Annotated in this window: 37 protein-coding genes and 3 pseudogenes; 15 read left to right on the top strand and 25 right to left on the bottom strand. The window is 71.0% G+C overall.

Features of this window, described 5'->3' with window-relative positions:
* Positions 1–2,699 precede the first annotated feature (2,699 nt).
* On the top strand, positions 2,700–3,044 hold the full coding sequence (locus AB0442_RS32040; protein WP_366167119.1) for a hypothetical protein: 345 nt from the start codon (positions 2,700–2,702) through the stop codon (positions 3,042–3,044).
* A gap of 1,400 nt (positions 3,045–4,444) precedes the next feature.
* Here AB0442_RS32040 and AB0442_RS32035 read toward each other — a convergent pair.
* Together AB0442_RS32035 and AB0442_RS32030 are read right to left on the bottom strand one after the other, a co-directional pair.
* Positions 4,445–4,990, bottom strand: coding sequence for a helix-turn-helix domain-containing protein (locus AB0442_RS32035; protein WP_366167118.1), 546 nt, complete (start codon positions 4,988–4,990; stop codon positions 4,445–4,447).
* Positions 4,991–5,190: 200 nt separating this feature from the next.
* Positions 5,191–6,054: pseudogene (locus AB0442_RS32030) on the bottom strand (replicative DNA helicase); the annotation flags it as partial.
* Positions 6,055–6,090: 36 nt separating this feature from the next.
* Between AB0442_RS32030 and AB0442_RS32025 the strand changes: the two are divergent.
* Positions 6,091–6,330, top strand: coding sequence for a hypothetical protein (locus AB0442_RS32025; RefSeq protein WP_366167117.1), 240 nt, complete (start codon positions 6,091–6,093; stop codon positions 6,328–6,330).
* A gap of 206 nt (positions 6,331–6,536) precedes the next feature.
* Here the strand turns inward: AB0442_RS32025 and AB0442_RS32020 are convergent, their stop codons facing one another.
* The 7 genes from AB0442_RS32020 to AB0442_RS31990 all read right to left on the bottom strand — a co-directional run bounded on the left by AB0442_RS32020 (position 6,537) and on the right by AB0442_RS31990 (position 14,625).
* A complete protein-coding gene (locus tag AB0442_RS32020) occupies positions 6,537–6,734 on the bottom strand; it encodes a terminal protein Tpg-like protein (RefSeq protein WP_366167116.1) in 198 nt (65 codons plus the stop codon).
* Between the two features lie 2,782 nt (positions 6,735–9,516).
* Entirely contained in the window at positions 9,517–10,587 is a 1,071-nt protein-coding gene (locus tag AB0442_RS32015) for a hypothetical protein (RefSeq protein WP_366167115.1), read from the bottom strand.
* Positions 10,588–11,004: 417 nt separating this feature from the next.
* Complete coding sequence (locus AB0442_RS32010; protein WP_366167114.1) at positions 11,005–11,160, bottom strand: hypothetical protein; 156 nt, start codon at positions 11,158–11,160, stop codon at positions 11,005–11,007.
* Positions 11,148–11,399, bottom strand: coding sequence for a hypothetical protein (locus tag AB0442_RS32005; RefSeq protein WP_366167113.1), 252 nt, complete (start codon positions 11,397–11,399; stop codon positions 11,148–11,150). Before AB0442_RS32005 ends, AB0442_RS32010 begins: the two co-directional genes overlap by 13 nt.
* Before the next feature lie 41 nt (positions 11,400–11,440).
* A complete protein-coding gene (locus tag AB0442_RS32000) occupies positions 11,441–11,851 on the bottom strand; it encodes an STAS domain-containing protein (protein WP_366167112.1) in 411 nt (136 codons plus the stop codon).
* A 318-nt stretch (positions 11,852–12,169) separates the two neighbouring features.
* The gene (locus tag AB0442_RS31995; RefSeq protein ID WP_366167111.1) at positions 12,170–12,898 is read right to left on the bottom strand and encodes a DUF429 domain-containing protein; all 729 of its coding nucleotides are present in this window, start codon (positions 12,896–12,898) and stop codon (positions 12,170–12,172) included.
* Between the two features lie 203 nt (positions 12,899–13,101).
* On the bottom strand, positions 13,102–14,625 hold the full coding sequence (locus tag AB0442_RS31990) for a helix-turn-helix domain-containing protein (RefSeq protein ID WP_366167110.1): 1,524 nt from the start codon (positions 14,623–14,625) through the stop codon (positions 13,102–13,104).
* A gap of 869 nt (positions 14,626–15,494) precedes the next feature.
* Here AB0442_RS31990 and AB0442_RS31985 point away from each other — a divergent pair.
* Both AB0442_RS31985 and AB0442_RS31980 read left to right on the top strand, forming a co-directional pair.
* The gene (locus AB0442_RS31985; RefSeq protein WP_366167109.1) at positions 15,495–15,710 is read left to right on the top strand and encodes a hypothetical protein; all 216 of its coding nucleotides are present in this window, start codon (positions 15,495–15,497) and stop codon (positions 15,708–15,710) included.
* Positions 15,711–15,939: 229 nt separating this feature from the next.
* A complete protein-coding gene (locus AB0442_RS31980; protein WP_366167108.1) occupies positions 15,940–19,674 on the top strand; it encodes a hypothetical protein in 3,735 nt (1,244 codons plus the stop codon).
* A gap of 246 nt (positions 19,675–19,920) precedes the next feature.
* Here the strand turns inward: AB0442_RS31980 and AB0442_RS31975 are convergent.
* From AB0442_RS31975 to AB0442_RS31960, 4 genes and pseudogenes are all read right to left on the bottom strand, one after another.
* Positions 19,921–20,436: pseudogene (locus AB0442_RS31975) on the bottom strand (TerD family protein); the annotation flags it as partial.
* A 1,718-nt stretch (positions 20,437–22,154) separates the two neighbouring features.
* Complete coding sequence (locus tag AB0442_RS31970) at positions 22,155–22,931, bottom strand: hypothetical protein (RefSeq protein WP_366167107.1); 777 nt, start codon at positions 22,929–22,931, stop codon at positions 22,155–22,157.
* Positions 22,932–22,976: 45 nt separating this feature from the next.
* The gene (locus tag AB0442_RS31965) at positions 22,977–23,348 is read right to left on the bottom strand and encodes a hypothetical protein (RefSeq protein WP_366167106.1); all 372 of its coding nucleotides are present in this window, start codon (positions 23,346–23,348) and stop codon (positions 22,977–22,979) included.
* 603 nt (positions 23,349–23,951) lie between these two features.
* Complete coding sequence (locus AB0442_RS31960; protein ID WP_366167105.1) at positions 23,952–24,746, bottom strand: IPT/TIG domain-containing protein; 795 nt, start codon at positions 24,744–24,746, stop codon at positions 23,952–23,954.
* Between the two features lie 477 nt (positions 24,747–25,223).
* On the opposite strand from AB0442_RS31960, the pseudogene AB0442_RS31955 reads away from it, so the two are divergent.
* The 3 genes and pseudogenes from AB0442_RS31955 to AB0442_RS31945 form a co-directional block, all read left to right on the top strand.
* A pseudogene (locus AB0442_RS31955) lies at positions 25,224–25,415 on the top strand (transposase); the annotation flags it as partial.
* 781 nt (positions 25,416–26,196) lie between these two features.
* On the top strand, positions 26,197–26,928 hold the full coding sequence (locus tag AB0442_RS31950; RefSeq protein ID WP_366167104.1) for an IPT/TIG domain-containing protein: 732 nt from the start codon (positions 26,197–26,199) through the stop codon (positions 26,926–26,928).
* 523 nt (positions 26,929–27,451) lie between these two features.
* Complete coding sequence (locus tag AB0442_RS31945; RefSeq protein WP_366167103.1) at positions 27,452–28,744, top strand: hypothetical protein; 1,293 nt, start codon at positions 27,452–27,454, stop codon at positions 28,742–28,744.
* Between the two features lie 365 nt (positions 28,745–29,109).
* Here the strand turns inward: AB0442_RS31945 and AB0442_RS31940 are convergent, their stop codons facing one another.
* A complete protein-coding gene (locus tag AB0442_RS31940; RefSeq protein WP_366167102.1) occupies positions 29,110–30,354 on the bottom strand; it encodes a S53 family peptidase in 1,245 nt (414 codons plus the stop codon).
* A gap of 557 nt (positions 30,355–30,911) precedes the next feature.
* Between AB0442_RS31940 and AB0442_RS31935 the strand changes: the two genes are divergently transcribed.
* A complete protein-coding gene (locus AB0442_RS31935; protein WP_366167101.1) occupies positions 30,912–32,105 on the top strand; it encodes a YibE/F family protein in 1,194 nt (397 codons plus the stop codon).
* Positions 32,106–32,243: 138 nt separating this feature from the next.
* On the opposite strand, the gene AB0442_RS31930 is transcribed toward AB0442_RS31935, so the two are convergent.
* The 5 genes from AB0442_RS31930 to AB0442_RS31910 are packed head-to-tail and all read right to left on the bottom strand — an operon-like array spanning position 32,244 to position 36,223.
* Entirely contained in the window at positions 32,244–32,648 is a 405-nt protein-coding gene (locus tag AB0442_RS31930) for a transcriptional repressor (protein ID WP_366167100.1), read from the bottom strand.
* Positions 32,649–32,689: 41 nt separating this feature from the next.
* A complete protein-coding gene (locus AB0442_RS31925; RefSeq protein ID WP_366167099.1) occupies positions 32,690–33,520 on the bottom strand; it encodes a metal ABC transporter permease in 831 nt (276 codons plus the stop codon).
* Entirely contained in the window at positions 33,517–34,428 is a 912-nt protein-coding gene (locus AB0442_RS31920; RefSeq protein ID WP_366167098.1) for a metal ABC transporter permease, read from the bottom strand. The genes AB0442_RS31925 and AB0442_RS31920 overlap by 4 nt, the downstream gene beginning before the upstream one ends.
* Positions 34,419–35,264: an ATP-binding cassette domain-containing protein gene (locus tag AB0442_RS31915; protein ID WP_366167097.1), complete on the bottom strand. Its 846-nt coding sequence runs from the start codon at positions 35,262–35,264 to the stop codon at positions 34,419–34,421. Before AB0442_RS31915 ends, AB0442_RS31920 begins: the two co-directional genes overlap by 10 nt.
* The gene (locus tag AB0442_RS31910) at positions 35,261–36,223 is read right to left on the bottom strand and encodes a zinc ABC transporter substrate-binding protein (RefSeq protein WP_366167096.1); all 963 of its coding nucleotides are present in this window, start codon (positions 36,221–36,223) and stop codon (positions 35,261–35,263) included. The genes AB0442_RS31915 and AB0442_RS31910 overlap by 4 nt, the downstream gene beginning before the upstream one ends.
* Before the next feature lie 145 nt (positions 36,224–36,368).
* On the opposite strand from AB0442_RS31910, the gene AB0442_RS31905 reads away from it, so the two are divergent.
* From AB0442_RS31905 to AB0442_RS31885, 5 genes are all read left to right on the top strand, one after another.
* Positions 36,369–37,400 (top strand): permease, encoded by a 1,032-nt coding sequence (locus tag AB0442_RS31905; RefSeq protein ID WP_366167095.1) that lies wholly within the window; start codon positions 36,369–36,371, stop codon positions 37,398–37,400.
* A 157-nt stretch (positions 37,401–37,557) separates the two neighbouring features.
* Positions 37,558–38,082, top strand: a complete 525-nt coding sequence (locus tag AB0442_RS31900) for a TIGR03943 family protein (protein WP_366167094.1) — start codon at positions 37,558–37,560, stop codon at positions 38,080–38,082.
* 94 nt (positions 38,083–38,176) lie between these two features.
* Positions 38,177–38,389, top strand: a complete 213-nt coding sequence (locus AB0442_RS31895; RefSeq protein ID WP_366167093.1) for a hypothetical protein — start codon at positions 38,177–38,179, stop codon at positions 38,387–38,389.
* Positions 38,390–38,437: 48 nt separating this feature from the next.
* A complete protein-coding gene (locus AB0442_RS31890; protein ID WP_366167092.1) occupies positions 38,438–39,880 on the top strand; it encodes a class I SAM-dependent methyltransferase in 1,443 nt (480 codons plus the stop codon).
* A gap of 424 nt (positions 39,881–40,304) precedes the next feature.
* Positions 40,305–42,224: a putative Ig domain-containing protein gene (locus AB0442_RS31885; protein ID WP_366167091.1), complete on the top strand. Its 1,920-nt coding sequence runs from the start codon at positions 40,305–40,307 to the stop codon at positions 42,222–42,224.
* A 48-nt stretch (positions 42,225–42,272) separates the two neighbouring features.
* On the opposite strand, the gene rpmF is transcribed toward AB0442_RS31885, so the two are convergent.
* Genes rpmF through rpmB form a run of 5 tightly spaced genes read right to left on the bottom strand, consistent with a single transcriptional unit; the run spans position 42,273 to position 44,415 of the window.
* On the bottom strand, positions 42,273–42,437 hold the full coding sequence (gene rpmF, locus AB0442_RS31880) for a 50S ribosomal protein L32 (RefSeq protein WP_366167090.1): 165 nt from the start codon (positions 42,435–42,437) through the stop codon (positions 42,273–42,275).
* Positions 42,438–42,446: 9 nt separating this feature from the next.
* Positions 42,447–42,689, bottom strand: a complete 243-nt coding sequence (gene rpsR, locus AB0442_RS31875; RefSeq protein WP_366167089.1) for a 30S ribosomal protein S18 — start codon at positions 42,687–42,689, stop codon at positions 42,447–42,449.
* A 15-nt stretch (positions 42,690–42,704) separates the two neighbouring features.
* Positions 42,705–43,877, bottom strand: coding sequence for a GTP-binding protein (locus AB0442_RS31870; protein WP_366167088.1), 1,173 nt, complete (start codon positions 43,875–43,877; stop codon positions 42,705–42,707).
* Positions 43,874–44,179 carry a 30S ribosomal protein S14 gene (gene rpsN / locus AB0442_RS31865; RefSeq protein ID WP_366167087.1) on the bottom strand — a complete coding sequence of 102 codons (306 nt, stop codon included), beginning with the start codon at positions 44,177–44,179 and terminating at the stop codon, positions 43,874–43,876. Before rpsN ends, AB0442_RS31870 begins: the two co-directional genes overlap by 4 nt.
* The gene (gene rpmB / locus AB0442_RS31860) at positions 44,179–44,415 is read right to left on the bottom strand and encodes a 50S ribosomal protein L28 (protein ID WP_366167086.1); all 237 of its coding nucleotides are present in this window, start codon (positions 44,413–44,415) and stop codon (positions 44,179–44,181) included. Before rpmB ends, rpsN begins: the two co-directional genes overlap by 1 nt.
* Positions 44,416–44,573: 158 nt before the next feature.
* On the opposite strand from rpmB, the gene rpmG reads away from it, so the two are divergent.
* Together rpmG and AB0442_RS31850 are read left to right on the top strand one after the other, a co-directional pair.
* Positions 44,574–44,738 (top strand): 50S ribosomal protein L33, encoded by a 165-nt coding sequence (gene rpmG / locus AB0442_RS31855; protein WP_366167085.1) that lies wholly within the window; start codon positions 44,574–44,576, stop codon positions 44,736–44,738.
* Positions 44,739–44,761: 23 nt separating this feature from the next.
* Positions 44,762–45,010 (top strand): type B 50S ribosomal protein L31, encoded by a 249-nt coding sequence (locus AB0442_RS31850; RefSeq protein WP_366167084.1) that lies wholly within the window; start codon positions 44,762–44,764, stop codon positions 45,008–45,010.
* Positions 45,011–45,279: 269 nt separating this feature from the next.
* On the opposite strand, the gene AB0442_RS31845 is transcribed toward AB0442_RS31850, so the two are convergent.
* Positions 45,280–45,666: a hypothetical protein gene (locus AB0442_RS31845; protein WP_366167083.1), complete on the bottom strand. Its 387-nt coding sequence runs from the start codon at positions 45,664–45,666 to the stop codon at positions 45,280–45,282.
* Positions 45,667–46,037: the final 371 nt, after the last annotated feature.

The raw sequence follows: 46,037 nt of genomic DNA, 5'->3' as shown, positions 1-46,037 counted from the left end.
TCTACCCGAACAACCATACACTCTTACCCAACACCACCCTCTCCCGATCTGCCTGACCTTCGGTCAGGCCGGCCCGGCTGCGCCGGGCCTGGTCGGTCCGCTTCGCTCCCCTCCCGGGGCCGCTCCGCTTCGCTCCGGCGGCCCGGGTGGCTGAGCCCTGATCACAGGTGTGAGCTGAGCTGTTGGCTGATGTAGGGTAGGGCTGGCTAGGGGGAGGGGTGGCCCGGGGCGGTCGGGCTGACCGTCCGTCGGGGGATGGATCGGGGGACGCCGGGCCGGTCGATCACCGTGCGGCCTGCCCCCGGCATGGCCGCTCCGCCGGGCTCGACCCGGGCCACCCCTCCGGGTGTGTATCAAACTCGGCCCGTCAGGCGATCCCGCCGCAGCACCCCTCCCCATCCGGCCAGAAAACCCACCGCCCGACCCCATCCAAACCAGGGCCGGGCGGTATCAGAAACCCCCCGTCAGCCGATCCCGCCACAAGCCACCTGCCCATCCGGCCGCCAGGCCGAATTCCATTCCTTATACGTCACCCGATCGCCCCATTAAATGAGGATGGCTGGCATCCGGCCTGCTGTCCCAGCATGCCGGATGCCGCCTCCAGGCCGGCCCCACCCCCGCGCCCGGCCACCGGCCGGGCGCCGCCTCAAGAAGGCCAGCGCAGCGCGAGCCGGAACCACCGATGCGCGCCCGCCCGCCCTTCCCCACCCACACCCCACACCACCACCCCAACCCACCCCACACCCAACCCGCATCCACCTGTTCCCGGACCATGTCTTCCGCGAGAGGGCGCGCAGAGGGGGTTGTCATGGCTGCCAGCCGCCTTGATCGGCGCTCTGAGCTGGTGGAACGTCCGGGCCAGCATGGATGGTCGGGGCACGTAGTCGGGTACGCAGTCGGGCACCCAGTGGGGCATGCAGTGGGGTGCGCAGTCGGGCACGGGGATGGGAGTGCCGCGGGGCCTGGGCGGCGTCCGGCAGCGCGGCCGGCACCGCCGGGCGCTCACCACACCACCAGCTCCCGGCAGGGTGGGAACCCCTGCCGTCCGGACCGTCACCCAAACCGCACCACCACACCAAGCCAGCCAAGGGGAGAGGGACAGACAGAAGGGGTTGTCGGGGGCTCAGCAGGCCTTGACGGGTGCTCTGACCTGTGGCTTTGGCCGGGCCGCCGAGGGTTTGGGTGACCGCAGTCAGCACCGGGTGCAGCACCCTTGTCAGGCCCGCATGCGGCACCGCAGTCAGCACCGCAGCCAGGCCGCCCGGCCAGGGGCGCCCGGCCAGGGGCGCCGGGCGGCCGGCCTGTCGGTCCGCCCCGGCGGGCCGGCTGATGGGCGCCGCAGGCCTGGCGACCCGTCCGTACGCCGTGCCGCCCACCAGCAGGAGAAGCAGAAGGGGCAGGAGAGAGGGATGTCAGAATTTCCAGCCACCTTGGGTGGCGGCCTGAGCTGCACTGATGCCCCCTATCGGGCCGATCGGGGGTGCCGACATCAGGAGCAGCATCGGGAGCTGCATCGGGAGTGACATCAGGAGCTGCACCGCGCGGCCTCGATTCCCGGTCGGCTGACGTGCATACCCGATCCCCACCCCACACCACCATTCCATCGGCAGGGCAGAGGGCGCTCAGAGGTAAGTCGACATCGAGCCGGGTGAACTAATCGGGATTGCACTGCGCGGTTTCCTCCGATCGACTTTGGGTGTTTTTTCTCTAGTCGAAACCAGATACAAAACCGCATGAGAAAGCAGACGAGGAACCTGATACGACCAGACCGCCCACGCCGCCGCCGAGCCTGCCGCCCCGGGCGCAGCCGGCCCCGGTGGTGAGGGAGGGCGACTGGGTGCAGATGGGCGCCTACGTGCCCAGGAGATCAAGCCGGCTCTCAAGGTCCGCTGCGCGCGGCTCGGCATCGAGATGTGGCAGGCGTACCGGGCGTGGCTGGAGAAGAACTTTGCCCTCTGACCGGCGGGTGCACGGCCGGTGCGCACTCGGGCGCGCACCGGCCGTGACCTGCACCGTCAAGGTATCCGCCGGGTGATCGGCGGATACCTTGACGGCCCCGGATCCAACCTTGATGGCGGTCGGTCGCCAACCTTGACGGCCCCGCTCACCCCGCTCCCGTCCCCAGCCCGACCGCGCGGCCGGCCCCAGCCGGACGCAGGAAGAAAAGGCGCAGCGCAGCGTCCGACCAAAAGCCGACCGCCGCGCCCACCCTGTCCATCGTCAGGAGAGCGCCCCGGAAGGTAAGTCGGACCGGTGAGTTCGCCGGATCGGCCAGCTGAGCTGCACTGATACACCAGGGCCCGGCTCCGGGACGGACGCCAAACGGGCACCCAAGCGAGCGCCCAGACGCGCATCCAAACGGGCGCCCAAGCGAGCGGCTGTACGAGCGGGCCGCCGGTGGCGCCGAGCCGGCCGGAACGGGCGGTGCAGTGCCATCCGGCCGGCTGCCGCCCAGGCGCAGCCGGCCCCGGTAGCCGGGAGGACGACTGGGTGCAGACGGGCGTGTACGTGACCTGCGCCGTCAAGGTCTCCCGGGCCCTGGGCAGGGGTACCTTGACGGCCCCGGCGTCCCGCCGTGATGGCGGGTCTGCGCTCGCCTTGACGGCCTTGGAGCGGGTCACAGGCGGATAGCCTTTTAGCAGGAATGTCCCATTTGGGCTATTTTGATTGAAAGCTCATCGACCTGTGGAGGCTGTGCCGTGCCCGAGTCCGACCTGACGCCGGAGGAGATCGCCTTGGTCCGCGAGTACGTGGAGATCCTGCCCGGGGTCGCGATGGACCGCCTGGACGTCCAGCGGGCCCGGCTCGCCAAGGCTGTGGGCGGCTGGTTCCGCAAGGTCGGCCCGGGCATGTACGAGATCGTCACCGAGACCCCGCCCCCCCGGCATGCAGCACCCCGACCTGCCGTAGCTCCCCGGCGGCCGACGATCGGGGTGCCGGCCGGACCGGACGGTCTCTTCCGGCCCCACCGGATGTTCGAGCGAGGACGGCCGGACGGGCCCGCGGCTCCCGTCGGCACCGAAATTCGCAACCGGCCCCGTTAGCAAAATTTCGCGATGAAATACGCGTCCGCGGCGGGGCCAACGCGTAGGGGCGCCCACGCGCGCACGCGAGAGGGCCCGGGCGCGACGCCGCCCCCGACTTGCCGGACCTCTCCACGGCTATCGCGTGGGAAGAGGTGTTCTCGGCGCCGGGCGGCTTGCCCACCCGGGCCGGCCTGCGCAAGCGGGTCGGGTGGCTGCGGTGGCGGTCCTACTAGCGTGCGACCCAGGATCCGACCGCGCGGCCAACGGTCGGTCCGCCCGTCGGGCCAACGGCCCGTCCGACCCTGTCCGCGGCGCCGGGCGGCGGGTCGCGCGCGAGCGACGCGCGCGAGCGTCTGGGACCCCGACCGCGTCGGGCCCGGCCGGTTGAGAGTTGTGGTTGGTGATCGGCCCACAGCCCGGCGCAGCAGGGCGAGCCCCACCCACCCACGGGCGGGAGGACAGGGATCGGCACGACCCGGGGGCTCACCGGGGCTGTGGCGGCCGTGCAGCGCTTCGGGACACTGGGAGACCAGCGAGCGGCTGACGGGACGTTAGGCGGCCGTACAGGGCTTCCGTGCGGTCGGCACGACCCGCGGGGCGGTTCGGCCAGGACGGTCGTGCCGCGCCCCGGGTTTCATCCAGACCTCTCCACGGCTATCGCGTGGGAAGAGGTGTCCTCGACACCAACCGGCTTGCCCACCTGGTCTGACCTGGGAAAACGGGCAGGTTACCCAAAGGCATGCCCCTACCACGACTCCTACCGGGCGGCCAACCGTCGGGCCAACGGCGGGCCCTACCGTCGGTCCCACCCTGGGGCCTACCTCGGATTCCGGCATACGAGACGGCCGGGCGCAGCGGGCCGGTACTGCCGTGACCAACCGCCGAGGGGTGTCCCAGGGAAGTAGTCGGCGTCCCTGCGCCCCCTTGTCCCGCCCCTTGTCCCGCAGGTCAGACCCCTTGACCAGGCACCGCACGGCGCCGTTCGCAGGCAACTCCGTGGGCAACTCCGCAGGCAACTCGCCGGGCAACTCCGCAGACCATTCCGCAGGCAACTCCGGGCGCAACTCCGGGGGCAACCAACCGGCCCGGCGTCCCACGAGCGGGGACGGACGGCCGCGCCGCCACCGTCATGGACCGTCGCCGAAACCGGGGCTCCTCACGTGCGCGCGCGGTGCGCGCACGTGGCGGTCCCACAGGAGCCTGGGGCCTCCCCGGATCGGTGGCCGATCGGCCTGGGATCGGCTGGCGATCGGCCGCGGATCGGCCTGTGATCGGCTGCGGGACCGATCGGCCGCCGATCACGGGCCGATCGGAAAACCGATCCTGACCTGCGTAGGCCATTCCAGCCGATCAGATCCGCCCACCCCGGGATGCAGCCCGCGGGGCGCCGAAACGATCCGGCCGGGCCAGACGCGCGGTCACAGGACGCCGAAGTCGGCCCACTGGATCCCGGTGAACTCCACCGCCAGGCCGGAGGCGCGGCGCCCGCCGTCGCGGAAGTAGTGCTCCTGCAGCCCGGCGGCGAGGATGGCGGCCTGGTCGTCCTCGGACGCGCCGGCGTCCCGGGCGGCGAACAGGGCGGCGGCGACGTCGCCCGGCAGGTGCTGCGTGATCAGGCGCAGCCGGGGATCGTCAGTGGAACCGGCCGCGGAAGCGAACCCGAACTGCGCGCTGGCGCTCAGCACGAAGCCGTCGCGTTCGGCGGCCCGGCGCACCCGCTGCCGCACCCGCGGCTGCCAGCCAGCCCGGACCGCGTCGGCGATCGCCTGCGCGGCGGCCGGCTTCGGGGACGCGGCGCCCTTGAGCCAGCGCTGGACGGTGCGCTGCGAGACGTTGAGCTGCTGCGCGACAGCAGCCGTCGAGCCCTTCGCAGCCTTCACCAGGAACCGCACCCGGGCAGGCACGGACTGCGGAATCGGCCGGGTGCGCATCGCGCGCTCCAGGCCCTCATCAATCTCTCCCATGCGTAATCTCTCCCGATTCATGGCGGTATGACAGATCATGGGCGGGCGCCCGGCCCGGCTTGTCCAACCGGCCCGGCTTGCCAACCGGGCGGGCAAGCCCTGGGCAAGCCGGGCGACCGGTCGGGCAAGCCGTTCCCGGGCAGCCGGCCTGCCCGGCTCCGGTGGGGTACGGGCGGGCCGTCAGCGTGGGGTGGCGGCGGTCAGTCCATATCGCGGGTCATGTCGACGATGCGGCTGTAGTGGCCCTGGAACGCGGCGGTGATCATGGCCTGCGGTCCGCCGCGGTGCTTGGCGACGTTGAGTTCGATCTCGCCGGCGCGGGCGCTCTCCCTCTCGTGCATGTCCTCGCGGTGGAGCAGGATGATGATGTCAGCGTCCTGCTCGATCGCTCCGGACTCGCGCAGGTCGGAGACCATGGGGCGTTTGTCGGTGCGATGCTCGGGGCCGCGGTTGAGCTGGGAGAGCGCCACGACCGGGCACTCCAGTTCCTTGGCCATGAGTTTGAGGTTGCGGGAGATGTCGCTGATCTCCTGCTGGCGGTTCTCAAAGCGCCAGGTGCCGCCGGACTGCATCAGCTGGAGGTAGTCGACGACGACCAGGCCGAGGCCGCCGTGCTGCTGGGCGATGCGCCGGGCCCGGGAGCGGATCTCCATCAGGGTGAGTTCCTGGGAGTCGTCGAGCACCAGCGGCGCGTCCATGACCTCGGGGGTCCGGCGGGCGAGGCGCTGGACGTCGTCGTCGGTGACCGTGCCGGCCTTGATGTGATGCAGCGCGACCTTCGCCTCCGCGGAGAACAGCCGCTGCACGATCTCCGCGCGGCCCATCTCCAGGGAGAAGAACGCGGCCGGCTTCTGCTGGTGGAGGGCGCAGGCCCGTGCGAAGTCCAGAGCGAGCGTGGACTTGCCGACGCCCGGCCGGGCGCCGATCACGACGAGCTGGCGGGGCAGCAGGCCGCTGGTGAGCTGGTCCAGGTCGGCGAAGCCGGTGGAAAGCCCGGCCAGGGTCTTGCGGGTCTTGGCGGCGTCCAGGCCGTCGAAGAACGCCTCGACGTCGTCGCGGACCGGTTCCACCGGGCGCTGGTGTGCCGGGACGCGGACGGGATGACACCGGCCGAGATCGACCGGGCGGCGGGCAAGGCGCTGGATCGGCTGCACCATGTCCGGGGCCTGGCGCTGGAGGACCCGAACGCCGACGAGTCGGTGCTCACCTGTGAGGCGGACCACCGGGAGTGGCTGCGGATCGCCGAGTGGGTACGGACTGCCGACCTGGCCGCCTACGACCCCAGATCCGATCCGGACGCCGTGGAACACCCTCCGCTGATCCGCTTCCGGGAGACCTGAGCAGGGCCGGCGGTCCAGGCGGGCAGTCGCCTCAGCCCTGGCCGCACTGACGGAGTGTTCGCTATCGATCACAAGCCGGTGGCATTCCGAGCCCTTTCTAATATCGGACCCTGTAATTCACGGTCCGCGCGCAGCAAAAAGGTGGTCCCGGCCGATACAAGCGGCCGGGACTGCACTTTTCGGCGACACGTAGCAGCCCCGGCCGGTCAGAGGGCCTCGATGTCGACCCAGCCGAGGTCGGTCAGCTCGACCGACAGGCCAGCGGCGCGGCGGCCACGGTCCTGGAAGTACTGCTCGCCGAGTGCGTCGGCGAGGATCCGCTGCTGCGCGGCCTCCGATGCTCCGGCGTCGCGGGCCTCGTACAGGCGGCGGGCCACCTCGCCGGGCATCTGCTGCGTGATCAACCGCTTCCGCGGATCATCCGTCGACCCGCCGGCGGACGAGAACCCGAACCGGCCCTGCACATGCAGCATGAACCCGGCAGTCTCGGCCTGGCGGCGGACCCGCTGCTTCACCCGCGGCTGCCACCCGGCGCGGACCCGCCGCTCGATCTGCCCGCTCGCGGCCGGCTTCGGTGCAGCAGCGCCCTTCAGCCAGCGCTGCACCGTGCGTTGCGAGGCCCCCGGTCGGCTTGGGATCAGGACACGAAACTGAGACGTCACACCCCTGATCTACCCGTCTCAAACCCGCGTCCCGTCTGCCATCACTTGGCCATCGAGCCTGAGATTAGGACACGGAATCTGAGCCCTACACCGCCCAGGGCGAGGCTCTAGATCGCCTTCTGTGGGGCGATCACGCCTCGTCCGGCCTTGCGCGGTCGGGGCCTTCAGTCGCCCTGAGGGGCTCTCAGGGCCGTTCCCGGGTCTTTTACAGTGCGAGGTCGGAGGCCAGGTTGGAGGTGGGGCTCCAACCGGGGCACTCGGTGGGCTGCGGGGTGGCGGCGCCGACGGGGTGAAGTCGGGCTCGTAGGCGTCGTCGTTCTCGAAGCGCCGGCCGACTTCTTCTTCGCGGGTCATGTCGACGAAACAGCTGTAGTGCCCCTGGAAGGCGACGGTGATGGTGGCGGTGGGGCCGTTGCGGTACTTGGCGACGATCAGGTCCCTGGAGCCTGGCAAGTTGATTTCAAAAAAGGCTAATAGGTCCGCGCAAGTGAACCGGATGCCGCACTACTCAACGCCGCTACCATAAGTAACCATGCGCTGTGGAGATGCGCCATGAGGTAAGCCGTGGTGAGCTAGAAGAAGATGGGATTAGAAAGTTATCCCATAATCCTCTGGGGTAGTAATGGCAAAGAATACCGCCAGGCTGGCCGCATTGGCTACTGCTGGGGTTTTAGCGCTCGGCTTGGCTTCCTGTAGCGGAGGCGGAAGCGGAAAGGCCTCCAATTCTATCATCGCCCAATCAACAACAGTTACTGCTCAAGCAACTGAGACCGTAACGGAGCAGGCAACGACAACAATCACTGCTACAACAACGCAAAGCGCGCCGCAGTCAACCCCAATAGCATCTCCACCTTCCTCGCTTACGACCGAGGATGAATTTCTTTCGACAGTACGACGTGACGTGGCGTCCGCAGCCAGCTGGGATGACCAGTTCATCCTTGTCGAGTCCAATGATATCTGCGACAAATATAATAACAGGGGTGCCACGTGGCAAGAGCTGATGGCTGAATGGACAGCCCCTGGCTACTCGTATCGTCTAACGCAGCATGAAGCCAACGCTTTCATTACCGATGCACTGGCTGGTTGCAACTTGCCGGAGGTGGCTACCGCCACCCCATGAGGGCCAGCTGATCCCGACAGGAAGATCATGCCTCGACTACGGCACCAGTATCATAATCTGTGATCTCCGTGATTTTGCATGGGACGGGCCCGTCGGGGACGTTGGTCACAGACGTCGAAGGGTTAGAGTCTACTGTGGAGTTCTTGCCGGTTTCCAGCGGCTTCACATTGTCCACGTAGATAGTGTCGCTGGCGTAGTGATCGGTATCGGTTCCAACCACTACGACAGTTTGGTAGGTGTGCTCGTTAAGAGGGTCTTTATTTTTTACATGTACGTTTTCGTAAATAATTGGAGTCCCATCCTCTCTACTTAGGCGGCAGTCCACTCCCCAAGATGCGTGAGAAACAGACGCGATTGAGGTTTCTGTTCCTCCGGGAGGAGGTGTACTTGCCCCTTCGGGAGGACTCGTCGGGGAGGACGATGGTGAGGGCGATACCACAGGTGGCGATGGCGACTGAGAGGAAGAGTTGCTGGGCGATGGCTTTGACGAGCTAGTTTTTTCCGAGCTTTGATTTGGAGCCTGGCATTGATAAATTCCAAACCCAATACCGGAAAGCGCAGCAATAATCGCAACTGCGTCCCTGAAAATCTTCCAGGCCTGTCCATCGGTATCTGTCACGCTAAAAGTATGAGTGCTGGATAGGCGATGTGTTCGTATCCACGCCGGTCCTAGTCGATCTCCGTAGCGTACAGAGGCATACGGGAGCGCCTTCAGCCACACCGCACTACCTCAGGGCACCCGACCATTCTCGCGGTCGTACTTGTCCCGGCGCGTGGCATGGAGCAGGCGAACCGCCCACCAGGGGTCACCGGTGGGCAGGCCGTGCTGGGCGGCCTTCTTGAGGGCGCGGGAGGGGTGGAAGGTCGAGTGGGATGGGCCAGCCGTCACGGGGGGTGGCGCTGGTGCTCGCAGGCCGGGCATTCCAGGTCGTCCGGGGCGGCTTTCCGTTCCAGCTCGCCGTCCGTGTCCTGGGCGCCGCCGAGCGGGCCGTGGCAGGTGTAGCGGGGTGCAGGGCGTCGTTGTGGGCGCGGTCCGCAAGCCGGACTGCCCGTTGCCTGGACCTTGTGCATAGAAGCCCCCGGGGCAGCATCCGGGGACGACTCCGGGGAGTCATAGAGAGTATTTCAACTGCCGCCGTGCCTGGTCTGTACCTTGACGGCCGCTCAGGACGGCGCTGGGGCGGGCATCGGAGCGCTGCCCCGCCCCGTCCTGCCGCACGCCGTCGGGCGGGGAGAGCCGCCCGGGGACAAGCTGGCTGAGGGGACGTGGGAGGATCACGGTCGGCTCCCCGGCTGCACGCCATTGCCCGCCGGGGAGCCGTGCCTCTTCCACCCCTGCCTACACCACCCCTGGCGGGCTTGCCGCCAGGAAAAGGCCGACAATGCCCTGGGCACCGGCCCGGCTCAGGCAAGGTTCTGCTCGAGGGCCATCTGCAGCAGGGCGACAGCGTCGAGCACGTCCCGGGACAGCCAGGGCTCGCCATCCGCCGCGTCGATGACCAGGCGGCCGTCGATGCACGTCCCCCACCAGTCGCCGACCATCGCCACCCACCCGACGGCCGGCCCGCCGTCGGGCCGGCGGACCGCGAACACCGACGGGTCCCTCTCCCAGCCGTCGACGAGCAGCGCCCCTTCCGCGGCGCTCCATGTCCCGGTCGGATCACCCAGGCCCCGGCCGAGCGGGGACAGCGACGTGCGCTCCGCATCGAGGGCCAGGCGCAGCGGCGCTCTGCCGACGGCGGTGCGGTGGTGCAGCGGGCGGCGCTGCACCGGTGCCGGCGCCGCCGGGGTTGCGACGCGCGGGGAAACAAGGTGTGGGGTTGCCGAAGTGGCGTCGGCCGCGCGGTCGCTGGATTCGTCGCGCGTCGTATTGAGCGCCGGCCCACTGGGGCTTGATCCGACGCGCGACGAATCCACTTCGCCAGCCGGCCCGGCCCCGACGGTGGCTTGCCCGGTGGATTGGCCCGCGCCCGTGGTGGGCCCGTGCGCGGCAGCGGCCTCGGCCTGGCGGCGGGCGACCAGCATCTCGTAGCGCAGCGCGTGGGCGGTGCGCAGCAGCCGCTGGACGGCAGCGGTGGCGCTGCGCTCCAGGAGGTCGAGGGCCTCGGTCCCGCGCGGGTCCGCCTCGCCCTGGCGGGAGGTCTCCAGGTTCTGCAGGAAGCGGGCCGCCGCGCGCTGCACGCCAGCGGCGACGTCGAGCAGCTCCTGGGCACCGGCGCCGGCCCCGTCCGGGGTTTCGACGCGCGAGGCAATCAGGGCGTCCGCCACCGCCCTCTGCTGCCCCTCGGCGCGCCGGCGCCGGTAGGCCTTCGACGAACACGACCGCGAGCAGTACACCGGCCGCCGACCCGGACCAGACGCGCGCAGCCCCGTCCCGCACTCCGGGCAGACCGGCCCCGCGGACGCAGCCTTGATCCCTCGCGCGTCGATTCCAGCCGCAGCCTTGATGCCCCGCGCGTCGAAACCCTCGTCCATGACCGGGGAGCGTAGCCGGTGCCCCGGACAGCACCCCGCCCCGGCCCGACGGGCCACTCGTGCGCACGCCGCCCACCGGCCCGCTGCGCATGTGCAACCACCCCATGCGCGTGCGCACAGCAGCCCGGCGCGCACGCGCACCCGGCCCGGAGACGGCCGCGCATGCACACGGAACGGGATGCGCACATGCGCACCCGGCCCGGCCGGGGTGCGCAGACCGGTGCGCAAGCGGCCCGGGCGTCCTGCGCAGCCGGGGCGACAGGCCCGAGGACCCGCTCGCGGACGCGGGACGGCCCAGCCGCCAAAAGGAGGGAGCGGCCGGGCCGATGGGCGGGCGACAGCACGACCCGCACCGTTGACCGTACGACCCACCGGGGCACCGGCCCGGCAGGCTCTCCAGGACGGCAGCTGGTCGGATCAGACCTGGTTGTCCGGCAGGTCGGTGTCGGCGGGGTGGCCTTCGCCGAGCCGGCGGCGGGCGCCGGGCACCGCGGGCAGAGCGTCCTCGATGCGCGGTTCCAGGAACGGGGCACGCTCCAGGCCGTATGGCGCGTCTTGGGTCAGCCGAGCCACTGGCCGGCAGGCCCACCCGGCCCGTCCTGGTCGTCCTCGGCCCGGGCCTGCTCGAGTTCCAGGAGCACGTTCAGCGCGGCGGCCGCACCCGCGGCGGCAGGCATGGCGGCGGTCGCCGCGTCGTACGCGGTCTGCAGGTCGCCGTCCTGCCAGGCCTGCACGGCCCGCTCCGCGAGGTGCTGCAGCTCGGAGAGCCCGGCCGGCGCCGCCTCGGGGATCGACTCTTCCCTCTCGCCCATCCGGTCATCATCACCGTGCATCGACGTGCCCGCCCGGCCACTCAGCCGGGCGGATTCTGCGGGTCGTGCCCGATGTCGAAGTGGTCGGCGACCAGGTGCAGGGCGTCGGTGAGGACCATCAGCCGGTCCAGGTCCGCGGTCGCGGCCGCCAGACCGACCGGATTCCCCGCCCGGCGGGCGTGCTCGCACGCCCGCCCCAACGCCGCCACCCCCACCTCATCGCACTCCCCCACCCCCCGCAGGTCCAGCGCCAGGCCGCCTGGGCAGCCTCGGGCCGCCGACAACAGCACCTCCGGCAGCTCCACGGCGCAGCGCGCATCGAGGACACCGGCCATCAGCAGCACCGTGGCCGAGCCGGCGGCCGCCAGGCGCAGCGTGAGCGCGCCCTCGGCGATGGCGCGCTCACCGAGCTCGGCGGGCCCGGGCGTCGAGGAGTCACCACTGGCAAGCACCGCATCCACCTCCCGTCGGGGTCGGGACGTCCCGCTTCTGTCCAGCGTCCCCCTGACCTGGCCACGCCACCCGGCGAGTACTGCCTGCCCGGTAGCGGGTCCTTGCCGGATTACCGGGCCGGAAATTCACAGGAAAGGTGGAAATGGAAAAGCCCCGGCCGTCGCAGGCGGCCGGGACCGGTGTTTATTGGCGACACGGACCCGCCTTGGGGCCGGTCGCAGGGCGTCGGCATCCGACCTGCGGCGAGAATGTCGGCCTGGTTGTCCTGGACGCGTCGGCGTCCCGGGCAGGGAACATCTGGTCCGCCGGGCCTCGGCCTACAAGAGGGCGGGGAGGCTGTTGGCGTCAGGTAGGTGGATCCATCCCTCGAGGGCGGCGGCTTCCTGCTGGCCGGGTTCGGGCAGCGCGGTCATGCCGCGCTGCGCAGCGCGGGCGGCCAGGGCCGCGATCAGCGCGTCGAAGGCGTGTTCGTTCCCGTCGTAGACGGCGAGCACGGCGTCATCGCCGTGCAGCCAGGGCGCGGCGGCGAGCAGCTCGGCGACCGATCGGCGCGCGCCCAGGCCCCAGCGGATGCGGGCCGCCCGGGGGTAGACCTCGACGATGCCCGTCGCGCCGGTGCGGTCCACCGGCCGGTCCCGGGCGGCGAGCTCGTCGGCCAGGTGCGCCCAGCGGGCGGCTGCGGCGCCGAGCTTGTCGAACGACACCGACAGCGGCGGCTGTCCCGGCCTGAGCGCCTCCCACACCAGCAGGTCCGTCTCGCGCAGCCGGAGCCTCGCCCGGTACTCCGCGCTGCCTTGGCCGCGCCCGGGCCACGGCTGGTGGCCGCCGTGCGCGGCCATCGCGCGGACGAACTCCGCCGGCCAGCCGAACGGGCAGTCGACACCCGCCCGGTCCTCCGCATCGAGATCGAGGAGCAGGCCCAGCAGGTCCTCGTCGGTGCACTTCAGGCGAGGCGCGGAGAGCACGGCACGTTCGCCGGTCCACTCGATCACGCACGCGGCCGTCGTCGCGGGACCCGCCGCCAGGTCCACCCCCACAGTTCTCATCCCCGCATCATGGCCGAACAGCCGACCCCCGGACAGGCCGAATGCGGCACCTCAGGAGCAATGACAGGCGCTGGACGACGCCCGGTGCCCGTATCCGAACCTTTCATCCCGGCTCGGTGTGTGAATACGGCGGTGTTCCCGGATCGGGAACGGGCGGGGAGCCGGGACGAGGCCGCGGCTGCCGGCGTTTCGCTGCGGTTGGGTCACCAGGTCATGCAGGCCCACATGGTGAGGGCCAGGGCGATCAGCCAGAACGCCGTCGCGAGCACGGCGCTCCACCCCGACGCGGCGTCCACGGCCACCTCGCCCAGGGACTCGGTCCATACGAGGAACGCCGCGGCAAGGATGACCGTCCTGGTCCTGCTGACACGCGAGAGCAGACGCGCGCAGGCCAGGCTCACGGCGCCGCCCCAGACGAGCAGCAGCGACCACAGGGTGGTCCAGCGGATCGGATCGAAGCGGGTACTGCTGCCTCCCGCGCGGATCTCCACCACCCGGCCCTTCCACACTTTGAGGCCGACCGTGGTGCCCTGTAGCGCGTTGTCGTAGACGCTCTTGTCGACGGCGTAGGCGGCGAGCCTGCCGGAGGCCCTGACGACGGTGAGCTGATAGACGGCGCTCTCGTCCCTGGCGCCGGTCCTGTCCTGCACGCGCGCGTCCTCGACGGTGACGCAGTCGTCGCCGTCGGCGTCCGCGGCGGCGCAGGTGGGGGCGCGAAGGTCGGCGACGGCGTCCTGGTGCTGGACCACCGCGAACGTGATGCCGAGCCCGAGCAGGAACAGACCGATGACCAGCAGGAGCGCGCGCGTGCGGCCCAGCGAAGACCCGGCGCCGGGCCGTACAGGGGGCGGCGGTGCAAGAGGCAGGCGCGTTGCGGCCCGGCCAGCCGGCACGGTCCGAAGTGGTGCCGGCGCGCTGCCTGGGGTGCTTCCCGGTGCGGGAGCGGGCTGTGAGGTGCGCTCTTGTGGTCCGGGGGCGACGAGGGCGGGCACCGCCTGTGCGGTGTCCGGCGCTGCCGGGTTCATCAGGTGCTCGACCTGCGCGCGGACCACCTGCAGTTCCCGGGCCAGGGCCGTGGCCTGTGCGCTGACGCGCTCCCAGTCCGCCTCGATCGTGCGGATGTAGTCGGTGGCGTGCTGGAGTTGCCGTTCCTTCTCCCCCAGGCCGGCCTCCAGGCGCAGGCGCTCCTCGCCGGCTTCGGCGAGCTGCCGGGCGAGGAGGTCCGTGTCCTGGGCGGCACGCCGCAGCTCCTCCACGCGCCGCTCCAGCAGGTCGCGTTCGCCGGTGGCGTCGGCCAGCAGGCGAAGAAGGCGGTCCGCTTCCTCGGAGCCCTGCTGGAGCCGGTGCGCATGCTGGTCCCGCTCGTCCTGCAGCATCTGCAGCAGCTCGTCGATCCGCACCTGCAGACCGCAGGTGAGCTCCTCCAGGTAGGCGATGCGGTTCGCGTCCGCGGTGCTGGTGCGCAAGGCCTCGCGGCGCAGGTCGTGGAGCTCGCGGCGGGCGTCGTCGTCGAGGCCGCAGCCATGGGTCTCGAGGAAGCGGAAGAAGCTGTCGAGGAAGTCCGCCGGGGCAATGCGCAGCCCGTTGAGGTAGCGGGACACCCCGGCCTCGGAGGAGTGGACCTCGGTGGCGAGCTGCTTCTGTGTGACGCCGGTCGCCGCGGCGCATGCCTTGAAGGCCTCGTTCATCGCCCGCCCGTAGCGCCGGGCGCCGTCCTCCGCGGCCATCCCCGCCCCGCCCCTCGCACCAGTCCCCCAGGCCTGTGGCCGCGATCCTCCCACCTGGGCCGGCTCTGGTGTTGCCATCTCGCGGGAACAGGCTCTTCCCGCTTCCGCAAGATCAGCAAGCACTCCAGCGTGGAGGGACCAACCGCACATCCTGAAGGGGGAACCTCCATGGCCCGCAGACCTGCCAGGGCGCTGTCGTCGGTGTACCCGGCGCTCCTCGCGCTCATCCCCGTCCTCGCCCAGGCGCCCTGGTGGGTCCAGGGCGCCGCGATTCTCGCCGCGACCGCCGCCACCCCTCCACCTGGTCTTCCCGCAGAACTCCGCCGACCGCCTGGCCTGGTGGCACGCCTGGTGGGAACGCCCCCACACCGACCGCACCACGCCGCGACGCCGCCGGCGGGCAGGCCGCACCCGATGACCGGCCCGTCCCGGCCCCCGGCCTTCCAGTCGGTGCGGCCGGAGGATTCCTCGCACGCGACGTCACCGGCCCGGCAGACCAGCGGCTGCAGATGAGCAGACGAGATCGCTCGCCTGCCACCGGGCACGCCGCTGCCGAGCCGGGAAGCTCCCCACACAAGGAGGCCGGCCCGGTGGTCCCGGACGCTGCGGCGGCAGGGCACGCCAACGACATGCGCCGACCGTCGTGGACGTCCTGGCCGGAGGCTGATGACGGCAGGGCAGGGCGTCATCGGGGATTGTTCAGAACCCGGTTCGAACCGGGTGCCGACAGGGGTGCCGGGTGCGGATATCCGCTGGTCAGGACCCTGTTATTTCCCCTGGTGGTCAACGTTATTCACTCTGCCGCAACGGGTGCCTGCCTTGGTCCCATTGGTCTCGGCGGCAGGGTGCCGCCATGCAGGAGTCCAGGAGTGATCATGGTCGACAAGGCCACCCGCCCTCAGCCGGTGCCCGCGGCTGCGGAGGAGAGCGCGCAGGACACCGGGGATGCCGGCGCCGCCGCGCAGCGGCGCCGGACGCTGCAGCGTCTGACCCGCACGGCCGCGTTTAGCGCGGCCCGGGCGGTCGGCTCCGGGCTCGGGGCCGCCGCGGTGACCGCGGTCGTGTGGTGGTGCCAGCACCACTGAAATCGGCACCGGTGCTGTGCGCAGCACCGGCGCGCCTCGCAAGGCCCTGCCGGCCCGGTACTGCGCCGGGCCGGCAGGGCCGTAACGCACCACTTGCCCGCCGTGTCACGGATGCACGGTAGGTCACCGGCTGTGGGCGGCACCCGCTTGGCTCACAGTGCCGGCTGGAAGATGATGGTAAGTCAGATCGGCGGTCGGGGGCGGCTGTAAGAGGTCAGAGAGTGGGGCGGTGGACGTGGGCGAGGTCGAGAAGCCGAGGAAGCCGGGGCCGCCGCTCAAGAAGCTGCCGACGCTGCCCCCGGCGCATGAGCTGGAGACGCTTCCGGGCAGGCAGCGTGGGCATTGGGCGAATGTCGCGTTCGCCGAGGCTCTGCGCGAGAGGGTGATCCACCCCCTGCGGGAGGCGGACATCACCTACAAGGACATCGAGCAGCACCTGCGCACTGAGGGCACCAGCGCGACGAGCATCTCCAAGTGGGTCAACGCAGAGCAGCTTCCCCCGAGCCGGGACATCGTGCTCGCCCTGCTGACCCTGGAACCTGCGCCCAAAGCCGCTGCCGGCACCCTGTCCGAGCAGTCCCAGGCAGCCGAGTCCTCGCGGATTGCCCAGACGAAGCGGGTGGAGCCCGCCGTCCGGGCTGAGGTACTGAGCCTGTACAGCGACGCGCTGAAGTTCAACAAGCCCGTGCTTTACGAGCTCTATGCGTTGGAGGACTCCGAAGAGGTGGAGCAGCTCGTCCGGCCCGTCGAGCATCGGCTGCGCGAGGCACGAGCCGCGGGCGAGGCCGCACGCACCCTGTGTCGATACCTCGCCACCGGAGCCACCACACTGCGCGCAGAACTCACCGCCAGCCAGGAGAGCCGACGCGACGACCTCGTCCAGCTCAAGCGGCTCGTCGAGACCCTCGAACACCGGCTGCACGACGCACGAACAGCAACCGAGGCCGCACGCACCCTGTGCCGATACCTCGCCACCGGAACCACCGCACTGCGCGCAGAACTCACCGCACTGCACGCCGAACACGACAACACACATAAAGCCCTCAACACCGCCCAAAGCTCACTCGCCACGAGCCAGGAGAACCTGCGCAACGACCTCGTCCAGCTCAAGCGGCTCGTCGAGACCCTCGAACACCGGCTGCACGACGCACGAACAGCAACCGAGGCCGCACGCACCCTGTGCCGATACCTCGCCACCGGAACCACCGCACTGCGCGCAGAACTCACCGCACTGCACGCCGAACACGACAACACACATAAAGCCCTCAACACCGCCCAAAGCTCACTCGCCAGCACTATCGAAGCCGAACAGGAGCTCAGAGGCCGCCTGGCCCGGAGCGAAGCGCAGGCGCGACGCGACGGCTCCACTGCGGAGAGGCTCACGGCGGAGAACTCCCGGCTGCGCCGGGAGGCGGCCGGGCTGCGGGAGTCGGAGCGCCTGGCGGGCAAGGAAGCCCGGGCGGCCCGGACGGCCGCCGAACGTACTGGTCTGCAGCTCCAGGAATCCCTGCAACGGGAGGCTGCGCTGCGAGCCCGGCTGGAGGCACAGGCCCGGGCCGGCGCCGCGCGTGAGGAGGTGCTCAACCGCGCGCTCGCCGACTGCCGGGGCGCCCTCGCCCACGCCCAGGCAGACCTGGTCAGCGCGCGCGGCTCTCTGGCCGCACAGCTGGCGATCGTCGCCGATTTGAAAGAGGAGATCGGCGAGTACGGCAAGGAGATGCGCTACGCCCTGGCCCTCAACCACGACCTCGAACAGCGGCTGAGTACCGCCCATGCCATCAAGACCACTCCGGCGGGCGACGGCGGTGTGGAGGTCGGGCCGGCGATCGGAGCCGGGCCGGACGTCGGGCCGAAGCCGCTCCCGGACAACGTCCCCGGCATGCCCCAGCGCCGGCTCGAAGAGCCCGGCAGCCAGACCCTCGCACCCCACGACACCCCATACCTGAACGAAACGGTATATTCCGGCTCGGAAACAATGCCGCCGCGCCCCATCGGCACCGGAGCTGGCGGCTGGAGACGGCCATCCGGCGGCTTCGACGCCATGGTCCGCCGGTGGATCGCCACTCAGCTGGACACACGCGAGAGCGGCGGCACGTCCACCGGCCGGGCGCTGGGCGCGGGGCACACCCCACACTCAACCGCCGGCCCCGGCCCGCTCGCCGCTAACGGCGGGCACCAGCACGCCTTCCCCGACCCGCGTCCGGACCTCCCGCCGCCCGACCTGCACCGGGCCCTCCCGACAGCGCCTGCCGCCAGTGCCGCGGACGCCGGATCGGGGTGGTATTCCATCAGCTACCCCACCGGCATACGTGATCTGTTCTCCGCCTGGTCCGCCCTCGCAGAGGGCAGCGCCGCAGCCACGACCATTCCCACCGGGGTGGGCTCGGACAACACCGCCGCCGTCCGCAGTCTGATCGCCGCGCTCACCCGCCCCGGGCACTACCTCGTCATCCCCCGCCTGCTGTACCCGGCCCTTTTCCCCGCGCCGCCACCCAGCCCGGCCCTCCCCGCGCCGCGACCGCGCCCGGCCCTCCTGCCATCCGCCACCGGCACCGGCACCGGCACCGGCACCGGCACCACAGACGCCCGGCACCACGACGACGCCAGTGCCGTCTGCGCTGCTTTCACCCGCATCCTCACTGACGATGTCCTCCGACGGGCCGACGACACCCGGGACTGGTCCCGCGCCCTGCCCTACACCCTGGCCCGCCTGGCCCACCATGCCACCCGCGCCGGACTCCTCGACCAGTTTCTCACCGACGCCGACTACCTCGTCCATGCCTCCCCCAGCGGCCTGGCCCCCTGCCTGGACCACGCCCGCAACGACACCGCCCGCCTGAACGCCGCCGTCTACCGGGCCCGTCTCCACCTCCACGACAACGCCACCCCCTCCACGCGCCGGCAGATCCTCGCTCTCGACGCCGCCCGCGCCGGCGCCCACCGCCTCCACCGCGAACTCAGCCGCCGCATCCCGCCCGGCGATTGGGCACCGCACTGGGCCACCGGCAGTGCCGTCGGCCCCGCCCACCCGGGCACCGGCACCGGCACCGACCACACCCGGCCCGTGTCCACGGCGGCATGCACGATGCTGAACGGCCGGTCCGTCGCCGTCACCGGCGGCGGGGACGGCACGCTCCGGGTGTGGGACCTGGACACCGGCCAGCCCGCCGGACCCACGATCACCGCCCACACCGGCACCGAGCCCGCCGTGGCGTGCACCGTGCTGAACGGCCGGCCGATCGCCGTCACCAACAGCTGGGACACCACCGCGCACGTCTGGGACCTGGACACCGGCCGGCCCGTCGGCGAACCCCTCACCGGCCACACCGACCGTGTCTCCGCCGTGGCCTGCACGGTCATCGGCGGCCAGCCCGTCGCCGTCACCGGCAGTTACGACTACACCCTCCGCATGTGGGACCTGACAAGCGGCCAGCCCATCGGCAGGCCCATCCCCACCACCGGCTGGGTACTCGACCTGGCGTGCACCACCCGGTACGGCTCGCCGATCGCCGTCACCACCACCGAGGACGGCAGCATCCGGATCTGGCACCTGAACGGCGGCCACCCCTGGGGCACCTCGCTCACCACCCACGACAACACCGTATTCGCGGTGGCCTGCACGGTCCTCGACGACCGACCCGTCGCCGTCACCGGCAGCGACGACAACACCGTCCGCATCTGGGACCTGAGCACCCGCCAACCAATCGGCGAACCCCTCACCACCACCGGCACCGTCCGCACCCTGGCGTGCACCGTCCTCGACGGCCGCCCCGTCGCCGTCACCGCCGACACCGACAACACCGTGCACATCTGGGACCTCACCACCCAGACAGCCACCGCCACCATCCCGGTCGAGAACCCCAACGCCCTCGCCATCACCGACACCGGCGACCTCGTCATCGCCTTCCACAACGACATCGCCCACTACCGCCGCCAACCCCGAAACCGCACCATCCGCACCTGACCGGGCATGCCGCACCGAAGCGCTTCGGGACGCGGCCATGCGGTTGCGAGGCAGCGGCGCCCGGCGGCTGGACACCCCCAGTCGAGGCGGCGACTGTGTACCGCCGGCCGCCCTGGCAGGCAGTATCCTGCCGGGCTCTGCAGGATCCGGCCCGCGATGAGAGACGGTCAGTCGACGGACACCCCCGTGATCGCGGGCGAGGCCTGCGAGACCGTCGGCCCAGCCCTGGCCGACGGCACGGAGTTTCCACACCTCGCCGCCGGCATGGGGGTGGCGGTAGAGCTCGGCAACGATCATCGCCTTAATCGCCGGGTCCCGCTGCGGTTCAAAGGTCCAGGTCTCGTTGCCGGCCTCGACGGTCAGCACCGGGTCGACGAGTTCGTCGCAGGCCGCACCGCTCTCGACATCCATCTTGACCGAGATGACGACCCGTCGGGTCTGCTCCGGCAGGCGGGCCAGAGCAACGGCGGCCTGCCCCGTTCTGCAGCCGTCTGCTGCCTGCTCGGGCAGGAGCCGGCAGGCGCCGCCGGCGGCCTGGGGCTGGTTGTAGAAGACGAAGTCGTCGTCGGACGCGACCTTCCCGTCCGGTCCGGTGAGCAGCAGGGTGAGGTCGGCTGGTGTGCCGGCGGTGGTGAAGCTGATGAGGAGGTCCTGGACGGCGTGGGTGGGGAGGGGGGTGTTCTGTCCGGCGACCAGGTGCAGCGTTTGGGTTTCGGTGCCCTGGGTGGTGGCCGGAGCGGCTGCCGGGGGCGCGGTGGGCATCGGGGGAACGGCGGCGGGCACCGGGGCGGGCGCGGGTGCGACCGTGGTGGTGGCGTGGTGCCACTGCTCGAAGGGGACGACGGCGTACGGGTCGGGGCGGTCGGGGGCGGTGCTGGCCGGGGTGGTGAGGTCGATGTCGAGCCCGGTCAGCGTGGTGTTGGGGTCGTCGTCGACGTTGGCCACCAGGTCGCGCAGGGCGGGGACGCGGCTGATGTCGAGGGGCTTGAGGGTCGTGGACAGGTGGCCGGACGGTGTGGTGGTCACGGCGCAGGCGACTTCGTCGGCGATGCCGGTGAAGCGGAGGGCGTCTTCGGGCCGGGTCCAGGGGGTGGTGGCGATGGCCTGGCGGGTCCATCGGCCGTAGGCGGCGATGCCCAGGCGGTGGGTGCCGGGCAGGCGGGTGAGGACGGCGAGGTCGATGGCGTCGATCGCCGGGGCGACGGCGAAGCCTTCCTTGAGGGTGGCGATGATGTTCGAGCCGAGGGAAGTCAGCCACCACAGCATGCGGTCGCGCTGGGACAGTGCCTTGAGGGTGGGGCGGCCCGTGGGGGTGAGTGCGGGTGTCTGGTGGGGCAGGCTGTCGATGTCTTGCTGGCGGATCACCACGGACATCACCGCGCCGTCGACACCGACGGCACAGCCAGCGGCGGGGTTGTCGGAGAACGCGTGGTTGACCATGTCGCAGACCGTGGCGGGATCGTTGGTGATCAGGGCGTTCCACCACGCCTGCGCCTCGTGCTGCAGGTGCTGGTGCACGCCGTGGAGGCGCTGCTGTTCGGCGGCCAGGTAGGCGGGGGCCTGCGTGTCGGCGTGCACGCGGGCCTCGGCGCGGCGTGCGTGGGCCAGCCGCGACACATCACGCAGGTGGAAGGCGCGGGCCTGGGACCGTGCCCACTGCAGGGTCAGCTCGGGCGGGACGGGGACCGCAGGCGGCTGGAGAGGCGGAAAGGTCTCCAGATGAACGCTGGTGGTCTGCAGGCGCAGCTGGTGCAGGAAGGCGATCGAGGCGTCACGGGCAGCGTCCTGCTGGGCGCGTTCGGCCTGCAGCTGCGCCTGGCGCAGCTGCGCGGCTGAGGGTGCTGCTGCCCGCCGCGGGGCCGGCCTGCGGTTCACCGTGGTGGCCACCGTGTGGCTGCCCGGGAGCAGGTGCTCCGTGCTCCGGACCCGGCGGCAGGTTACGGCCGAGGACGGGCCGGCCGCTTTCACCGCGGCGGGTGCAGGGGCCGGCCCGGGGGTGGGCGCAGCGGTGCGGGCAGGCGGCCGAAGGCGCGGGTTCCCGGTTGGGGAGCTCGTCATCTCCTGCGTGTCCCACGCTCCGCGGCCCCCCAATCCGGGCCTGCCCCGGTCGGGGCAGCAGTGGATTGCTGCGTCGCGCTACGGAGGTCCCTGCCGTGACCGGTACTTGATCTGGGGGTGTTCGGTGGAGCAGCCCGGTGGGGTGTTTTGGTGACCGGATCGACCTGCTGCCCAGGGACGGTGTCACCGGCGGCGCCGCTCTCGTCATCGTCTGCCTTTGGCATCGGTCGGCTGTACGTGCGGCGCCGATACACCGCCGACAGGACACGGCCCTGCTGTCAATTCCTGGTCCCTCATCGTCGACGCTGCCCATCTGCCGCCTGGACCGTGGCCCGGCCGGGCCGGCCGGGTGGGTGGGCCGGCCGGGTGGGTGGGCCGGCCGGGTGGGTGGGCCGGCCGGGTGGTGGGTGGGCCGGGTGGGCCTATGGCCAGTGGATGAACGCCGCGCCGGGCTCGTGCGGGCCGGCGGCGGCGTCGCGGATCCCGGGCAGCCCGCGGCTGCGGCCGTAGCCGGTCAGGGCGATGCGGTCGTCCTCGATCCGGACCGCGCCCACGGCCTCGTAGAGGCCAAGGGCCCTGGCGACGTCCCGGGCCACCACGACCTTCCAGGAGGTCAGGCCCGCGGGCTGGCGTTCCTCGAGCTGGTGGCGGGCCGTCAGTTCGTCCCAGACCGTCCGGGCGGCTTCGTCCTCGGTGAGCGGCCCGGCATCGAGGCGCCGCCACAGGGCGGGAAGGCCCGCGCTGAAGTCCGCCGGGTCTTCGAGGTGGAGGCGGACGGACTGCCAGCCGCAGCGGGAGTCCTCGAATCGTGACACGGCCGCGAACAGCGCATCCTGGAGCGCTGCGGGGTCCTCCCGCAGGCGACCGGCTGCGGGTCCGGGGCGCAGCCGTGGGCCGTCGGTCGCGACCAGGTCGGCGATGTGGGCCCACGCCAGCAGCACCTGCACACCGCGCAGGGGCGCGGCGGAGCGGCTTTCCGTCTCGTTGCCGCCGGTTTCCAGCAGATCGACGAGTTCCCGCGCGTCCGCGCGCAGGAGCTGCCCCGTCGTGGTCAACTGCCTGCCTCCGCCGACCCATCCGATCAGGGCGAGCATCTGCCCCACCGCCGTCGGCAGCACCCCGGCTTCGGTGCGGCCGGCTTCCCCCGGCCCGGGTACGGCGTCACGCGTCGTCCCCGGGCGCAGCTCGGTCTCCAGCACGAACTCATCCCCTTCCCCCGGCCCGGGAGTTCCCCCTGGCCCCCTTCACCGTATGTCAGGGCGGGTCGCCGTCCTGCCAGGGAGCACCCGGGCCCAGCGGCGGCGCGATCTGGGTGCTGGTCGGTGGGGCCGGCGGCGGGTGTTCTCGTCGGCGGGCGGCGCGTTCGCGGCGAGCCGGGCGGCCGTGGGGCGGAGGGCGGGGATGTCGTCGTCGGTCATCTGATCGCTGTTCTCGTGGCGCAGCCGCTGTGTTCGCTGCTCGGCGAGGTCGGTGAGGTCCGTGAGGTCCGTGAGGTCCGTGAGGTCCGTGAGGTCCGTGAGGTCCGTGAGGTCCGTGAGGTCTGTGAGGTCGGTGAGGTCGGTGAGGTCGGTGGCGGGAGCGCGGGCGGGCGTGTCGGGCAGGGTAGGGCGGGCCACTGCCGTCGTGGGTGAGCGGCACGACCCCGCCGAAATCGCTGTCGGTGGGCGGGAGGCGGAGGCCGGTTGGTGGAAGAGGCCGCGGGGCGGCGGCGCGGTCGGGGCCCGGTCGGGGGTACGTCCCCCGTGTCGGCCGCATCGTCGGCGTAGAACCGGTGGTCGGCCACCGACCGCAGGCGGTCCTGCCAGGTCGCCCTGGGCGCAGGAGTCGTCCGGGGCGAGGAGGAAGAACATGCCGGCGTTCACCGCACCGTGATCCCGGCCCGCGGCAGGACGCGGCGGGGCGGGGCGCGGCGGGGGGACGTCGGCCTGCGGGTACCCGGCCCGCGGCCGAGCGCGGCGGGGGCACTATTGCGATGCCGCGCCGGTCAAGTGGTTACGGCCGGACTGGACCAAGGTGTCGGTTGTGCTGAAGCGTGGCCGCGCCGACGGTCCCAGCGTCTGGCGTGGATGAGCCGGACTTCCCGCCAACGGGTCGTCTTTCGGCGGGTCCCCAGCAACGAACTGCTGTGCCTTGGCCTGAGCCAGGGCACAGCATCTGCCGGCATCACTGTCAGGGTGCGACGACCCCGTTGTCAGCCCGGATCGGCGGCCTGGAGATGATCAGGTCACGGGCCCGAAGGTGGCGCTCGTCGTGCTGGTGCCGCCCGGTGTGGTGACCGTGATGTCGTAGCTCGAGGCGGTGACGAGGCCGGTGGGCGTGGTGACCTGAACCTCCATGGCGCTGAGGCCGGTGATGTCGGTGGCGTGGAACACGGCGGCGGTGACCGTGTCAGTGAAGATGACGTCGCTGACGTCGACGAGGTCGGTGCCGCTGACGGTGACGCCCGACTGGCCGGCCGATCCGTCGGTGGGGGATACCCCGGTAACCGTCGGGAGGTTGTAGTAGGTGAACTGGGAGGCGGCTCCGGCGGGGATGCTGGTGCCGCCGGGGCTGGTGACGGTGACGTCCACCGACTGCGTGGTGGTGGTGAAGCCCGTCGTGTTGGTGGGAGGGGTCGCGTTCAGCAGGGTGTCCCCCGTCCTGCTGTTGATCGTGCCGGCGCCGGCGACGCCGAAGGTGACCGCGGTCGCGGTCGCGAAGCCGGTGCCGGTGAGGTTGACGGCCGGCGGAGTGAGCGGCCCGGCGTTCGCGACCACAGCCGAGCACATCGGGGTGGCGATGTAGAAGAACGGCTTGCTGTTGCTGGTGGAGGTTCCCACGGTCACGCTGACGTTGGTCTGACCGGCGCACCCGCTGGGGACCGTGGTGGTGACGGTGGTGGTGGCACCGGTGGCGGCGACCGCCTTGGAACCGAAGTTCACCGTCACGGCAGAGGTGCCGAAACCGGTGCCGTTGATGGTCAGGGAGTCCCCAGCCTTGCCCTGGTTGACGCTGAGGGAAGTGATGGTTGCCATGATGTGTCTCCTTCTCTGGGGGTACTGCTCGAATGAGTGGGACTGGGAGGAAGACGTAACGCGGGCAGCCCGATAGGGCGTAGGCCGTCGGAGAGGGACCGCGTGGTCCCGGAGCCACGTGGGACGCGGGGCTGCCGGTGACGCTGACTTCGTGAGGAGAGAGCCGGCGGCGGAGGTGTCCGGATAGGGGGCGTCCGGCTCGTATGGCGTTTTCCTGGCCGCTGTTGTGCCGTCACATCCACCGGTCCCGAGCAAGGACACGGCACCAGCTCAGGGATTCCGGAGATTAATCTGCCTACTACCACCACAGGGCACCCGTGGCGACGCCCGAAGGCTGAAGAACCACAGCCTCAGCAGGGCTGTCACTTCCGCAGGGGGTGGGCAGCCCACCTGACCGGATGGTCGCATTACGCCACCCGGTGGATACTTTCCGCAATATAGCTGACGGGACATCACCCATTTGGCCGACACTGGCACGGCAGCCGCCCTCAGATCATCAAGAAGCGGCAGCGGCGTGTGCTGCGCGTGAAGGAGATGGTGCTGTCGCTGTCCGCGCAGGGTCTGACGCACCCTCTCCGCGCACCTGGCCGAGGCCCATGGCGCGAGCGCGTCCAACCAAGTCCACGATCCCGACCATCACCGATGAGGGTCGTGCACGGGATGCCGGAGTGACAGAACCGTCCCCAGGACCCGGCCGCCCGAGGGGCAGGTCCCGCCCGCGTCGGGAGGACCGGTGGCGATAGGCAGTGGGGGCAGCCGCAGCAACTGAAGCGCTGTGCGAGCAGGACGGAGTGAGGGGCGCCATTGTCGGCGGATTTGCCGGCCGCGGGAGCTCCGCCGTTCGGGTGACGTGACGTCACCGTGGTTGCCAATGGCATAACGCGAATGGGTTACTGTACGCATCCGAACGGGTGGGCCGCCCATCCCCCCGCGGGGAAGTGGCAGTTGGCCTGCCGTCGGCCTCAGTGGCGGCGTTCCAGGCCGGTGCCACTCTGGGCACCCCCGCGGAGGGCAGGATCCATCAGCCGGGGCCGCCGCGGCGGCCCCGGCTGGTGCGGCCGAGTCACACTTCGACCGAAAACCGGCATAGCTCCCGTGTCCTTTCGACCGATCGTGCGCCACCATGGCCGACCAGGTTCGGCTGCCGTCCCGACCACTGCCTGAGTGCCCGCCAGGGCAACACCGGTCTGGCCTTCCCACCGCCGTTCGGATCGGCCGCCTCATCGGGAAGACGGTTCGCGTTTCCCGACGCCCGGAGCGTGGACCCTTCTCAGGCCCAGCTACCCGTGGCCACGTCGACGGGGCGGGATTCCGGACGGTCTCAAGCCGCGGGCTCCAGACGCGGAAAGATCCACGGCAGCCGTACGGCCGCTGATGAGCATCGGTGACACACCGCCCGTAAAGGAGAGATCGCCCCACGCGCGCACATCAGTCCTCCTGGAGGCACATCATGCCTATCAGCCCGAACCAGGGATCCACCGGCGGAGGGACCACGGTGACCATCACCGGGACCAGCCTGGCCGGCGCCACCGCCGTGAGGTTCGGCAGCAAGCCAGCCACCATCACCGCCAACACCGCCACCTCGGTCACATGTATCTCACCGTCGGGCGCCGGTACGGCGGATGTCACCGTGACCACCGCGGGCGGGACCAGCAACCCGCTGTCGTTCTTCTACGTCGGCGCGCCGTTCAAGGCCTTCCTGAGCGCTACGTCCGGTCCCATGACGGGCGGCCACGCCATCACCATCGCTGGTACCGGGCTGTTCACCGCGACGGCCGTCACCTTCGGTGCCAACAGCGTGACACCGACAGTGATCTCCGATAGTCACCTCGATGTCACCACCCCGGCCGCGACCGCGGCCGGAGTGGTGAACGTCAGCATCACCACGGCGGGCGGCACCAACAACGGCTTCCTTTACACCTATGTCGGGGCCCCGGTCATCACGAGCCTCACTCCCGACCAGGGGACGGCATTCGGGGGGACCGACGTTGCGATCGCCGGTAGTAGCCTCACCTACACCGACGAGGTCCGCTTCGGCGATGCCTCAGCATCCTTCGCCGCGGTCTCCGACAACCTGGTCCTCGCCACCGCGCCGCCGGGAACACCCGGCACGATCACCGTCACCGTCCACAGCCCGGGGGGAGACAGCAACGAACTCGCCTACCAGCAGTACCAGCCGTGAGCAGGGCGGGGCCTCGAACAGTGCCGTGTCCGCCATAGCCACCGCCGTCGCCGTCGCCCGAGTTTTGCTGCGAGCCTCATAGGTCATGCCGGTCGACCGGGCGCTGTTGTTCTGTGCCGCGGGCCCATCGCGGTCGGGGCCGATGCGAGTGCGACGCCCGTGTTGTCCGGCTGATTCCGTCGGCGGCCGCCGGAGCCGAGCGCGGGGCAGCAGAAACGCACCTGCGGCTATCCAGCGAGGTTCGACACGCTGAGGAATACCGCTTCACGCGGGAACACACATCCGCTATGGCGCATTTGGTACGTTTTGGGCCGTGTTGAGGATGGTGAAGGTGACGGCGAGGCTCACCGCTGGATGGTCAGGCATCACCCGGCCAGGCACGGATCGACGTGGACACGGCAGCAGGAGACCATCCGCCGCCGCGGTGATGCACCGCCCGGTCCGGACGATTACGACAAGGCACAACCGCAGCCGCGGACTGTGTCGCCTGCCATATGCGGTTCACGCTGCGGTTCTTGCCGTCGTGTGGACGCTGATCGGGGTGGTGGTCGGGCCGTCCCAGGTCGCCCGTGCCGCGGGCGAGTGCACGGCGAGCCTGTGCGTCCTCAACGCGAGCGCCGCGAACGCCCTGTACGTCCACCCCGGCAGCGTGCAGGTCACCGGCAGCATCCTGGTCAACTCGACGAACAGTCAGGCCGCCCTGGTCAGCGGCACCACCACGGTCACCGCGATCGGGGGCACCATCGGCGGCCCGGCCGCCCCGGCCGGCTTCACCACCTCCGGCGGCGGCTCCTACAACCCCGCCCCGACCAACCAGAGCGCCGCCACCGACCCCTACGCGGCGCTGGCCCAGTGTCCGGCCGCCGCTGCCTGTCCCACGACACCGGCCGCGCCGTACCCCAGCATCAACCACCTCGTCTCCGGGACCCAGACCATCAACCCGGGCGTCTACACCAACATCACGAACCTGGCCGGCACCCTCGCGCTCAACCCCGGCACCTACGTCGTCACCGGCGGCATCACGATCTCCAGCGGGAAACTCACCGGCACCGGCGTGACGATCTACCTCGCCTGCCCGACCTACCCCACCGCGTGCGCGGCGTCCACCAGCGGCGCGTCCTTCACCGACCAGACCGGCGGCAAAACCACCCTCAGCGCACCGACCACCGGGGCCTTCACCGGCTTCTCCCTCATCGCCGACCGCAACAACACCGCCACGGTCACGGTCTCGGGAAACGGCTCCTGGCTCACCGGCGGCGGCGCGATCTACACCGCCGCGGGCAAGCTGACGGCCGCATCCGGAGGCAAGTCCAGCTTCACCCGAGCGGTCGTGGACACCGTCGAGACCAGCGGCAGCAACGCCTCCCAGATCAGCGTCATCCCCACCAACGGCACCCTGTCGATCAGCGTGCCCACCACCGCGGGCCTCGGCAGCGCGGCACCCGCCGGCACCGTCAGCGCGGCCCTCGGCACGGTGACCATCACGGACCAGCGGGGGCTGATCACCAGTACATGGACGGCGACGGTGACCGCCACGAACTTCACCACCGGCGGCGCCACGTCCGCCGAGACGATCACCACCACGAACGTCTCCTACTGGTCCGGAGCCGCGACCAACTCCACCGGCACCGTGACAGTGACGCCCGGCCAGGCCGACGCCTCGGCCAAACAGGCGCTCAACAGTGCGAGAACCGCCTTCAGCTCCACCGGCAACGGGAACAGCTCCACGACCTGGAACCCCACGGTGGTGATCACGCTCCCCGCCCCCTCGGTGGTCGGCACCTACACGGGCACCATCACCCACTCCGTCGCCTGACGCCGCGGTACGCAGGCCCCCATCCCCGGTGGCCGTGACCCCCGAAAGCCGCGTAGAGGCCCACAGGCCCTCCACGCCCACCAACGCGACCCCGACATCTGCCGCGACCTCGGCGACCACCAAAGCGAGGGCATGGTGTGGAACAACCTCGGCGTCGCGTGGCCGGCCCCTGCCACCGACAGACAGGGGCCGCCGGACCACCCACAACCAGCGCCTTCACCAACACCACCGTGCGCGCGTGAAGCCGCCGCCCCCTGCCCGGGGCGGCGGCTTCACGGCCTGCCGACGTCTTGCAGGCAGGCCGCGGGGCCCGTCGCCCCAGTCGCGACGGGCCCCGCGGTGTCCGGTGGTGCGCCTGCGGGTCGTCAGCCCTTGAAGGCGGTGGTGCCGTTCGGGGTGCCGAGGCCGGTCGGGCCGTCGTAGCCGGCCGTGGCCTTGCAGAGGTAGGACGGCGAGCAGCTGCCGTTGGAGCCGCTGGTCACGTCGTACAGCGAGCCGGTGTGGGCGTACGGGAACGACGTCGGGCTGGAGCCGCCGGACGGGGCGCCGGCCAGGGCGTAGACGCTCGCGATGATGGGCGCGGAGGCGCTGGTGCCGCCGTACACCGCCCAGCCGCTGCCGCCGTAGGTCTGGTAGACGGCGACGCCGGTGGCCGGGTCGGCGACGGCGGAGACGTCGGCGATGGTGCGCTTGGCGCAGCCGGTGTCCTTCTGCCAGCTGGGCTTGGCGTCGTACTTCGAGCAGCCGGAGCCGGTGCCTTCGGTGGAGTTGGTGGACCAGACGGTCTCGGTCCAGCCGCGGCTGCTGGTGTCCTTCTTGAGGGCGGTGCCGCCGACTGCGGTGACGTACTTGGAGGCGGCGGGGTATTCGGCGCCGTAGGCGGAGTCGCCGGCGGAGACGGTGACGGCGACGCCGGGGTGGTTGAAGTATGCGCTGTCGTAGGAGGTGTCGGCGGAGGACTCGCCGCCGCCGTAGCTGTTGGAGACGAACTTGGCGCCGAGGTTGACCGCGGTGTTCACGGCAGTGCCGAGGTTGGCCATGGTGGCGCTCTTGGCCTCGACAAGGATGATCTTGGCGTTCGGGGCGATCGCGGAGACCATGTCGAGGTCGAGCGATATCTCGCCCGCCCAGCCGGAGTTGTTGGAGGGCAGGGTGCTGGTGCCGGTCTGGGAGACCTGGCGGAAGCAGCCGCTGGCCTTGGTGCAGGCGGGCAGCCCGTACTGGGCGCGGTAGGTGTTCATGTCCGACTCGGCACTCGGGTCGTTGTAGGCGTCGACGATCGCGATCGTCATGCCCGCTCCGCCGTTCGCCGGAAGCTTGTACGCGCTGAGCAGGTCGCTCGGGCCCAGGCCGGACGGGGTGGCGTTCGGGGTGGTACCGAGCGCGTGGACGTGTTCCACCGTGCTGGTGACGCGCAGCGCGTGGCAGGCCATGGTGTCGCCCTTGGCGAGGGTGTCGCACGCCTTGACCCAGGACGTGCCGTCCTCGGAGTGGACCTGCGGCGAGGCGGCCGCGCCGGCGGGCACGGCGGTCGCCAGGCCGGAGAACCCGAGGACGGCGGCGCCCGCGACGGCGAGCGCGGTACGGCGGAATGCGGCGGAAGTGCGCATGGGGGAATTGCCTCCTGCGGTGGGGTGACCGGAAGCGGTTCTCGCCCGGGCCGGACGCGCGGGTGGGTGTCCGGGCGCACGGCAGGGCAGGCTCGGCGGCGGGGTCGTGGGGCTGCCGCCGAGCCGGGCGGATCTGTGGAACCTTGGGTACTGGCGTTCGACGCTAGGTGGGCGTGCTCACGCCGAACAAGGTGGGGGAAGCAATCCGAACCAGGCTTTTACCCGGCGGTGGTGAGGCCTTGTCAGTCCCGCCCCGATCGGCTGGGGAGTGTTTGCTTCCGCTTCCCGGCCACCGTCTTGCCGACTGACGATTCGTGCGAATCGAAACTGGGCCGACAGGGGGTGCGGCTGTCCGGCGCGCCGCGTACCCGGAGATCCGGGCCCCGGGCCGCCTCGACGTTCATCATGCGAGGAGTTGCCGTCATCGTCGCCGTGCTCCACGCGGCCCGGGCACATGTACGGCCTGTCCCCGAAGGAGGCACGAGGTGGCCGAGAACCGGCCCGATGGCGCCGGCCAGGACAGTGGACGACCGGATGACCGTGCAGAAGTCGGCCACGTGCACGCCCACGGACCGGCGGCCCCTGTTTCGGCACACCTGCGCAAGGTCATTGCCGCCGTCCTCGTCCCGTTCGCGGCGGCGGTCGTGGTGGGGCTCATTGTGCTGTGGCCGGGCGGTGTTCCCCCGCACGAACGCACGGGGGTCGGCTTCGACCAGCAGGTCCAGCACGGCACGGTGACCAAGGTCGAGGAACTGCCGTGCAGCTCCATCAACCCCCAGGACAAGGGCACCTGCCAGCAGAGCACCGTCAAGGTCACGACCGGGCCGGACAAGGGCCGCACCTTCACCACCGTCGTCCATCCGGCCGAGCTCCGGCGATTCGAAGCGGGCGAGGACGTGGTACTGAGCTACTCGCCCGGCGCTCCGCCGGAGCTTCAGTACACCGTGATCGACGTGGGCCGGGACGTCCCGATGGCCCTGCTGGCCGGCCTGTTCGCTCTGGCCGTGCTGGTGGTCGGGCGCTGGCGCGGCCTGACGGCACTGATCGCACTGGCGATCAGTTTCGCCGTCCTGTCGCTGTTCATCCTTCCCGCCATCCTGCACGGGTCGGATCCGCTGCTGGTCGCGGTGGTCGGCGCGAGCGCGATCATGCTGGTGGCCCTGTACCTGTGCCACGGGCTGTCCGCCCGCACATCCGTCGCCGTGCTCGGAACGCTCATCTCATTGGCGCTGATCGGCGTCCTCGGAGCGGTGTTCACCAACTGGGCACACCTCACCGGCAACACCTCCGAGGAGACCGGACTCGTCCACGACCTCTACCCGAACATCGAGATCCGCGGCCTGCTGCTCGCCGGGTTCATCATCGGCTCACTCGGCGTCCTCGACGACGTGACGGTCACCCAGACCTCGGCGGTGTGGGAACTCCACCAGGCCGACCCCGCCATGGGCGCACGCGGCCTCTACCGTGCCGGCCTGCGGATCGGCCGCGACCACATCGCCTCCACCGTCAACACCCTGGTCCTCGCCTACGCCGGCGCCGCGCTGCCCCTGCTACTGCTCTTCTCGATCGCGCACCGCGACTTCCTGTCAGTGGCCACCAGCGAGCTGGTGTCGGAGGAGATCGCCCGCACGCTGGTCGGCAGCATCGGCCTGGTCGCCTCGGTGCCGGTCACCACGGTCCTTGCCGCGCTGATCGCCGCCGCCGACCACCCTGAAGGTGCCGACGGCGGCTACCGCCACGCATCAGGCTGACGTGGCGCGCCACCTGGGAGGACGCACCGCGGTGCTGCTGTTCGTGCCGCCTGTCGGGAGACTGAGGCAGGCGCCCGGATCGGGGTCTCGGCAGACGCGATGGCACACCCCAAGTGCCGTGTCACCCGATCAACGCATCTAGTCGTTTTCGGCCGTGCAGGCAGTGCAAGTTCCGGCGAGCTCGACCGTGTGGTGGACGTCGGCGAAGCCGGACTGCGCGGCGATCCGCGCGGCCCAGCGCTCCACCGGGCCGGACTCCACGGCGAGGCTGTGGCCGCAGCGGCGGCAGATCAGGTAGTGCTGGTGGTCGGTGCCCGGCCGGTGGCGGTACAGCCGTTCGCCGTGGTCGTCGCGAACCACGTCGGCGAGGCCCGCGGCTGTGAGCGCGGTCAGCGTCCGGTACACGGTGGAAAGGCCGACCGAGGCTCCCGCCGAGACCATCCGGATGTGCAGCAGCTGGGCGCTGACGAAGCCCGGGCAGCCGGCGAGAGCCTGCCGGACGAGTGCGCGCTGCGGGGTCTCCCTCCAAGGCGGCACCGGCATCTGGCGCCTCCTCACAATGGCGATCACCTCCGGCGCACCGGTCATGCCTGCGCCCTGCGGACGGCCGGACGGGCAGGAAGAGTGGCGGCGTAGCAGGCTGCGGCGACCGCCATGATGGCGAAACTGGGCGGAACTCGGGGCACGGCGGCGCTGAGCGTGAGCCCGGCCAACATCTCCAGCACGGCGAGCGCGGCGGACAGTGCGAGCGCCCGGTAGGGCCGGTCGGTGAGCCGGAGGGCCGTGCCGGCGGGTGCGGCGAGCAGGCCGAGCAGGAGCAGCGAGCCGACGGCCTGGGTGGCCTCGGCGGCGCAGGCACCGACCAGGGCGAGGAAGCCGAGACCGAGCGCCCCGGTCCGTACGCCCCGCGCGGTGGCGACGGCTTCGTCCAGTGTGGCGAAGAGAAGCGGCCGGGCGATCAGCAGGGCGGCGGCGCTGACCGCGGCGGCGATCAGGACGGCGACGACGGTCTGGTGGCCATTCAGTCCGTAGATGGAGCCGAACAGCACGCTGATGCCCGCGTTTCCCTGGGTGGTGGAGCGGTGGGTGGTGTAGAGGGTGAGGAAGAAGGTGCCGAGGCCGAGGATCCAGGAGAAGAGGGTACCGATGACGACGTCGTCGGGCCTTCCCCGATGGCCGAGGACGCCGAGCAGCAGGGCGACGGCGATGGTGGCGGCGAAGAGTCCGAGTCGCAGGTCGTAGCCGCCGGCGAGGGCGGCCATCGCGCCGGTGAAGGCGACGTGGCTGAGGGTGTCGCCGGTGAAGGTCTGGGCGCGCAGCACGAGGAAGTAGCCGACCAGTCCGGAGGCGAGGGCGATCGCGGTTCCGGCCAGCAGGGCGTGCTGGAAGAAAGCCTGGTGGAAGGCGGTGATCATGCCGGCGCTCCGGAGGGCAGCGGGGTGCGGGCCCGGTCGAGCATGGTGCGCAGGACGCGGGCGAGGTGGGCGAGGAGGTATCCGGTGAAGGCGAAGGTGGTCACGAAGAAGCCGAGCGGGTAGGGCTGGTAGTAGGCGGCGATCAGCCCGAGCCAGCAGGCGGTGAGGCCGAGCGCCACTCCAAGCAGTAGGCCGAGGACGGGCCGGGCGGTGAGCTGCTGGGCGGTGGCGGCTGGCATCACCAGCAGCGCGAAGACGAGCAGGCTGCCGGTGATCTGGCTGGCCTCGGCCGCCGCGGCGCCCAGCAGGACCAGGAACCCCGCCCCGAGGAGGCGTACGGGCACGCCTCGGGCGGCGGCCACGTCCTGGTCGAGGGAGGCGAACAGCAGGGGACGGCCGATCAGTGCGAGTACGGCGAGGACGGTGCCGCCGACCGCCGCGAGCAGGGTGACCTGCCCGGCGGTGATGCCGAGGAAGGTGCCGAACAGCAGCGCCTGGGGGCCGCCGAGCAGCCCCTTGTACAGCGTCACGAACAGGAACCCGCAGGCCAGCGCGAAGGCCTGCACGGTCCCGGTCGCGGCGGACTCCTCGGCGACGCCGGAGCGGTCCCGGTGGCGCAGCGCGGCGATGACGAGCGCACCGGCGAGGCAGGCGCCGAGGTAGCCGGCGGCGGCGGAGATGCCGAGCAGGGTGGCGAGGGCGGCGCCAGGGAAGGCGACCACCGACAGTGTGTGGCCGGCGAAGGTCTGGCGGCGCAGCACCATGAACCAGCCGACGGCGGGCGCGACCACGGCGACGATGGCGCCTGCGCGGAAGGCGTTGACCATGAAGGGGTAGGACCACATGTCCTGGAGGTCGGTGAGCAGGTTCCAGGAGAAGGCGGGTGAGGTGGTGTCGGCTAGCAGCACGTGCCACAGCTCCTACAGTCCTCGGGCACGCCGACGACGACCAGGCGCCCGTCGGCGGTGCGCAGCACCTCGACGGGGGCGCCGTAGAGCCGGGTGAGGGTGTCGGAGTTGATCACCTGATCGGGCGGTCCGGCGACGGCCCGGCCCTCGGCGAGGTACACCACCTGGTCGAGGCGGTGGAGGATCGGGTTGACGTCGTGGGCGACCATGACGACCGAGACGCCGTCCTCGCGGCAGATCCGGCCGAGCAGCGCGGCGATGGCGCTCTGGTTGGGCAGGTCGAGGCTGTCGAGCGGCTCGTCGAGGAGCAGCAGGCTGGGGCGGGTGACCAGGGCCTGGGCGAGGAGCAGCCGTTGCTGTTCGCCGCCGGAGCACTGTCCGATCGGCCGGTGCGCGTAGGCGGTGGCTCCGACCTGCTCGATGGCCGCCTCGACGCGGTCGCGTTCGGCGCGGCGGCGGGCGCGGTTGAGGCCGGGTACCGGGATGCCCCAGCGGTGTCCGTCCAGTCCGAGCCGTACGAGGTCGATGCCCCGGACGCGCACGCCCGCGTCGAAGCTGCGGCGCTGTGGGAGGTAGCCGATGCGGGTGTGGTTCGGGACGCGGATCTCGCCCGCGGCGGCGGGCACCGAGCCGAGCAGGGTCTTGACGAGGGTGGACTTTCCGACCCCGTTGGGGCCGAGGACGGCGGTGAACTCCCCGGCCTGGACGGTGAGGTCGACGTCCGACCAGAGCGTGCGGCCGCCCACCCGCACGGCCGCGCCGCGCAGTTCGAGGACCGGAATGGGGGCGGGTGCCGGTGCGGTGGCCATGGCGTGCTCGATCGGCGCGGCGGTCACTTGCCGGTAGCCTGCTTCAATGCGGCGGCGATGCGCCGGAGTTCGGCGATCTGCCAGTCCTGGAAGCTCGCGTTCGCCGGGGTCGGGGTCTCGGTGATGGTGGCGACCGGGATGCCCTGGGCCTTGGCGGCCTCGACCTGGGCCTTGATGTCCGGGGTGTCGTTCTGGCTGTTGTAGACGTAGATCTTGATCTGCTTGGACGTGATCTGCTCGTCGGCACTCGCCTTGTCGGCGGCGGTCGGGTCGGCGCCCTCGCTGACCGCGTCGAGGAGCCCCTCGGGGGTGATGAGCTTGAGACCGAGGCCCTCGGCGAGCGGGGAGACGATGGACTCGGAGGCGCCGATCGGCGTGCCGGCGTACGTGCTCTTGATCTGGGATATCAGCTGGTCGTACGGGGCGAGGGTCTTGCTCAGAAAGGTGGTCTTCTGCTGGTCGAAGTAGGCGGCGTCGGCGGGGTCGAGCTTCTTGTAGTCGGCGGTGATCTGGTCGACGACCTTGTGGACGCCGGCCGGGGAGTACCACTGGTGGGGGTTGCCGCCCTCCTTGACGCCGACCAGGTCGCCGATCTTGAGGGCGGTGCGGCCGGGGGCGGCGTCGGCGGCTATGAGCTTGTCGGACCAGGCGTCGTATCCGATGCCGTTGGTGATGACGTACTGGGCGCCGGCGACGGTGCGACCGTCGGCGGCGGTCGGCTCGTAGTCGTGCGGGTCGGCGTCCGGGCTGCTGATGATGTTCGACACCTTGGCGTGCTCGCCGCCGAGTTGGGCCGCGATGGAGCCCCAGAAGCTCTCCGCCGCGGCGACCCGGACGACCTTTCCGGAGCCGGAGCCGGCGACACCGCTCGCGTCGGACGACGAGGCGGTCCTGGCGGGTGCGGTCGAGCAGGCCGTCGCGGTGGCGAGCGCCGCAACGGCGACGGCGACGAGTCTGACGATGCGTGCGGGCACGGTGGAACGCATGGCGGAGGTACTCCTCGCAGATGGGACTGTCCTGTGGGCGACGCACCACACACTAGTTGGAAACGGTTTTCATCTCTACCATGTTTAGAAAGATATGAAAATCATTGCCAAATCTTGCCCCGGCGCGCGCTAGGCTCCGGTACCCATGAACAGGGAGTTCAACGAGGACGCGCACCATCGGGCCGGACCGGCCGAGCTGGCGTGGCGTCTGCTGCGGGCACTCGTCCTTCTCGCGCTCGGCAGCTTCACACTGCTCCTCCTCGCGACCACCGTCCTCGTTGCCGCTCCCGGCCTGCTGGACTGGGTGGAGGACCCGGCCTTCCAGGCCTGGCGGACCGTGCTCGCCGCCGTGGTGATCCAGGGACTACCGTTCCTGCTGCTCGGCACCGTGGTGTCGGCGGCGATCGGCGCCTTCGTCCCTGACCGGCTGCTCGAACGCCTGCTGCCCCGCAACCCCGCGCTCGCGGTACCGGTCGCGGGCGTCGCCGGCGCGGTGCTGCCCGGCTGCGAGTGCGCGTCGGTCCCGGTGGCGGGCAGTCTGATGCGGCGCGGGGTGGCACCGGCGGCAGCACTGGCGTTCCTGCTCTCGGCACCCGCGATCAACCCGGTCGTCCTGGTGGCGACCTCGATCGCCTTCCCGGGGCGCCCCGAGATGGTGCTCGCCCGGTTCACCGCCTCCCTCGCCACCTCCGTCGCCATGGGCTGGCTGTGGCTGAGACTCGGCCGACCCGAGTGGCTGCGGCCCAAGCCCGCACCGGACCACCCCGTCGGCGGCTGCCGGCTGGAGGCCTTCTGGCGGGGACTGCAGCACGACTTCCTGCACGCCGGCGGCTTCCTGGCCCTGGGCGCCGCGGCAGCGGCGACCTTCAACATCGCGGTGCCCCCACCGCTGCTGGAGACCTTCACCGGCTCGCCGTGGCTGTCGGTGGTGGTGCTGGCCGTGCTCGCTGTGGTGCTCTCCATCTGCTCGGAGGCCGACGCCTTCGTGGCCTCCTCGCTCTCCGGCTTCTCCCCCGTCGCGCACCTGACCTTCATGGTCGTCGGCCCGATGGTCGACCTCAAACTGATCGTCCTTCAGTCGGGAACCTTCGGGCGCGCCTTCGCCGTCCGCTTCTCGGCGGCGACCCTGGCGGTGGCGGTCCTGTGCAGCACGCTGGTCGGGGCGTGGCTGCTGTGAGACGGTACGGACCCACCCTGCTGCTCCTGCTCACCGGCGGTGCCCTCCTGCGGGTGAGCCTGGCGAGCGACCTCTACCTGCGGTACGTCAAGGAGGGGCTGCGGCCCCTGCTGATCGCCTCCGGCGCCCGCTGGTACTGCTCGCCCTCATCTCGGCGGTGGCTGCCGCAGTCCGATCCGGGAAGGAGCACCACCATCCGCGTTCCGCCTGGCTGCTCACGCCGCCCGCCGCCATACTGCTGCTCTTCGCCCCGCCGGCGCTCGGCTCGTACACCGTCGCCCACGACGGCTCCGGCACGATCGCCAGACGCCTCCACTTCTCTCCGCTCCCCGACCGCACGGTGGTCGACCTCACCCTGAGCGACTTCACCTCCCGCGCGACCTGGGACGAGACCGGGACCCTCGCCGGCCGCACCGTCCGGCTCACCGGCTTCGCCGCCCCAGGAACGAACGGAAGCTGGCAGCTCAGCCGCGTGGTCATCAGCTGCTGCGCCGCCGACGCCCGGGTCGTGAAGGTGGAGGTCCACGGCATTCCCGCGCCGACCGCCGACACCTGGGTGACCGTCACCGGCATCTGGCGCCCCTCCCCCGGCCGCCCCGTACCCGCGCTGGACGCCACCGCTCTGACCGCAATCCCGGCCCCGCGCAACCCGTACCGGGACACGATCTCCCCGACTCCGTGACGCCCCTCCACCCACTAGACATGAAAACCATTGTCACCCCGTCGGTTTCATGGTTCAGTTGGCCCGCCGCTCCGCCGACCCCGGAGTGACCACCGTGGCTTCCAGCTCTCCCCTCCTGCGAGTCCTCCGTGACGCCGACGGCCGGCCCGCGCTGCTCGCCGGCGGCCGAACGATCACCGCCGCCGAGCTGCTGACGGGCAACGTCCCACCAGGCGGCCTGGCCGCGGCAATGGCCGAGCAGATCGCGCGACAGCAGGACTTCCCGGCGCGGGAGAACGACCCGTTCGAGCAGCGGCTGCGGTACTGAGCGGACGTCCTCGGCCCGCCACCGATCCGGCACACCGTGCTGTGCCCGGTGTCCGGCCTCGCCGTCGAACTGGCACTCGCCACCCTGCTCACGGGCGGGACGGTCGTGTGCCCCGACCCCGGGCAGCAGCCCGCCGACATCCTCGCCGACCTCGCCGGCTCCCGGACGACCCGCCTGAGCCTGCCGTCCCGGCTGCTCTGGGAACTCATCCGCCGCCCCGTGCCCGGGCTCGGCGAGCTGCGCCGCGTACTCCACATCGGACCCGAACCTCGGCAGCAGGACGTGTATGCCGCCGTGGAGGCACTTGGCGCTGTCGTCGCCCACGTCCGCGAACCGAGCAGCAGCGCCGAAGCCGCCGACCGTGCCCTGCGCGAGGTGATCGACGCCGCCGCGGCGGCGTCCTGGAAACAGGTCATCGGCGTCACCGGCGAACAGGCCCGCATGTTCACCCACCGCCTCCGCAGTGCGGTCTTGTCATCGATGTTGGTCGCCCTGCGAAGCGGCGGCGTCCTGAACGACCCGGCACGCGGCCACACGGTCGCGGAGGTCCTCGCCGCGGCCGGAGTGGCCCAGGAGCACCGCCGCCTTGCCGAACGATGGCTCGAGGCGCTGGCCGAGAATGACCTGATAGCCCGTCACGGTGACACCTTCCACGCCGGGCCCACCGTGACCACGGCGGACGTCGTCCAGGACTGGAAACTGACGGCCGAGTCCTGGACCGGGCACCTCGGCTCGGCCACCGTCATCGACTACCTGCGCCGCAGTGCCGAGCAGTTGCCCGCACTGCTGGCCGGCAAGCAGCAGGCCACCACCCTGCTCTTCCCCAGGGGGAGCATGCGGATCGCCGACGCGATCGACCGCAGAACGGCGACCGGCCGTTACCTCACCACGGCTCTCGCCACGGCGATGCAGGAGATCGCGGTCGCCCATCCGGGCTTCGGACCGCTGCGCGTGCTGGAGCTCGGAGCCGGAACCGGTGTGCGGACGGAGGTGATCGCCGAGGCTCTGGCGGCCATGCGCAGGCCCGGCCCCGCCGTCGACTACGTCTGCGCCGAGGGGTCCGAACTCCTCCTCGACGCGGCACGGGCCCGGCTCGGCAGGTTCGCGCGGATCCGGCTCGCACATGCCGGCCCGAGCGGGCCGGGCTTCCGGCCGCGCTCCTTCGATGTGGTGATCGGGGCGGAGGTGCTGGCCGCGTCCGCCGATCCGGACGCCGCCGCGCGCCGACTCGTCGGGCTCCTTGCTCCCGGCGGCTGGCTGCTGCTCGACGAACCGACCCACGAGCACACCGAGTTCCTGATCTCCCGCGCTCTCCTGCCGCACGCCGCCGGGGACGCTCGGCTCGATCCGGGAGGTGGTGCCCTGCCGTCCCGCGACCGCTGGCGCGAAGCGCTGGCTAGCGCCGGGGTGGGCGCCGTCCTGACGCTGCCCGATCAGGACCATCCCATGGCGCTGCTCGGGCATCAGCTCTTCGCCGCGCGCGTCCCGTAGCCGCCACAGCGCTCGCGCTCAACCTCCCTATACCGTCGGGAAATTGATGAACAAGGGAGGGTAAAGGCTGCGAGCTCCGCCTTGAGGTCCCCGACGGCCCGACCGTAATCTCGAGGCCGCGCCCAACGGCTGGGCCGTACGCGGCGCACCGTCCGATGCATGCCCGCTCATGTCATGCGCCTGACATTCCATGGGAGATCCCCGACTTCCGTACAGCGCGAGCACGTCCGGCCCGCGGCCATCAGCCGAGGCCGGCCAGCACATGCCGAGATCCGTCAGCACGGGCACGCGCCCGTACCGGCGATACACCCCTGCCGGGACCGGCCGCGCCCTCACCCCCACGGAGGGTCGACTCTTGCGCTTCCACCTCTTCGGCGGCCTGCCTCGGCCGCGCAGACTTCTCGCGGTCCTGCCCGCCTTGGCCATGGCAGCCACCGGTCTGCTCGCCGTCGCCGCACCCGACGCCGGCGCGCAGACCGACGGCCCGGCCACCGGCGTCACCACCAAGCGCCTGTGCGCGGCGCCGAGCCACCCCGGCGAGATGGCCTGCCTGGCCCTGGCCCGCACCGACATCGTCCAGCAGCACAGCCTCGCCCCGAACATCCTGCCCTCCGGCTACGGCCCGAGCGATCTGGCCTCCGCCTACAACCTGCCGGCCTCAGCGGGCTCGGGGGCGACCGTCGCGATCGTGGATGCGTACGACGATCCCAAGGCCGAGTCGGACCTGGCGGCCTACCGCTCCCAGTACGGCCTGCCGGCCTGCACCACGGCCAACGGCTGCTTCAAGAAGGTCGACCAGCGCGGCGGCACCAGCTACCCCACCGCCGACAGCGGCTGGGCCGGCGAGATCTCGCTCGACGTCGACATGGTCAGCGCCGTCTGTCCCAACTGCCACATCCTGCTGGTCGAGGCCGACAGTCCGACGATGGAGAACCTGGGCACCGCGGTGAACACCGCCGTCGCGCTCGGCGCCAAATACGTCTCGAACAGCTACGGCGGCTCCGAGGACTCGACCGACCCGACCTCCGACAGCGCCTACTTCAACCACCCGGGCGTCGCCATCACCGTCTCCTCCGGCGATTCCGGCTACGGCGTCGAGTACCCGGCCGCCTCCAAGTACGTGACGGCCGTCGGCGGCACCAGCCTCAGCCGCGCCTCCACCACGCGCGGCTGGAGCGAGAAGGTCTGGGGCACCGCCAACGGCGGCAACGGTGCCGGCTCCGGCTGCTCCGCCTACGACGCCAAGCCCACCTGGCAGAAGGACACCGGCTGCGCCAAGCGCACCGTCGCCGACGTCTCCGCCGTCGCCGACCCGGCCACCGGCGTCGCCGTCTACCAGACCTACGGCGGCTCCGGATGGAACGTCTACGGCGGCACCAGCGCCTCCGCCCCGATCATCGCCGCCGTCTACGCCCTCGCCGGCACCCCCGCCACCGGCACCACCCCGGCCTCCTACCCCTACTCCCACACCTCGTCCCTGTACGACGTCACCACCGGCGCCAACGGCAGCTGCTCCCCGTCCTACCTGTGCACCGCGGGCAGCGGCTACGACGGCCCGACCGGCCTCGGCACCCCCAACGGCACCGCCGCCTTCACGGGCGGCAGCACCGGCGGCAACACCGTGACGGTCACCAACCCGGGCAGCCAGTCCACCGCCCAGGGCTCCGCCGTCAGCCTGCAGATCCACGCCACCGACTCCGCCTCCGGCCAGACCCTCACCTACTCCGCCAGCGGACTGCCCACCGGCCTGTCCATCAGCTCTTCCACCGGCCTGATCACCGGCACCGCCAGCACCGCGGGCAGCTACAACGTCACGGCGACCGCCACCGACACCACCGGCGCCGCCGGCTCCACCTCCTTCACCTGGACGGTCACCGGCACCAGCGGCTGCACCGCGGCCCAACTGCTCGGCAACCCCGGCTTCGAGACCGGCAGCGCCACCCCGTGGTCCGCCACCTCCGGCGTGATCGACAACTCCAGCAGCGAGGCCGCCCACTCCGGCAGCTGGAAGGCGTGGCTGGACGGCTACGGCTCCACCCACACCGACACGCTCGCCCAGTCGGTGACCATCCCGACCGGCTGCCAGGCCTCGCTCCGCTTCTACCTACACATCGACACCGCCGAGACCACCACATCCACCGCCTACGACAAGCTGACCGTCAAGGCGGGCTCCACCACGCTCGGCACGTTCAGCAACCTCAACGCGGCCGCCGGCTACACGCTGCGCAGCTACGACCTGTCCTCCTTCGCCGGCCAGACGGTCACCCTGACCTTCACCGGCACCGAGGACTCCTCGCTCCAGAGCAGCTTCGTGATCGACGACGCCACGCTCAACGTGTCCTGACCGTACAAGCGTCAGGGGGCCGTAGCGCATGCGCTGCGGCCCCCGCGTTCATGGTGTGAGCAGCCCGCGTTCGTACGCGCGGACCAGGTGGCGTGGCACCAGGTGCTGGCGCCCATCGACGGTGATCGGCGCCAGCTGAGGTGTGCTCGCCTTCCACTGCGCACGGCGGTGCCGGGTGTTGCTGCGGGACGTCTTCCGCTTGGGTACGGCCATGTCGGGCTCCTAACGGGCGGTCGAGACGTAGGGCAGCAGAGCCATCTCGCGGGCGTTCTTGATCGCCCGTGCCATCGCGCGCTGCTGCTGGGCGGTCAGCCGGGTGACCCGACGGCTGCGGATCTTGCCGCAGTCGGAGATGAACTTCCGCAGCAGATTGGTGTCCTTGTAGTCGATGTAGGTGATGCCGCCCTCGACCAGGGGATTCGGGCGGGGCTTGGCGGGTCGTCCGCCGGCGGGGCGCTTGGCCATCGCGGTCTCTCTCTGTCAGCAGACGGGTTCGAGCAGGTCCTCGAAGGCGTCGGGCAGGGCCTTCCAACCGGGCTCCCCCGCCATCAGTTCGGCGTCGGTGAGGAGGCAGGAGTCGAGTAGGCCGGTGATCCCATCGACGTCCAAGCCCTCGGCAATGAAGACGAGTTGCTGGACGCGGTCGCCGTGGGCCGGATCCCAGTCGAGCGCGGCGGCCGCCCGCCGCGCGGGCGGGTACTGCTCCCAGGCGGCGTCCGGCAGCGAAGCGGGCCACGGGCCGCACTCCTCGACGGCGAGGTTGGCACCGGCGGCGTCCCACGCCAGCATCAGCTCCGGCCGGTTGGCCAGCCAGAATCGGCCCCGGCTGCGCTGGGCGGCCGGAACCAGCAGCTCGAGCGCCTCGTAGAGCCGACCTGGGTGCAGCGGACGACGGCGCTCCCACACCAAGGTGGCCACGCCCGTCTCGTCCGCCTCCTGCGGCAGCAGCGCGATGGCCGGGTTCACCCGGTCGCGGGCGGCGGCCACATCGAACCCGCCGAGCGCAGCACGCAGCAGCTCACCGGTGCCCAACAGCACCCGCCGGGCGGTCGGGTGCAGCTGGCGCAGCATCGCCAGGCCCGCCGCGCCGCCGCGCGCGACGGCGATGGTGGTGGCGTACTCGATCTGGTGGGCCAGCGCCTCGGCGCGGGTGCGAGTGTCCTCCGGGGAGGTGTGCTCGCCGTGCTCGACCAGGTCGTCGGAGACGGACAGTTCTCCGAGCAGCCGGCCCGGGTCGACGGCCACCACCACACCCGCGAGCTCGATGAACTCCTCCATCGGCCGGCCGTCCACCTCACCGCCCGCCATGACCTCGACCGCCGGGTGCGGGTCACTGCCGCCCCACAACTCGACGATCGCCAGCCCGTGCTGCCCGGCCTCGGCGATTCCGACCAGCTCGGGCAACAGGTCCTCGCGCAGGACGCAGCAGGCGCAGGCGTTCGTCAGCGGCAGCTCGGCGGTGTCGAACACGCCGCTGGCGTCCCGTAGTTCGCGGTGGACGGTGCCGCGCGAGGAGTCCCGAAGGTCGTGGTGCAGGACCACGCCGTTAACGCTGCCGTCCAGCAACTCCTGGACGGCTCGCCGGCGTTCGGCGCGGTGCAGGCCTGCGACCACGACGACCGGGAGCCTGACGTGTTCGGGCACCGGGCTCACCAGCTCGCCTTGCGTACGCCGGGAAGCTGTCCGGCGTGGGCCATGGTTCGCAGGTTGATTCGGGAGTGCCCGAAGGCTCGCTGGTAGCCGCGCGGGCGCCCGTCCACGTTGTCGCGGTTGCGGAGGCGGGTGGCGCTGGCGTCCCGGGGCTGGCGGGCGAGCTCGCGCTGGGCGGCGGCCCGCTCGTCGGGCGTGCTGGACGGGTGCGCGATGACGCGCTTCAGCTCGGCGCGGCGCTCGGCATACCGGGCCACGATCCGGCGGCGCTGCTCGTTCTTGGCAATCTTGCTCTCCTTGGCCATCAGACCTTCTCCCCGCGGGCGCGGATCCGGGCGACGGCGGCCTCGATCCCGATGACGTCGACGGTCTTCAGGCCCTTGGCGCTGAGGGTGAGGCGCACGTAGCGGCCCTCGCTGGGCAGCCAGTAGCGCTTGTGCTGAATGTTGGGGTTGAAGCGGCGGCTGGTGCGGCGGTGCGAGTGCGAGATCGCGTTGCCGAATCCCGGTTTGCGACCGGTCAGTTGGCAGTGAGCGGACATGGAACAGCTCCATTGCGGATCGTGTGGGCGGACAAGCGGCCACGCTCCCGGGACCGGCGCGACGACCCGACGAGCGCGGCTCACACTAGCCTAGATGAAAACGGATTTCATTTCGCTATAGTGGGGCGCCAACGGCAGCACCCGCCTGGAGGACACCCATGGCCCGCAACGATCTGCGCCCGATCATCAAGCTCCGGTCCACCGCCGGCACCGGCTACACCTACGTCACCCGCAAGAACCGCCGCAACGACCCCGATCGCCTCGTCCTGCGCAAGTACGACCCCGTCGCCAAGCGGCACATCGACTTCCGCGAAGAGCGCTGACCCGCACCGAAGGGAATCTCCCGATGAAGCCCGGAATCCACCCCGAGTACCGCCCCGTCGTCTTCCGCGACAACTCCGTAGGCCTCGTTTTCCTCACCCGCTCGACCCTCACCAGCACCGCCACCATCGAGTGGGAGGACGGCAACACCTGCCCCGTCATCGACGTCGAGATCTCCTCCGCCAGCCACCCCTACACCGGCAAGACCCGCCTCCTGGACACCGCTGGCCGCGTCGAACGCTTCCAGCGCCGCTACGGCACCAACCCTCACTGAACGACCGCCACACATCCCCGCTGACGGTTGCCCTCAGCCGCCGGGCCGATGGACATGATCTCCATTACCGTGGAAGGGAGCCCATGGCCCCCAGCCCGAGAGGGGGGCAGGTGCACCCAGCGCCAGCGCGGCTCCGCGTCCCAGAAGCGGCCGGGTCCGGCCATCAGCTCGCGCGGCGCGCGCTTATGGGGCCGACCACCCAGCCCGCTCCCGAATGGCACCACCGTTCACCGCTATCGCGGCGGCGCGCTGGTTGCAGTCGGTCGGTATCAGGGCATGAGCTCGCCGTGCTCAGCCAGCAGCGTCCGAAGCCGAGTGGTCTGGTCGTCAGCGCGGCCCTGACGCCTGTTCTTGTTGTTCCGCTTCCACACGCCGAGCCGCTGCTCAGTTTCATCAGCGGCAGTTGGGCGTGGCATCCGACCGTGTTCTGTGACCCAGTGGCCCAGTTCCGCCAAGGTGGCGTTCCAAGCATCGTCTTGGGGCGTCCATGCCCAGCCCGGCAGATCCTCCAGGACGGCCTGGCGCTCTGCGTCGTAGGTGTCGCGTCGGGTCCGGAAGGAGTTGATCCAGATGCCGATCTTGTGCCCGCCCCACGTCTCCCGCTGTTTGATGCTGCCAATGGCCCGCCCCGTCTCGACAGCGAAGTCTTGGAGCACCAGAACCTTGGTCAGAAAACTCTCTTCGTACGGATCCCAGCTCCAGCCGGGTATTGCGGGTGGGCCCGGTGTGAGTGGAGTGAATCCGCGGGTCCGATCGGGCCGGCGGGAAAGGCCACGACGCCCAGTCATCACCGTGATCGGATGCGCCGCCCCGTTTACGTGCCGGGACCTGGGTGCCGTGATCACGGGAGGCTGTTTTCTCCTGACCTTCGACACCTGGCCTTTCCCTGGTGTGGCGACCGGCCCGGAACGGGCCGGTCTCAGCGGGTCACCAGCCTCGATCGTTCACGCGCGCGCGCCGGCATGAGGGGTTCGGCTGGGCTGTCCGGTTCCTGATGATTCGTCCTGCGGTGTGATGCTCGCTGGTC

This window comes from Kitasatospora sp. NPDC085895, from assembly GCF_040702125.1.
Taxonomy (GTDB): domain Bacteria; phylum Actinomycetota; class Actinomycetes; order Streptomycetales; family Streptomycetaceae; genus Kitasatospora; species Kitasatospora arboriphila.
The sequence above is the reverse complement of the archived record's forward strand: the minus strand, read 5'-3'. Positions and strand labels throughout refer to the sequence as shown.

Excerpts from the sequence above, each read along its gene's own strand:
- AB0442_RS32035 (WP_366167118.1), bottom strand. The coding sequence starts at position 4,990 with ATGGGAGAGATTGATGAGGGCCTGGAGCGCGCGATGCGCACCCGGCCG.
- AB0442_RS32025 (WP_366167117.1), top strand. The coding sequence starts at position 6,091 with ATGACACCGGCCGAGATCGACCGGGCGGCGGGCAAGGCGCTGGATCGG.
- AB0442_RS32015 (WP_366167115.1), bottom strand. The coding sequence starts at position 10,587 with ATGGACGAGGGTTTCGACGCGCGGGGCATCAAGGCTGCGGCTGGAATC.
- AB0442_RS32005 (WP_366167113.1), bottom strand. The coding sequence starts at position 11,399 with ATGGGCGAGAGGGAAGAGTCGATCCCCGAGGCGGCGCCGGCCGGGCTC.
- AB0442_RS31995 (WP_366167111.1), bottom strand. The coding sequence starts at position 12,898 with ATGAGAACTGTGGGGGTGGACCTGGCGGCGGGTCCCGCGACGACGGCC.
- AB0442_RS31990 (WP_366167110.1), bottom strand. The coding sequence starts at position 14,625 with ATGGCCGCGGAGGACGGCGCCCGGCGCTACGGGCGGGCGATGAACGAG.
- AB0442_RS31960 (WP_366167105.1), bottom strand. The coding sequence starts at position 24,746 with ATGGCAACCATCACTTCCCTCAGCGTCAACCAGGGCAAGGCTGGGGAC.
- AB0442_RS31950 (WP_366167104.1), top strand. The coding sequence starts at position 26,197 with ATGCCTATCAGCCCGAACCAGGGATCCACCGGCGGAGGGACCACGGTG.
- AB0442_RS31940 (WP_366167102.1), bottom strand. The coding sequence starts at position 30,354 with ATGCGCACTTCCGCCGCATTCCGCCGTACCGCGCTCGCCGTCGCGGGC.
- AB0442_RS31930 (WP_366167100.1), bottom strand. The coding sequence starts at position 32,648 with ATGCCGGTGCCGCCTTGGAGGGAGACCCCGCAGCGCGCACTCGTCCGG.
- AB0442_RS31925 (WP_366167099.1), bottom strand. The coding sequence starts at position 33,520 with ATGATCACCGCCTTCCACCAGGCTTTCTTCCAGCACGCCCTGCTGGCC.
- AB0442_RS31910 (WP_366167096.1), bottom strand. The coding sequence starts at position 36,223 with ATGCGTTCCACCGTGCCCGCACGCATCGTCAGACTCGTCGCCGTCGCC.
- AB0442_RS31905 (WP_366167095.1), top strand. The coding sequence starts at position 36,369 with ATGAACAGGGAGTTCAACGAGGACGCGCACCATCGGGCCGGACCGGCC.
- AB0442_RS31885 (WP_366167091.1), top strand. The coding sequence starts at position 40,305 with ATGGCAGCCACCGGTCTGCTCGCCGTCGCCGCACCCGACGCCGGCGCG.
- rpmF (WP_366167090.1), bottom strand. The coding sequence starts at position 42,437 with ATGGCCGTACCCAAGCGGAAGACGTCCCGCAGCAACACCCGGCACCGC.
- rpsR (WP_366167089.1), bottom strand. The coding sequence starts at position 42,689 with ATGGCCAAGCGCCCCGCCGGCGGACGACCCGCCAAGCCCCGCCCGAAT.
- rpsN (WP_366167087.1), bottom strand. The coding sequence starts at position 44,179 with ATGGCCAAGGAGAGCAAGATTGCCAAGAACGAGCAGCGCCGCCGGATC.
- rpmB (WP_366167086.1), bottom strand. The coding sequence starts at position 44,415 with ATGTCCGCTCACTGCCAACTGACCGGTCGCAAACCGGGATTCGGCAAC.
- rpmG (WP_366167085.1), top strand. The coding sequence starts at position 44,574 with ATGGCCCGCAACGATCTGCGCCCGATCATCAAGCTCCGGTCCACCGCC.
- AB0442_RS31850 (WP_366167084.1), top strand. The coding sequence starts at position 44,762 with ATGAAGCCCGGAATCCACCCCGAGTACCGCCCCGTCGTCTTCCGCGAC.